Origin of the sequence: Prescottella equi (genome assembly GCF_020171745.1) — a bacterium.
In the GTDB taxonomy this organism is placed as follows: Bacteria; Actinomycetota; Actinomycetes; order Mycobacteriales; family Mycobacteriaceae; genus Prescottella; species Prescottella equi_A.
In genome coordinates, this window is sequence record NZ_JAIVAH010000029.1 from 115,344 (window position 1) to 161,870 (window position 46,527).

51 protein-coding genes and 1 pseudogene (1 of these 52 cut by a window edge) are annotated in these 46,527 nt (G+C 69.1%); 23 read left to right on the plus strand and 29 right to left on the minus strand.

All coding sequences use genetic code 11. From position 1 onward, the window contains the following. Window positions 1-375, minus strand: the 5' portion of a protein-coding gene (locus tag LCL87_RS23580) for a TetR family transcriptional regulator (RefSeq protein WP_225023926.1). The gene continues 276 nt to the left of window position 1, outside the view; only the first 375 of its 651 coding nucleotides appear in the window; its start codon is at window positions 373-375; its stop codon lies beyond the left edge, outside the window. Window positions 376-561: 186 nt separating this feature from the next. Between LCL87_RS23580 and LCL87_RS23585 the strand changes: the two genes are divergently transcribed. From LCL87_RS23585 to LCL87_RS23625, 9 genes are all read left to right on the plus strand, one after another. Then, complete coding sequence (locus LCL87_RS23585; protein ID WP_225023875.1) at window positions 562-2,160, plus strand: acyl-CoA synthetase; 1,599 nt, start codon at window positions 562-564, stop codon at window positions 2,158-2,160. A gap of 138 nt (window positions 2,161-2,298) precedes the next feature. Next, window positions 2,299-2,826, plus strand: a complete 528-nt coding sequence (locus LCL87_RS23590; RefSeq protein ID WP_225023876.1) for a hypothetical protein — start codon at window positions 2,299-2,301, stop codon at window positions 2,824-2,826. Between the two features lie 28 nt (window positions 2,827-2,854). Further along, a complete protein-coding gene (locus tag LCL87_RS23595) occupies window positions 2,855-3,862 on the plus strand; it encodes a hypothetical protein (protein WP_225023877.1) in 1,008 nt (335 codons plus the stop codon). A gap of 60 nt (window positions 3,863-3,922) precedes the next feature. Continuing rightward, window positions 3,923-5,638, plus strand: a complete 1,716-nt coding sequence (locus LCL87_RS23600; RefSeq protein ID WP_510850849.1) for a succinic semialdehyde dehydrogenase — start codon at window positions 3,923-3,925, stop codon at window positions 5,636-5,638. Window positions 5,639-5,845: 207 nt separating this feature from the next. After that, entirely contained in the window at window positions 5,846-6,502 is a 657-nt protein-coding gene (locus LCL87_RS23605) for a response regulator transcription factor (protein ID WP_225023879.1), read from the plus strand. Next, window positions 6,499-8,238: a sensor histidine kinase gene (locus LCL87_RS23610; protein ID WP_225023880.1), complete on the plus strand. Its 1,740-nt coding sequence runs from the start codon at window positions 6,499-6,501 to the stop codon at window positions 8,236-8,238. The genes LCL87_RS23605 and LCL87_RS23610 overlap by 4 nt, the downstream gene beginning before the upstream one ends. A 171-nt stretch (window positions 8,239-8,409) precedes the next feature. Beyond that, a complete protein-coding gene (locus LCL87_RS23615) occupies window positions 8,410-9,087 on the plus strand; it encodes a GAP family protein (RefSeq protein ID WP_225023881.1) in 678 nt (225 codons plus the stop codon). A gap of 26 nt (window positions 9,088-9,113) precedes the next feature. Then, entirely contained in the window at window positions 9,114-10,670 is a 1,557-nt protein-coding gene (locus tag LCL87_RS23620; protein ID WP_225023882.1) for a carboxylesterase/lipase family protein, read from the plus strand. Between the two features lie 147 nt (window positions 10,671-10,817). Beyond that, window positions 10,818-12,476, plus strand: a complete 1,659-nt coding sequence (locus LCL87_RS23625; protein ID WP_225023883.1) for a DHA2 family efflux MFS transporter permease subunit — start codon at window positions 10,818-10,820, stop codon at window positions 12,474-12,476. Here LCL87_RS23625 and LCL87_RS23630 read toward each other — a convergent pair. The 9 genes from LCL87_RS23630 to LCL87_RS23670 all read right to left on the minus strand — a co-directional run bounded on the left by LCL87_RS23630 (window position 12,466) and on the right by LCL87_RS23670 (window position 17,864). Continuing rightward, window positions 12,466-12,852: a VOC family protein gene (locus tag LCL87_RS23630; protein WP_225023884.1), complete on the minus strand. Its 387-nt coding sequence runs from the start codon at window positions 12,850-12,852 to the stop codon at window positions 12,466-12,468. The genes LCL87_RS23625 and LCL87_RS23630 overlap by 11 nt on opposite strands. A gap of 6 nt (window positions 12,853-12,858) precedes the next feature. Further along, a complete protein-coding gene (locus tag LCL87_RS23635) occupies window positions 12,859-13,029 on the minus strand; it encodes a hypothetical protein (RefSeq protein ID WP_225023885.1) in 171 nt (56 codons plus the stop codon). Between the two features lie 26 nt (window positions 13,030-13,055). After that, the gene (locus tag LCL87_RS23640) at window positions 13,056-13,493 is read right to left on the minus strand and encodes an SPW repeat protein (RefSeq protein WP_225023886.1); all 438 of its coding nucleotides are present in this window, start codon (window positions 13,491-13,493) and stop codon (window positions 13,056-13,058) included. A gap of 76 nt (window positions 13,494-13,569) precedes the next feature. Continuing rightward, window positions 13,570-14,439, minus strand: a complete 870-nt coding sequence (locus LCL87_RS23645; protein ID WP_225023887.1) for an SDR family NAD(P)-dependent oxidoreductase — start codon at window positions 14,437-14,439, stop codon at window positions 13,570-13,572. A 42-nt stretch (window positions 14,440-14,481) separates the two neighbouring features. Next, entirely contained in the window at window positions 14,482-15,426 is a 945-nt protein-coding gene (locus LCL87_RS23650) for a CopD family protein (RefSeq protein ID WP_225023888.1), read from the minus strand. Between the two features lie 16 nt (window positions 15,427-15,442). Further along, entirely contained in the window at window positions 15,443-15,988 is a 546-nt protein-coding gene (locus LCL87_RS23655) for a copper resistance CopC family protein (RefSeq protein WP_225023889.1), read from the minus strand. Then, on the minus strand, window positions 15,985-16,644 hold the full coding sequence (locus LCL87_RS23660; protein WP_225023890.1) for a YcnI family protein: 660 nt from the start codon (window positions 16,642-16,644) through the stop codon (window positions 15,985-15,987). The genes LCL87_RS23655 and LCL87_RS23660 overlap by 4 nt, the downstream gene beginning before the upstream one ends. A 43-nt stretch (window positions 16,645-16,687) precedes the next feature. Further along, window positions 16,688-17,215, minus strand: a complete 528-nt coding sequence (locus tag LCL87_RS23665) for a hypothetical protein (RefSeq protein ID WP_225023891.1) — start codon at window positions 17,213-17,215, stop codon at window positions 16,688-16,690. 19 nt (window positions 17,216-17,234) lie between these two features. Next, window positions 17,235-17,864 carry a DUF6474 family protein gene (locus LCL87_RS23670; RefSeq protein ID WP_225023892.1) on the minus strand — a complete coding sequence of 210 codons (630 nt, stop codon included), beginning with the start codon at window positions 17,862-17,864 and terminating at the stop codon, window positions 17,235-17,237. 121 nt (window positions 17,865-17,985) lie between these two features. Between LCL87_RS23670 and LCL87_RS23675 the strand changes: the two genes are divergently transcribed. Continuing rightward, on the plus strand, window positions 17,986-19,581 hold the full coding sequence (locus LCL87_RS23675; RefSeq protein ID WP_225023893.1) for a TM0106 family RecB-like putative nuclease: 1,596 nt from the start codon (window positions 17,986-17,988) through the stop codon (window positions 19,579-19,581). A 189-nt stretch (window positions 19,582-19,770) separates the two neighbouring features. Next, window positions 19,771-20,280 carry a pyridoxamine 5'-phosphate oxidase family protein gene (locus tag LCL87_RS23680; RefSeq protein WP_225023894.1) on the plus strand — a complete coding sequence of 170 codons (510 nt, stop codon included), beginning with the start codon at window positions 19,771-19,773 and terminating at the stop codon, window positions 20,278-20,280. Between the two features lie 4 nt (window positions 20,281-20,284). Here LCL87_RS23680 and thrS read toward each other — a convergent pair whose 3' ends face one another. The 5 genes from thrS to LCL87_RS23705 form a co-directional block, all read right to left on the minus strand. Further along, complete coding sequence (gene thrS / locus LCL87_RS23685; RefSeq protein ID WP_225023927.1) at window positions 20,285-21,538, minus strand: threonine--tRNA ligase; 1,254 nt, start codon at window positions 21,536-21,538, stop codon at window positions 20,285-20,287. Window positions 21,539-21,691: 153 nt separating this feature from the next. Continuing rightward, on the minus strand, window positions 21,692-22,459 hold the full coding sequence (locus LCL87_RS23690) for an SDR family NAD(P)-dependent oxidoreductase (protein ID WP_137800393.1): 768 nt from the start codon (window positions 22,457-22,459) through the stop codon (window positions 21,692-21,694). A 110-nt stretch (window positions 22,460-22,569) separates the two neighbouring features. After that, the gene (locus LCL87_RS23695) at window positions 22,570-23,316 is read right to left on the minus strand and encodes a hypothetical protein (protein ID WP_225023895.1); all 747 of its coding nucleotides are present in this window, start codon (window positions 23,314-23,316) and stop codon (window positions 22,570-22,572) included. Window positions 23,317-23,354: 38 nt separating this feature from the next. Further along, on the minus strand, window positions 23,355-24,359 hold the full coding sequence (locus tag LCL87_RS23700; RefSeq protein ID WP_225023896.1) for a DUF916 domain-containing protein: 1,005 nt from the start codon (window positions 24,357-24,359) through the stop codon (window positions 23,355-23,357). A 155-nt stretch (window positions 24,360-24,514) separates the two neighbouring features. Then, window positions 24,515-25,060 (minus strand): hypothetical protein, encoded by a 546-nt coding sequence (locus LCL87_RS23705; protein ID WP_225023897.1) that lies wholly within the window; start codon window positions 25,058-25,060, stop codon window positions 24,515-24,517. Window positions 25,061-25,285: 225 nt separating this feature from the next. On the opposite strand from LCL87_RS23705, the pseudogene LCL87_RS23710 reads away from it, so the two are divergent. The 6 genes and pseudogenes from LCL87_RS23710 to LCL87_RS23735 form a co-directional block, all read left to right on the plus strand. Next, window positions 25,286-25,453 (plus strand): annotated as a pseudogene (locus LCL87_RS23710) (RidA family protein); the annotation flags it as partial. Window positions 25,454-25,614: 161 nt separating this feature from the next. Beyond that, entirely contained in the window at window positions 25,615-27,060 is a 1,446-nt protein-coding gene (locus tag LCL87_RS23715) for a flavin-containing monooxygenase (RefSeq protein ID WP_237692709.1), read from the plus strand. 82 nt (window positions 27,061-27,142) lie between these two features. Beyond that, on the plus strand, window positions 27,143-27,727 hold the full coding sequence (locus LCL87_RS23720; protein WP_225023899.1) for a hypothetical protein: 585 nt from the start codon (window positions 27,143-27,145) through the stop codon (window positions 27,725-27,727). Between the two features lies 1 nt (window position 27,728). Further along, complete coding sequence (locus LCL87_RS23725) at window positions 27,729-28,361, plus strand: DUF6308 family protein (RefSeq protein ID WP_225023900.1); 633 nt, start codon at window positions 27,729-27,731, stop codon at window positions 28,359-28,361. Window positions 28,362-28,434: 73 nt separating this feature from the next. Continuing rightward, window positions 28,435-29,037: a TIGR03086 family metal-binding protein gene (locus tag LCL87_RS23730; protein WP_225023901.1), complete on the plus strand. Its 603-nt coding sequence runs from the start codon at window positions 28,435-28,437 to the stop codon at window positions 29,035-29,037. A 65-nt stretch (window positions 29,038-29,102) separates the two neighbouring features. Continuing rightward, a complete protein-coding gene (locus LCL87_RS23735; protein WP_225023902.1) occupies window positions 29,103-29,915 on the plus strand; it encodes a hypothetical protein in 813 nt (270 codons plus the stop codon). Between the two features lie 24 nt (window positions 29,916-29,939). On the opposite strand, the gene LCL87_RS23740 is transcribed toward LCL87_RS23735, so the two are convergent. Continuing rightward, on the minus strand, window positions 29,940-30,305 hold the full coding sequence (locus LCL87_RS23740) for a hypothetical protein (RefSeq protein WP_225023903.1): 366 nt from the start codon (window positions 30,303-30,305) through the stop codon (window positions 29,940-29,942). A gap of 15 nt (window positions 30,306-30,320) precedes the next feature. Continuing rightward, on the minus strand, window positions 30,321-30,821 hold the full coding sequence (locus tag LCL87_RS23745; protein WP_225023904.1) for a DUF3558 domain-containing protein: 501 nt from the start codon (window positions 30,819-30,821) through the stop codon (window positions 30,321-30,323). Window positions 30,822-31,022: 201 nt separating this feature from the next. Here LCL87_RS23745 and LCL87_RS23750 point away from each other — a divergent pair, with 201 nt between their 5' ends. Then, on the plus strand, window positions 31,023-31,670 hold the full coding sequence (locus LCL87_RS23750) for a PadR family transcriptional regulator (RefSeq protein ID WP_225023905.1): 648 nt from the start codon (window positions 31,023-31,025) through the stop codon (window positions 31,668-31,670). A 24-nt stretch (window positions 31,671-31,694) separates the two neighbouring features. Here LCL87_RS23750 and LCL87_RS23755 read toward each other — a convergent pair whose 3' ends face one another. From LCL87_RS23755 to LCL87_RS23765, 3 genes are read right to left on the minus strand one after another with little or no spacing between them, the layout of a single operon-like run. Beyond that, window positions 31,695-32,237, minus strand: a complete 543-nt coding sequence (locus tag LCL87_RS23755; RefSeq protein ID WP_225023906.1) for a hypothetical protein — start codon at window positions 32,235-32,237, stop codon at window positions 31,695-31,697. 3 nt (window positions 32,238-32,240) lie between these two features. Beyond that, on the minus strand, window positions 32,241-32,861 hold the full coding sequence (locus tag LCL87_RS23760; protein ID WP_225023907.1) for a response regulator transcription factor: 621 nt from the start codon (window positions 32,859-32,861) through the stop codon (window positions 32,241-32,243). Further along, a complete protein-coding gene (locus LCL87_RS23765; protein ID WP_225023908.1) occupies window positions 32,858-34,015 on the minus strand; it encodes a sensor histidine kinase in 1,158 nt (385 codons plus the stop codon). The genes LCL87_RS23760 and LCL87_RS23765 overlap by 4 nt, the downstream gene beginning before the upstream one ends. Before the next feature lie 143 nt (window positions 34,016-34,158). Between LCL87_RS23765 and LCL87_RS23770 the strand changes: the two genes are divergently transcribed. Together LCL87_RS23770 and LCL87_RS23775 are read left to right on the plus strand one after the other, a co-directional pair. Beyond that, window positions 34,159-34,749 carry a heme-binding protein gene (locus tag LCL87_RS23770; protein ID WP_225023909.1) on the plus strand — a complete coding sequence of 197 codons (591 nt, stop codon included), beginning with the start codon at window positions 34,159-34,161 and terminating at the stop codon, window positions 34,747-34,749. Next, window positions 34,746-35,495, plus strand: a complete 750-nt coding sequence (locus tag LCL87_RS23775; RefSeq protein ID WP_225023910.1) for an ankyrin repeat domain-containing protein — start codon at window positions 34,746-34,748, stop codon at window positions 35,493-35,495. Before LCL87_RS23770 ends, LCL87_RS23775 begins: the two co-directional genes overlap by 4 nt. A 7-nt stretch (window positions 35,496-35,502) precedes the next feature. Here the strand turns inward: LCL87_RS23775 and LCL87_RS23780 are convergent, their stop codons facing one another. The 9 genes from LCL87_RS23780 to LCL87_RS23820 all read right to left on the minus strand — a co-directional run bounded on the left by LCL87_RS23780 (window position 35,503) and on the right by LCL87_RS23820 (window position 43,080). Further along, window positions 35,503-36,324, minus strand: a complete 822-nt coding sequence (locus tag LCL87_RS23780; protein ID WP_225023911.1) for a hypothetical protein — start codon at window positions 36,322-36,324, stop codon at window positions 35,503-35,505. Between the two features lie 35 nt (window positions 36,325-36,359). After that, the gene (locus LCL87_RS23785; RefSeq protein WP_225023912.1) at window positions 36,360-37,778 is read right to left on the minus strand and encodes an amidase; all 1,419 of its coding nucleotides are present in this window, start codon (window positions 37,776-37,778) and stop codon (window positions 36,360-36,362) included. A gap of 48 nt (window positions 37,779-37,826) precedes the next feature. Then, window positions 37,827-38,594 carry a TetR/AcrR family transcriptional regulator gene (locus LCL87_RS23790; protein WP_225023913.1) on the minus strand — a complete coding sequence of 256 codons (768 nt, stop codon included), beginning with the start codon at window positions 38,592-38,594 and terminating at the stop codon, window positions 37,827-37,829. 104 nt (window positions 38,595-38,698) lie between these two features. Beyond that, window positions 38,699-38,914: a VOC family protein gene (locus tag LCL87_RS23795; protein ID WP_225023914.1), complete on the minus strand. Its 216-nt coding sequence runs from the start codon at window positions 38,912-38,914 to the stop codon at window positions 38,699-38,701. Between the two features lie 37 nt (window positions 38,915-38,951). Beyond that, window positions 38,952-39,788: an alpha/beta fold hydrolase gene (locus tag LCL87_RS23800; RefSeq protein WP_225023915.1), complete on the minus strand. Its 837-nt coding sequence runs from the start codon at window positions 39,786-39,788 to the stop codon at window positions 38,952-38,954. Window positions 39,789-40,048: 260 nt separating this feature from the next. Then, on the minus strand, window positions 40,049-40,534 hold the full coding sequence (locus LCL87_RS23805) for a heme-binding beta-barrel domain-containing protein (RefSeq protein WP_225023916.1): 486 nt from the start codon (window positions 40,532-40,534) through the stop codon (window positions 40,049-40,051). Window positions 40,535-40,543: 9 nt separating this feature from the next. Then, a complete protein-coding gene (locus tag LCL87_RS23810; protein WP_225023917.1) occupies window positions 40,544-41,248 on the minus strand; it encodes a TMEM165/GDT1 family protein in 705 nt (234 codons plus the stop codon). 269 nt (window positions 41,249-41,517) lie between these two features. Further along, window positions 41,518-42,045 carry a peptidase gene (locus LCL87_RS23815; RefSeq protein WP_225023918.1) on the minus strand — a complete coding sequence of 176 codons (528 nt, stop codon included), beginning with the start codon at window positions 42,043-42,045 and terminating at the stop codon, window positions 41,518-41,520. Between the two features lie 174 nt (window positions 42,046-42,219). Beyond that, window positions 42,220-43,080 carry an SMP-30/gluconolactonase/LRE family protein gene (locus LCL87_RS23820; protein WP_225023919.1) on the minus strand — a complete coding sequence of 287 codons (861 nt, stop codon included), beginning with the start codon at window positions 43,078-43,080 and terminating at the stop codon, window positions 42,220-42,222. A 125-nt stretch (window positions 43,081-43,205) separates the two neighbouring features. Between LCL87_RS23820 and LCL87_RS23825 the strand changes: the two genes are divergently transcribed. The 3 genes from LCL87_RS23825 to LCL87_RS23835 are packed head-to-tail and all read left to right on the plus strand — an operon-like array spanning window position 43,206 to window position 46,461. After that, a complete protein-coding gene (locus LCL87_RS23825) occupies window positions 43,206-44,069 on the plus strand; it encodes a polyphosphate polymerase domain-containing protein (protein ID WP_225023920.1) in 864 nt (287 codons plus the stop codon). Continuing rightward, the gene (locus tag LCL87_RS23830) at window positions 44,066-44,743 is read left to right on the plus strand and encodes a DUF4956 domain-containing protein (RefSeq protein ID WP_225023921.1); all 678 of its coding nucleotides are present in this window, start codon (window positions 44,066-44,068) and stop codon (window positions 44,741-44,743) included. Before LCL87_RS23825 ends, LCL87_RS23830 begins: the two co-directional genes overlap by 4 nt. After that, window positions 44,743-46,461 carry a CotH kinase family protein gene (locus LCL87_RS23835; RefSeq protein WP_225023922.1) on the plus strand — a complete coding sequence of 573 codons (1,719 nt, stop codon included), beginning with the start codon at window positions 44,743-44,745 and terminating at the stop codon, window positions 46,459-46,461. The genes LCL87_RS23830 and LCL87_RS23835 overlap by 1 nt, the downstream gene beginning before the upstream one ends. The last annotated feature ends 66 nt before the right edge of the window (window positions 46,462-46,527 follow it).

The window sequence follows — 46,527 nt, forward strand, 5'->3', positions numbered from 1 at the left end:
GCTCTCGACGCCGGCGACCATGTGCTCGAACAGCGCCGCGGCGAGGTCGCCGCCGGCCTGGAAGGACCGAACGAGGTAGGCGACCAGTGGTGCGTACCGTTCGATCTCGCCGAGCGATGCGAGCATCCGCGCCGGGCCGCTCGCGGTGAGAACCTCGCGTTTCTCGGTGACGATGATGTCGAGCACGTGCTCGTCGCACACCGCCCGCAGGCCCTGCTTGGAACCGAAGTGGTGGTTGACCAGGCCCGGCGACACCCCGGCCGCGGTGGCGACGGCGCGCACGCCGGCGTCGAATCCCTGTGCGCCGAACACCCGGATCGCGGCATCGCGGATGCGGGCGCGGGTGTTCAGGTCCCGATCCGCCGGAACCGACATGGCTGAACACATGTTCAAAGCATTGCTCGCCCGTTCAGCGCGGGCAAGAGCGGCGGCTCGGTCCTGACGGAATCTTGACGGCGGCACCGACACAACGATTTTGACCCCATCAAGCGTTCGATTGTGTTAGCTTCCCGAAGAAACGGGGTGGTGACGTGAGTCACTACGGAACGAGGATGGAACTACGTGACGCTGAACATCGCCGACCTGTACGAAGCTGTCGCCGACGCGATCCCCGATCGGGTCCCGGTGGTGTGCGACGACCAGCGCCGCAGCTATGCCGAACTCGATCGACGGGCCAACCGGCTCGCCCACCACCTCGAGTCGGTGGGTGTGCGCCCCGGCCAGCACGTCGCGGTCCACATGCGCAACCGCATCGAGTACATCGAGGCGCTGTTGGCCTGCATGAAGATCCGCGCCGTCGCCATCAACATCAACTTCCGCTACACCGACGCCGAGCTGGAGTATCTCTACACCAACTCGGACAGTGTCGCCCTGATCGTCGAGAACGAGTACCTCGCGCCGGCCGGTGCCGCACTGGCGAAGAGCCCGAAGGTCGACAATGTCATCGTGGTCGGCGAGCACGACGGGCTGCCCGCCGGCTACGACGGCGTCACCGCAGTCGACTACGAGGATGCGCTGGGCGCGCAGTCCGACGCGCGCGGGTTCGGGCCCCGCAGCGACGACGACCACTTCGTCATCTACACCGGCGGCACCACCGGCATGCCGAAGGGCGTCGTGTGGCGCCAGGAGGACTTCTACTTCGCGGCCCTGTCCGGCGGCAACATCGGCGGCGCCCCGCGGCGGTCGGTCGAGGAGGTGGTCGCCGGTGCGGTCGCGAACACCGATCCGCAGACCTATCTCGTCATCCCGCCGCTCATGCACGGCGGGGCCATCTACTCGCTTCTCACCGCGCTCCTCATGGGTGCGCCGCGCGTGTTCTGCCGGACGTTCGACCCGGTCGACGTACTGCGGGTGATCGAGGCCGAGAAGATCACCGGCATCACGGTCATCGGCGACGCCATCGCGCGGCCCATCGCGGAGGCGATCAAGGAGCACCGCGGCCGCTACGACCTCAGCTCCCTGAAGCTGATGGGTTCCGGCGGTGCGCTGTTCTCGCCCGCGCTCAAGGACGAACTGCGCGAGCTGATTCCGGGCCTGACGATCAAGGACGCGTTCGGCGCCTCCGAGACCGGCAACGACGGCATCCTCGAGTTCGCCGAGGACGGCACCAAGCGGATTCGATTCAACCCCAACCTGATCCTCGTCGACGAGAACAGCCGACCGATCGCGCCGGGCTCGGACGAGATCGGCTTCCTTGCCCGTAAGGGTCACGTGCCGCTCGCGTACTACAACGACGCCGAGAAGACCGCCGCCACGTTCATCGAGGTCGACGGGGTGCGTCTGGCCGTCCTCGGCGACATGGGCCGGGTGGAGGAGGACGGCGCCATCTTCCTTCTCGGCCGCGGGTCGACGTGCATCAACACGGGCGGCGAGAAGGTGTACCCCGAGGAGGTGGAGTCCGCCCTCAAGACCCACCCGGCCGTGCTGGACGCGCTGGTCGCGGGCGCCCCCGACATCCGGTTCGGTGAGAAGGTCGCCGCCGTGGTCCAGCTGCGCCCCGGGTTCGACGACGTCGACCCGGACGAGATCGCCGAACACTGCCGGATCCACGTCGCCGGCTACAAGATTCCGCGGTCGGTGGTCCTGGTGTCCTCGATCCGGCGGTCGCCGACCGGGAAGGCCGACTACCGCTGGGCCAAGGAGGTCGTGTCGGCGGGGTGAGGCGGGATTCGGGCGCTCGGAAGGTATGTGTATGTGGACAAGCGTCCAATTGTTTGTTGAAATGAGTCGCTTCGAAGCGCATCTCGACGGTCGTCTCGGTAGCACCTGACGTCCGTACGAGTTCATTGGAGGAACGAGATGCGCAGCACGGCAGCAGCGCTCGGTGTGGGTGCCGCCGTGATCGCGATGACGGTCGTTCCCGGGTCGCTGGCGGGCACGGCGGCGGCAACCACCAGCGGGGCGACCGACGTGACCTTCGACATCACCGGGCTGAGCGGGCCGCTCGAACTGTCCGTTCCGCGCACGGTACGCATCGATTGGACCACGGGACAGGACAACGTCACCGGCACGATTCCCGCCTCCAGCGTGCGCGATCGTCGGAACGGCACCAACCGCTCGGTCACGGTATCGGCGTCGATTTCGGACGTCACCAACGGCACCACCACCATTCCCCGGGCCGGGGTCACCTACACGGCGGTCGGCTCGACCATGGGGCTGCGGAGCACCGGACCGCAGACGCTGAGCTCCGTGAAGGCCGTGGCGGGTATCTCCGCCCACAGTCGGCCGGACGTGACGTTCGTGTGGACCCCTTCGCTGCGCATCGATCTGCCCGCCGGTGTGACCGTCGGAAACTACAGTGCAACCCTGATCCAGTCCGCCGTGTAAGTCGTCGGCAGCTCACGAAAGTCATTCCATGCGTTCATTGTTGCGGAACCTTCTCGCACTCCTGGCTCTGCTCGCATCGTTCGTCGCCGCGTCGACGACGGTAGTGCACGCAGCTCCCCAGCTGCCGACCGGGACGATCGGCATCAAGGTTGTAGATCAACCGGTCGACCCTGCTGATCCGCGCACGCAGCACTACATCGTCGGCAATGTTTCTCCCGGCACCCCGATCCAGCGACATGTGCGGGTCTCGAACAACACTGGTCAGTCGCAGATGATCGATGTCTACGCCGGCGCGGCGTCCGAGTGGCGTGGACAGTTCACGACCGGAGAACGCGGTACGGCCAACCGACTCACGGAATGGATCCGCCTCGACAGTCAGCGACTGCAACTGCCGAGCGGGCAGAGCGGTGACGTGACTGTGACGATCACCGTCCCCGCGGATGCGCCGGTGGGTACCCAGTACGCGGGTATCTTGGCGGCGCAGGCCGTCAACGGTGGCGTGGCGGCGGCATCCGAGGTCGGCATCCGCACCTACGTGACGGTGGGCGCCGGGGCCGGGCAGATTGCGGATTTTCAGATCGACCGGCTCACCGGTGAACGTGATCCCGACGGCCGTGCCGTTGTTGTCGCCGATATCCGCAATACCGGCACACGGGCGCTCGACCTCGAGAGCGAACTGAACCTGTCGGGGCCGGCGAACATCGGCCCGATGCCGTCCGATCGTGTGCTCGTTCCCGCCGGCGGCGCCGGAAAGGTGCGCTTCCGGCTTCCTGTCGGCACTGATGTCTCGGACGGCCCCTGGCAGGCGCGTGTCACGTCTCGGGCCGCCTCCGTCGTCCGCGAACTCGACGGCGAGGTGACTTTCCCGACGCCGGATTCCGGCGGCAACGGATCGCTCGGCAGCCTCGGATCGTCCGGCGCGGGATCGTCGGGCTCCCCGCTGATGTGGGTCGGCGTCGCCGGCGCTGCCGCGGCGGCCATCGGGGCGATCGGGTGGACCATGCTGCAGCAGCAGAATCCGCCGGCGGTCCGCTGACGCTCAGCCGAGAGCGCTGAGCTGATCGAACTCGTCGTCGCCGAGTTCGATTGCCGGACGATGTCGCAAACGCATCGAAAGAACGTGCACGGGGTGCGGCCGAGCCTGGACGCGATCCTGCTGTTCACAAGACATGGATCGCGCCCTGATCCCTGTGACGGTGGCCACGGACGGGGTAGGTTGTGTGTAACTCGAAATCTACTCACCAGTAGGAGTACGAAAATGCCTGCTCCGTCCGCGGCGACGTTCGCCCGCCTCGCCGATCTCATTGCCATCCCGGACGCCGCGGACCGCGCGACCCGTCCGGTCGTGGAGGCGTTCACCGGTCGCGAGCTCGCGACCGTGCCGATCGGCACCGCGGCCGATGCGCTCGCCGCGATCGAGCGGGCCCGGGTGGCGCAGAAGGCGTGGGAGAAGCGATCCCCGGTCGAGCGGGCCGAGGTGTTCCTCCGCTACCGCGACCTGGTGCTCGAACACAAGGACGCGCTGATGGACATGGCGCAGGCCGAGACCGGCAAGTCCCGCGCCTCCGCGCAGGAGGAGGTCCTCGACATCGCGATGACCTCCCGCTACTACGCACGCCTCGCCCCGAAGTTGCTGCGTCCCAGCCGGGTCCAGGGCATGCTGCCGGGGCTCACCAAGACCGTCGTCCGGCACCACGCGAAGGGCGTCGTCGGCGTCATCTCGCCGTGGAATTACCCGATGACGCTGGCGGTGTCCGACGCGATCGCGGCACTGCTCGCCGGTAATGCCGTCGTGATCAAGCCGGACAGCCAGACGCCGTACTGCGCGCTCGCGTGTGCCGAACTGCTGTACCAGGCGGGCCTGCCCCGCGACCTCTTCGCGGTGGTGCCCGGCCCCGGTTCGGTCGTCGGCACCGCGCTGGTGGAAAACACCGACTACCTGATGTTCACCGGCTCCACCGCTACCGGACGCCTCCTCGCGGAGCAGGCCGGGCGGCGGCTCATCGGCTTCTCCGCCGAGCTGGGCGGCAAGAACCCGATGATCGTGGCGAAGGGCGCGAACCTGCGTGAGGTCACCGACGCCGCCGTCCGCGCATGCTTCTCGAACTCCGGCCAGCTGTGCATCTCGGTCGAGCGGATCTACGTCGAGGAAGCGATCGCTCCCGAGTTCACGCGGATGTTCGGCGAGCGGGTCCGGAACATGAGCCTGGCACCCGGCTACGAGTTCGGCATCGAGATGGGCAGCCTCGTCTCCGAGGACCAGGTCAAGACCGTGTCCGGCCACGTCGACGACGCGGTCGCAAAGGGCGCCACCGTCGTCGCGGGCGGCAAGGCGCGTCCCGACCTGGGTCCGCTGTTCTACGAGGCCACCGTGCTCACCGGTGTGACTCCCGAGATGGAGTGCTACGCGAACGAGACGTTCGGGCCGCTCGTCTCGATCTACCCGGTGGCCGACGTCGAGGAGGCGATCGCACGCGCCAACGACACCGACTACGGGCTCAATGCGAGCGTGTGGGCGGGCAGCCACGCCGAGGGCGAGGCCATCGCCGCCCGTGTCATGGCCGGCACCGTCAACGTCGACGAGGGCTACGGCCCCACCTGGGGCAGCACCGCCGCCCCGATGGGCGGCATGGGGGTGTCCGGCGTCGGACGCCGGCACGGCGCCGAGGGCCTGCTCAAGTACACGGAATCGCAGACCGTCGCGACCACCCGGGTCGTCAATCTCGGTGGCCCGCGGTGGCTTCCGGCCAAGGTGTGGGCCAAGCTGCTGCCGCCGTTCATCAAGGCGATGAAGTTCGTGCCGGGACGCTGACCCAGCACCTCTCACGCCGCCGGGCCGCCCGATCGTCTGGGCGAACACTCGATCGGGAAATGGCCCGGCCCCCGAGGAGCCCGGGCCGAGCGGATCCGCGGCCGGTTCGTTGGATCTGTTCGAGTCGATCGTCGGCATTCTGTCGACAGTTCGTTAGGTTCGCGCACTAGCTCTTGCATTCGGTTTCGACCCGTTAGTCTCTTTCCTGTGAAAGAGACCGCATGGGTGCGTCGGGCACTCGTGGTCGAGGACCAGCCGCTGATGCGCTCCCTCGTGGCCGATGCGCTGCGGCACGCCGGGTTCGAGGTCCACGACCGGCCGTCCGCGTCGACCGCGCTCGCCGATCTCGACGAGATCGACCCGGACGTTCTGGTCACCGACATCGACCTCGGATCGCGGCCCAACGGGATGGAGATGGCGACGATCGTCCACGCCCGGGCGCCGCACTGCGCGACGGTGTTCCTCACGAACTACCCGCGGGCGGGAATCGCTCCGGGTGAGGGCGTTCCGGTGGGATCGGTGTTCCTGGACAAGGTCGAACTCGAGTCCGTCGAGCAACTGGTGGCGGCGGTGGAATCCGCGCTGGCGGAGAAGCCGCTGCCACCTCGGCGCGTGCCGGACGGTCCCGACGCCGCCCTCGGGCACCTCACCCGCACCCAACTCGATGTGCTGCGCTGCATCGCGCTCGGGTGGTCCAATGCGGAGATCGCCCGGCGTCGCGAGTCGAGCCTGCGCAGCGTCGAGAAGATGGTGACCCGTACCTTCGACGCGCTCGGGGTCAACCACAACCCCGACCTGAATCCGCGGGTCGCGGCGGCGCAGCTGTACGTCCGCCGCTTCGGAATGCCGACGGCGACAGAGTGAGTCGTCGGTTTCCCTGGGTGGCGCGGATCGGCGGCAGCTCCGCCGTCACGCGCTGGTCGTGGATTCTGACCGCCCCGTTCGCCGTCACGGTGATGGGCAGCTACATCACCGCACGCAGCCCGCGGGACTGGCCGTCCTACTTCGCTGTCGCGGTCATGGTGCACATGATCATGGGCGTCGCTCTGCTGGTTGCCTGGCTCACGGTGCTCAGGCCGGATCGCCCGCGGCCACGTGTGGGCGTGGCACTGCTCGTATTCGCGGCCCTCGGCGCCTGCCGACCGTTCCTTCTCGACGCACTGTTGGTGTTCAACGGTTTCCCCACCGACGACAGGTCGATCTGGATTCGGCTGTTCATCAACATGATCACCGGGGTGGTGGCGCTGTCGCTGGTCGCGATCCTCGTGGACTCGGTTCGCGAGCACAACGCGACGATGCAGCGGCTGCGGTCCGCCCGCGCGGCGCTCGACGAGCAGCGGCGCGTCGACGAGGAGTACCTCGCGGGGCTGGGGCGACGTTACGCCGATGATCTGGCGGCGCAGATCGATTCGGCGCTCGCCGCATCGGACCGGGTCGGTATCGACTCGGTGGGCGGGGCGCGCCTGCTGCGGGAGATCTCGGAGGACATCGTCCGGCCGATGAGCCACGCCCTGTTCGACGACGTCACCCCGCTGCCGCAGCGCAGTGTCGAACTCCCGGTGCTGACCCTGGGCGAACGCCTGCGCGGGGTGCTGCAGGCGGTGCGCCCGGCCCCGCTCGCGCTGCCGGTGCTGCTGTACACGGCGGTCGTCCTGACGTATCTCGTTACCAGTTACGGCGTGCGCGAGACGGTGTTGCAGGTCGGCGCCGGGCTCATCGTGTGCATCTCGGGCAACTGGGTCGTGGAGAAGGTGGCGGTGCGGATCGAGGGCGCGACCGCGCGGATCCTGTTCCTGACGGTCGCGTACAGCGCCGTCGCAGCGGTCACCGCGGTGGCGTTCTGGCTGATCCTCGGCGGCGTCGGGTTCCCGCCGGCGTTCGTCCTTCCCGGTATCGCGTTCTATCCGTTCGCCGCCCTCGCGATGTGTCTGATCCGGGCCGCGAACGACCAACGCGCGCTGGAAGAGCAGCAGCTCGCGACGGCGCTCGCCGAGCAGAGCCACCTGTCGGCGGAGGTGCACGGGCGGGTGGTGGCGGCACGCCGCCGGCTCGCGCACGTCCTGCACTCGTCGGTGCAGGGCGAACTGGTGGCAGCGGCACTGCTGATGCGCGGTGCCACGACGGCGCCGGATCGCTCCGCCGGCCGGCCGTCGGTGGAGGTGACGGTGTCGGAGATCCTCGATCGGGTGCTCGACGAGGTGGCCCGCGAGGAGATGCGTCCCCGGATCCCCACCTCCGACGCCGACCAGCAGATCACCGAACTGGTCGCGATGTGGTCGTCCGCGGTGCCGGTGCTCACCGACATCGACCCCGATGTCTGGCCGCTGCTGTCGGCGAGTCCGGTGCGGCTCGAGCACGCGATCGACGTCCTCTCCGAGGGCTTCACCAACGCGATCCGGCACGGAACGGGCGGGACGCTGCACCTGACGATGGTCGTCAACCCGCGGACATCGGTTATCTGCATCGGGATTCGCTCTCCGGGGAGGATCTCTCGTGATGCCGGGGACGGGGTGGGCCTGACCACGCTGGCCGAGAAGGTCGGCACTGCTGAACTGGTCCAGGAGCATGGGTCGGTGCTGCTCTCCGTCCGCCTGGACTGACCGCCCTCCCGCCGACTGTGTCGGCCGTCACGGCAGGTTGTCGCAATACCCGAACGTCCACCGGGACCGCCGAATCGGTGCTCCTAACGTTCCTCTCGGATGCCGGCCACGACAGCCGACGAGCTGACGGACGGCTCGCGCATCCCGCGTGACGAAGGGACGTGAGCCGATATGGGACACACAGCGACGCAACTGATTCCAATCGCACTCGGCATGATCGTCAGCCCGATCCCGATCGCTGCCCTGATCGCGATTCTGCTGTCCGCGCGCGCCAAGGCGAATGCGTTCGCGTTCACGGCCACTGCAGTGGCGGCCTCGGCCGTCATCGTCGGAGTCGTCGCCGCGACCACCAAGACCAGCGCCGCCGACGCCGGCAGTGCCGCCCATCCGACCCAGCTGATCTTCGCGACCGTGTTCGGCCTCGCCTTCCTGGTGCTGGCCGCGCTCAGCTGGCGGGGTCGCCCCCGCAACGGCGCCCCGGCCGCGATGCCGAGCTGGATGGCGCAGATCGACACCATGAAGCCCGGTCGCGCCGCGGTGCTCAGCCTGCTGCTCACCGTGCCGAATGCCAAGAACCTGCCCCTCGAGCTCAAGGCCGGTGCCCTCATCGCGGAGGGGCACCTGCCCCTGGCCCACGCCGCCGCGCTCATCGCCGGTTTCGCCGTCCTCGGCGGGCTGGGTCTGATCGCGCTGGCCGTCCTCGCCGCCGTTCCCTCGAAGCGGGTGACCGCGGCGCTGGGTGTGGTCAAGGAGGAACTGATCCGGCACAACGCCGCCATCATGACCGTGCTGTTCGTTCTTCTTGCGGGCCTGCAGGTTTCGCACATCGTCACCGCGCTCACCGTGTGAACGCATCGAACCGGAGGAGGAGAGAAATGACCAACGTTGCCCCCCAGGCCGATACGGCCATCATCCAGACGACCTACGGACCGGTGCGCGGCACCCACGACGGCCCCGTCGCGGTATGGAAGGGCATCCGCTACGCGGCCGCTCCGACCGGTGTTCGTCGCTTCTGTGCGCCGGTGCCCCCGCAGCCGTGGACCGAGGTGTTCGACGCGGATCGGTTCGGACCGGTGGGGCCGCAGAGTGCCATGCCGGGAATGTCGCTCGGCGACGACGTCCGTCAGGACGAGGACTGCCTGTCGCTCAACGTGTGGGCGCCGACCACGGGCGCGGCGAACAAGCCGGTGATGCTGTGGATCCACGGCGGTGCCTACTTCCGCGGGGCGTCGAGCCAGCCCGTCTACGACGGTCGGGCGCTCGCCGAGAACGGCGACGTCGTGGTCGTCACCATCAACTACCGTCTCGGTGTGTTCGGGTTCGTCGACTTCTCGTCGCTGAGCAACGACCGCCAGCGCTTCGACACCAACGTCGCGATGCAGGACATGCTCGCCGCGCTGCGTTGGGTACAGGCGAACATCGCGGCCTTCGGGGGCGACCCGGACCGGGTCACGGTGTTCGGGGAGTCGGCCGGGGGCGGCGCGGTGACCACGCTGATGACGATGCCGTCGGCGCGTGGGTTGTTCCACCGTGCGATCGCCGAGAGTTCGCCGGCCACGTCGGTGTACAACCAGGAGCGTGCGGCGCATGTGGCACAGCTGTTCCTCGAAATCCTCGGTGGGGCCGACGATCCCGTCGAGCGTCTGCTCACCGCGAGCACCGACGAGTTGCTGGCCGCGTCGGACGCGCTGTTCGCGCGCATCCCCACCGACACCCCCGGGACGCTCGCATTCGGGCCGGTCGTGGACGGGGACCTGCTGCCCGACTACCCGGTGAACGCGTACTGGAACGGCACCGCTCTGCGTGTCCCGCTCCTGATCGGCACGAACAAGGACGAGGCGTCGCTGTTCAAGCTGATGAAGTCGCCGCTCATGCCGCTCGACCCCGACGTCATCCGCGGCATGTTCGCGGAGATCGCGGCCGAGCACCCGGACGTGGATTTCCCCGATCAGGCGCGGATCGAGTCGGCCTATTCGGGGCTCGCCACGAAGAGCGACGCGATGGGCCTCACCCGGGACTTCGGCTTCCGGCTCCCCACGCTGTGGATCGTGGAGGCGCACAGCCGCTATGCCCCGACGTGGCTCTACCGGTTCGACTACGCGACCCCGATGCTCAAGGCGCTCAAGATCGGTGCAACACATGCCACCGAACTGCCCTACGTGTTCGGCAACATCGCACACGGGCCCAAGGAGATCACCTACCTGTTGGGCGGACTGTCCACCGGACGGAAGGTGTCGGAGCGGATGCAGCACCGGTGGCTCGCGTTCGCCACGACCGGAACTCCCGTCGGTATCGAGGGGGAACCGGAGTGGAACGCCTACGACCGTGACGGACGTTCCACACTGGTGATCGACAAGCACGACGCGGTCGTCGCCGATCTCGACGGACCGCTTCGTGCAGCCTGGGGCGAACAGGTCATCGCCTTCGCCTGACCACCCGCCGATGCGGCGTCGGAGATATCGTCCGAAAGTTGGAAATGCCCGGATCTCCAACGGATTTACCCGACGACGTCGCATCGGCTCTGGTGGAATCGCGGTAGCGTCGATACGAGGCGCGCCACCCGAGGAAAGGCGCAACAGATGACCGTGGAATCGCCCGACGCCGAGCCGGAGGTGGGCCGCCGGGAGTGGATCGGACTCGGCGTTCTCGCCGCCGGTCTGTCGCTCATCGTCGTCGACGGCACCATCGTCAACGTCTCGCTGCCGGTGATCATCGACGAACTGGGTCTCGACCTCACCGACGCCCAGTGGATCAACAGCATCTACTCCGTGGTGTTCGCGGCGCTGCTGCTCACCGCCGGACGTCTCGGCGACCGGTTGGGCCGCCGGATGTTGTTCATCGCCGGTGTCGTCGTGTTCATCGGGGGCAGTCTCATGGCGGCGGCGTCGGACTCGTCGACGGCGCTCATCGTCGCCCGCGTGGTGCAGGGTGTCGGTGGCGCGCTGGTGCTGCCGTGCACACTGTCGACGGTCAACGCCACGTTCCGCGGACGCGACCGCGCCATCGCGTTCGGTGTCTGGGGCGCGGTCATCTCGGGCATGGCGGCCGTCGGCCCGCTGCTCGGCGGCTGGCTGACGACGTCGTTCACGTGGCCGTGGATCTTCCTGGTGAACGTGCCGATCGGCATCCTCGTCATCATCGGCGCGTTTCTCACCGTGCCCGAGACGCGGGCGAAGATCACCGTGCCCGGCCTCGACGTGGTGGGTCTGCTGCTGAGCGCAATCGGGTTCGGCGCGTTGATCTTCGCGCTTATCGAAGGCCAGACCATCGGCTGGTGGAAGCCCATCGCGGACCTGAATGTCTTCGGGGCGACGTGGCCGAAGACCGCGCCGATCTCGGCGACCCCGGTCGTCGCCGCCCTCGGCGTCGTTGCGTTGATCGGGTTCGTGGTCTGGGAGCGGCACCGGGCGCGAATCAGGTACTCGGCCATCCTCGATCTGGAGCTGTTCCGGTTCCGCACCTTCAGTTGGGGCAACTGCACCGCGATGGCCGTCGCGATCGGCGAGTTCGGTCTGCTGCTGGTGCTGCCGCTGTTCCTCGTCAACGCGTACGGACTCAGCACCCTCGGCGCCGGCTACGTGCTCGCGGTGATGGCGCTCGGTGCCTTCGCGTCCGGTGCGGCGGCCCGCCACGTCACCGCGCGGTTCGGCGCCCCGCGCACCGTGATGCTCGGCCTCGCGCTCGAGGTGATCGGTGTGCTCGCGTTCGCGCTGTACCTGCGGCCGTCGTCGGCGGCGTGGCTGATGGCGCTGCTGCTCGCGATCTACGGCCTGGGCCTGGGACTCGCGTCGGCGCAGCTCACCGGCACGGTCCTGGTCGACATCCCGACCTCGGAGTCCGGGCAGGGCTCGGCGACACAGAGCACGGTCCGTCAGTTGGGTGCCGCGCTGGGCACCGCGATCCTCGGCACCGTGCTGTCGCTCGGGCTCGCGCACAGCCTCACCGACCGGCTCGAACCGGTCGCGTTGCCGCCGCAGGTGGAGTCGGGGCTGGTCGACAGCACCCGCGACTCGGCCGGCGGCACCATCCCGCCGATCCGGGAGCAGGGCGACCACGGCAAGCTCGGCCCGGCCGGACCGGAGACCGCCGACGCCCTGTCCGAGGGCTTCGCCGACGCCACCCGCTGGTCGCTGTTCGTCGCCGCCGGATTCCTCGCCGCGGGCCTGGCGACCGCCACCCAGTTGCAGCATCGGCGTCCGGAGGACGCGGACGACTCCGAGGCCGCCGCTACGGCGTAGGCGCGGGGTCGGACACGCAGAACTGGTTGCCCTCCGGGTCGGTCAGCGTGGTCCAGCCCAGCCCGGTGACCTCGCCGTCGTGCAGGACGGCGGCGCCCAGGCCGGCCAGGCGCTGCACGACCGCGGCCCGGTCGTCGGCGCCGAGGTCGAGGTGCATGCGGTTCTTGCCGGGCGTCGGTGCGTCGACGGTCTGGAAGTTCAGGTTGATGCCGCGCAGGGTGTCGGCCCGCACCACGTACGCGTCGGCCTCGGCGTACTCGTCGACGCGGCCGAGCAGGACCTGCGCCCACCAGCGGGCGAGGGCGCGGCCGTCGCGGGCGTCGACGGTGATCGTGCCGAGGTAGGGGCTGGGTTCGGGCATCGGGGGTTCGGGCATCGGACCTCACTCGTCGGTGGGGGGAAGGACCTGCCACAGCAGCAGGACCGCGGCGACGCCGAGCGCGCACGCGATCCCGAACGCCGCCGCCAGCAGGAAGGATCCTGTCAGCGACAGCGTCACCGCGATGACCAGCACCGCGAGCACCGCGACTCCGACGGTCTGGATCGTCCGCACCGGCCGTCGGCCGGGACGTTCCGGCACTACCGGCGGGCGCCGCGCCGGGTCATCGCCATCCCCACGCCGGCCGCGCCCAGCACGACGATCACGGCACCGACGATGACGTTCGACAGGATCATTCCCGTGCTCGTACTCACCCCGGAGACCAGCCACGGCGACACGATCAGCCACACCCCCAGAAGCGGTGCGACGAAGGCGATCCCGTGTGTGCGTCCGTACGTGGTGGCGTACCCGGCGGCCAGCAGTGCCACCGCGAGACCACAGATGAGGTTGCTCATCATCAGGGACGTCTGCCCGCTGAATCCGACGATCCACGACGACGCCGCCGCGAAAAGTCCGGCCAGCACCATCAATCCCTCTGCCACCTGGAGGGCGGGACCGCCGCCGAGTTCGTCGTAGCTGTTGCGGAGCGCGACGATGTCCGGGTGGGTTTCCATCGACATGTTCGGTGTGATCGACATGGCGAATCATCTCCTCGGCCTGTTCGACCTGTGTCCTTTCGACACTAATTGCCGGGCCGCGCGGCGTACAGGGCCGTCAGATACCCGCCGAGAACCGCCGGTGCCGGGCGGCGTCGGCGCGCTCGGTGCTGATCGCGTCGACCAGCCGGGTCAAACGTCCGAACGTCGGGCCCATCCGCCGCGGACGGTGGACGATCGCGTCGCAGACGACCCGGCCCGCCTCCTCTGGGCTGAGCGCCGCGGCCTTCAGATACTGATTGTTGGGGGCGACCATCGCGGTCCGCACCAGCGGCATGTAGACCGAGGTGAACGTGACGTTCTCGCTGAGGGTTTCGGCCTGGAAGCTGGTGGAGACCTCGTCGAGCGCGGCCTTCGACGCCACGTACGCGCTGTAGCCGGGTCCACCGAACAGGTTCGCGGCCGACAGCACGTTGATCACCTGCCCGTACCGGCGCTCCCGCATTCCCGGGAGCACGCCCAGCATCACCCGCACCGCGGCCAGGTAGTTGAGTCGCATGGTGCGTTCGAAGTCGTGCGCCCGGTCGTAGGACTGGTCGAGCGGCCGTCGGATCGAGCGGCCCGCATTGTTGACGAGGATGTCGACGCCGCCGTGATCGCCCAGGATCCGGGCGATCGTCGCGTCGGTCGTGTCCGCGTCGTTCAGGTCGCACGGGTACGCGAACGCCTTCCCGCCGCGGGTCTCGATCGTCTCGACCACCTCATCGAGTTCGGCCTCGCGACGGGCGACGAGCAGCACGGTGGCCCCGGCCGCGCCGAGATCGATCGCGGCGGCCCGGCCGATGCCCGACGACGCACCGGTGATCAGGACCCGGCGCCCGGAGACCGACTCGGCGAGCGTGCCGCGCCGGCGCCGCGGAAACGGTCCCCGGGTGTCGAGCGCGTGCTTGGCCTGGAACCACCACCCCGTCCGCTGCGAAACAGTCATGGTGACGCAGCTTAGGCGACTCCGGAGCGGCAGGTGTCCGCTTCAGGCGGTTGTCGCGAGGGCCGCCGCGAGCCCGAATGCGATTGCCATCGCCGCGGATTCGCCGACGGCGCGGCGCAGCGACGCGTCGGCGCCCATTCGGTGCGCGGCGGCCGGGCCGACCCACGTGCGGCGCAGCCACCATCCGGCCGCGAGCAGCGCGGCCAGCGCCGCGACCTTGGCGAGGACCACGCGGCCGTAGCCGGTGGTGAGCAGCGGGGCCACCCCGCCGAGTCGGACGGCGGCGTTGATCACTCCGGTCGCGGCGAGCACCCACACGCACCGCCACGCGATCGTCGAGTAGCGGGGCAGCAGCGTCGACCACGCGCCGCGTGAGCGGGCCGTGAGGGCCAGCGCGGTGAGCATCCCGAACCACGTGGCCGCCGCCAGGACGTGCGCGGCGTCGAGCAGCGATCCGAGGGTCTGCTGCGACGTGTGCCCGCCGATCGGGCGGGCGATCAGCGCCAGCCCGGACAGCGCCAGCACCGGGGCGGCCGGCCACGGCAGGCTGCGCCGGTAGGAGACCGCCGCGATCAGCGTGATCAGCGCGGTGCACACGATGGTGGCGGCGCCGAGGCGTCCGGTGTTGACGACGCGGACGAAGTCGACGACGGTGCCCGGTGCCACCGCGAACCGCGAGCGGCCCTCGGTCTCGGCGGCCTCGAGCACCACCAGCACGCACTCGGCGACCGTCCAGGCGCCCGCCACCGCGGCGAGCGTCTGCCACAGCACGCCGGGGTCGAGCGCGCGGCGGCGCTCGTCGCGCTGCAGCCACTGCCACGCGGCCAGGCCGAACACGGTGGCGCCCAGTCCGACGGCCAGTACGCGCACCGCGGCGGTGGGCGAGGGGCCGTCGGGGGTGGCGAGCAGCCACGCGAGTGCCACCCCGGCCAGGGCGGTGGGGACGGCGAACAGCAGCCAGGCGCGGCCGATGTCCGCCGTCCTCATCCGTGTGCCGCTCGGGTCAGTTCTCGCCGCGCGGCTTGCGCAGCGCGAACCACAGGCCGCCACCGAACACGATCACGGCGGCTCCGACGATCACCCAGATCAGCAGGTTCGGTCCGGATTCTTCGTCGCTGCTCGACGAGTCCTGTCCACCCACCTTCGGGCCGGGGACACCGGTGCCCTCCTGGGTGAGCGTGAACACCCGGGTGCCGCTCACCGGGTGGCCGTCGGCGGACGTCACGCGGAACGCGATCGTGTACTCGCCGACCGGACCGAGGCCCTCGAGCGGCACGCTGGCGGTGTCGCCCTGGATCGTCGGGTCGCCCTTGGACCACAGGTTGCCGTCGGGTCCGACGACGGTGAGCGACGCGAACTTCTCCTGCAGCGCCTCGTTGAACTGGAGGCTGACCCGCTCGGGCGCGGTCGCGATCTGTGCGCCGTTGTCGGGGGTGCTGGCGATCACCGCGGAGTGCGCGGCCGCCGTCCCGGCGCCGAGCAGTGTCGCGAGCATCGCGACGAAACCGACGACGATGACGCGGAAGCGCTGGACCGGTCGGGCGCTCATGAGCGGCGCCCCCGAACCGTCGCGCCGATGCCCAGGGCGGCGCCCAGCGCGCCGAGGACCAGGCCGATGCCGCCGAGCCAGCGGGCGGTGGTGTCGGTGTTGTTCGTGGATTCGTCGACCGAGACCGTCTCGTCGACAGAGCCGTGGGCGTCGCCGTCAGTGCCGCCCGCCGCGAGCGTCAGCGACGGTGCCGGCTTGTCGGGCTCGCTGCCGTCGGCGCCGGGCTGCTGGTCCCACTGCACGACCTTGCCGTCGCTGTAGGTCTGGGTCGCCGGGAACTCGACCACGTCCTGCTCGGGCAGCGGACCCGCGGAGAGCACGAACTGCTGGAACTGGCCGGGGCCGACGCTCACGCCGGGATCGGCCGTCCAGGTCACGGCCGTCGCGATGCCGGACGGATCCTTCTGCACGGCGGACGTCCAGCCGGGCATCGGCTCGGTGCGCGCCGACTTCAGGCCCGGCAACTGCACGGTGAGCGCGGTGGTGCCGGCGGTGTCGGACTCGGTGGGGACACGGAAGGTGAGGACGGAGTAGCCGCCCTGCTCGGCGCCGGGAGCGGCGACGGAGACGTGCGCGGAGGCCACACCGGTGGCGAGCAGCAGCGCGCTGCCGGCGGCGCCCACCGTGAGGAGGGCGCGCGTGATGGTCTTCTTCATCTGGTTCGGGTGTCTTTTCTGTGCGGAGGTACCGGTTCGCGGGTCAGGCGAACAGCGGCGGTCCGCGGCGGGACAACCCGGTGGCGAGCACCGTCGGGCGCGGCGCGCGGCGATTCAGCGGCCGCGGCGTCGACGTGGGCGTCGACTCGACGCGGAGGCTCGGCGGGGCCAAGACGGCCCGGAGCACGCGGGTGATCGGCCCGTACAGGCGCTCGGCGCCCAGGACCAGGACCGCGCACACCACGGTGGCCGCGGCGTGCGCGGCGAGCATCGCGGTGGGGGGCACGCCTTGGTGGACGTGGCTGTCGGAGGCGATGGTGAGCGCGAGGTGCCCGGCGCCCTGTCCGGCCGCGAGGGCGGCGAACAGCGCAACCCGGCTGCGGCTGAGCACGGGTACTCCGCCGGCCGCGGCACCGACCGCGGCGCACGCGGCCAGCAGCAGCGTCAGCGCCGCCGAACCGGGGAACCCGCCGCCGGCGACGCCGTGTGCCGCGACCGCCAGCGCCGCCGCCAACGCGCCCACCGCACCACCGCGGAGCGCGGCGGTGGGGGCGGGTCGGTGGGCGGACACGGCGGTGAGGGCGGGTCGGTCAGCGGACGCCGAGGCGGGCCAGGATGTCGGCCTCGACGCCGTCGAGCTCGGAGGAGATGGCGTGATGCGCCTGCTTGCGGCGGGCGGGCGGCATCTGCTCGGAGGCATGGACGGCGGTGTCCAGGTCGGTGAGCCGGGCCCGGATCGCGGTCGCGAACTGCTGCGTCTCCGCGTCGCCGGGGTGGCGGGTGACGATCTCGTCGACCGACTTCTCGGCACCGGAGATGCGGGCGCTGAGCTTGGCGCCGTGACCGGTGTACTCGCCGAGCTGGTCGACGGCGATGCCCATGCGCTGCGCGCGCTGGGCGTCGAGCTGGCCGCGCAGTGCGGTCGCGCCGCGGTAGGCGAGCGGCACCACGACGGGGGCGAGCATGCGCGCGACACCCATGTAGCGGCGCAGCTGCGCGACCGTCAGGCCCTTCTCGGCGGACTTGACGGCGGCCTTCTCCTGGGCCTTCAGCGTCGAGATCTGGGCCTTGTCGACCTTCTTCTGGGCCTTCGAATCGGACCGATGCTTCTTGCGGTCGTTCTTGGCGCCGAGCTTGGCCTCGAGCTTCGCCTTGTGCTTCAGCGCCTTCGCCTCGGCCTTGCGCGTGGCGCGCCGCTTACGTTTCTTGAACAACCCCACTGGAAAGGCCCCTCCATCTGGTGTTTCGGCGCGTCGGCGGACTGCGCCACAGCTTATCTGTGCATGGTCGGGCTCCGCCGCTTTCGGCTTTACCCTAGGTGAGCACATAATCTTCCACATCGTGTGTTCCCCGAACGGCCCGCAGGACGGCGCCCCCGTGCTTCTCGAGCCCGGTGCGCTGACGCGGTGCCGCCACCGCGTCCATCTCGATGCCACCTACCCGGCCCTTCTCTCGGCGGCCCCCGAGAACACCGGAGTCAAGCAACGGCAGGAGGCGGCGGCCGCGCAACGCGAGGCGGTCCGCGTCCGGTTGATGGACGCCGACCCCGACGCGTGGGTGCGGATCGCACCGGACGGTCCGGCCGGGCAGCGCGCCCGCGCCACCCTCGAGGCGTGCCGGAACGGGGCCGAGAAGATCTGGGGCGCGGTGCTGCCGTCCGAGCGGGACACCGGTCGGCGCGGACGCGTCGAGATCCTGCTCCGCGACGCCGACCGCGGCGGTTACCTCCCCGTCATCGTCGTCAACCACAAGGTCACCGACCCGGGCACCGGTGCCACCACCACCGGACTGTTCGAGTGGGCGCCCGCCGTCGACGAGAAGCGGAAGGTACGCGCCCAGTTGCGCGACCAGATGCGGCTCGCGCAGGTGTACCGGATGCTCGAACGGCACGACCTGGCCAGCCCCGCCCAGCTGGGCGGCGCGATCGGCTACGGCGCCGACTGCGTGCTGGTGCACGACCTGTCGACCGTGCTCGACGACTACGACGAACGCTTCGCCGACCGGATCGCCGTCGCGCGCGGCGAGATCGCGACGGTGCCGTCGCAGATCGGCGAGTGCCGTTCGTGCCCGTGGTGGTCGGGCTGCCGGGAGAAGCTCGAGGAAACCCACGACGTGTCGCTGGTGGCGTCCGGGTCGCGCGCCGACGCGCTGCGCGAGCGCGGGGTGCGCACCATCGAGCAGCTCGCCGCGTGGGAGGGTGACGCGCCGGAGGAGTGGCCGCACAACTCGTTCCACGACACCGTGGTCACCGCGAAGGCCTGGATCGCGCAGGCGCCGCTGGTGCGCCGGCACGAGACGGTCACGGTGACCCGCGCCGACGTCGAGGTGGACGTCGACATGGAGAGCTACCAGGAACACGGCGCCTACCTGTGGGGCACGCTGCTCAACGTCGCGGGCACCTCGGTGTACCGGCCGTTCGTGAGCTGGGATCCGGTGCCCACGCTCGACGAGGCGCGCTCGTTCGCCGAGTTCTGGACATGGCTCATGGCCGAGCGGGCCGGCGCCGCCGCCGTCGGCAAAACCTTTGCCGCCTACTGCTATTCGCGTGCCGCAGAGGACAAGTGGCTGCTCGACTCGGCGCGCCGCTTCGCCGGCACCCCGGGCATCCCCACCGTCGCCGAGATCCGCGAGTTCATCGACAGCCCGCAGTGGGTGGACATCTACCAGGCCGTCGGCGAGAACTTCGTGTGCCCGAACGGCAAGGGGCTCAAGAAGATCGCCCCCGTCGCCGGGTTCCACTGGCGCGACGCCGAGGCCAGCGGCGAGGCGTCGATGAGCTGGTACCGCGAGGCCGTCGGCTACGACGGCGACCCCGACCTCACCCAGCGCCAGCGCCTCCTCGAGTACAACGAGGACGACGTCATCGCCACCAAGGTGCTGCGCGAGTGGATGAGCGAGCGCGCCGTCGCCGAGACCCCGCACGAGTCGGAGCTGTAGGTAGTAGGGGTCCCCCCGTCCTCGCGTTTTGCGCACTTATCGCGGGGTTTGGGGCTCGGGTTTCGCGTTTTGCGCACTTATCGCGCGGGTGGGCGGTCGATCCGGGGCGTCCGGGTGGGCCTCGCGATGAGTTCTCGGCGGGGTCCGGGTCTGTACTTGTGAGAGCACCCCACGAGACGGGAGACCCCTATGACTGCGCAGCTGCCCGCCGCCGAACTCGACCGCCGATACAGCGAGGAGAACGCGCCGCCCTCCACGTGGACGCAGGTGACGGCCGCACTCGATGCCGCCGAGGTGTTCTGGCTGTCCACGGTCCGCGCCGACGGCCGTCCACACGTGACGCCGCTGATCGCCGTCCGGGTCGACGACCGCATGCACTTCTGCACCGGGCCCGACGAGCAGAAGGCGCGCAACCTCTCCGCGTCCGGAGCGTGCGCGCTGACGACCGGGTCGAACGCCCTCGGATCCGGACTGGACGTCGTGATCGAGGGGCGGGCGGTACGGATCTCGGATTCCGCGTTGTTGACCCGCATCGCCGACGCCTACCGCGCGAAGTACGGGTCGGACTGGAGCTTCGACGTCACGGACGGACGGTTCGTGAACACCGCCGGAGGACCCGCCACGGTGTTCCGCGTCGAGCCGTCCACCGTCCTCGCCTTTGCGAAAGGTGAGTACGCGCAGACGCGTTGGCGGTTCTGACGGCTCACATCACCCACAGGTCGGGGCTGCGGGTGCCGATCGATTCGACGATGTGTTGCAGGGCGTCGTCGACCGCCTGCGGGTCGAGCCGGCGTCCGTCCCGAAGGCGCAGGGCGACATGCCCGTTCGCGGCCTCCTTGGGGCCGATCACTGCCTGATAGGGCGCGCGTCGGGCGGTCCGGATCCGGGCGCCGAGGGTGCCCTCGGCCCGGCTCACCGCATGCGCGCGCAGGCCCAGGTCGAGGCAGCGTTGCACCATGCACTCGGCGTGGTCCATCTCGTCGTCGGTGACGGGCAGAACCACCACCTGGGTGGGTGCGAGCCACGCCGGGAAGGCACCGTCGTGCGCCTCGATGAGGTGCGCCACGACCCGTTCGAGGCTGCCGATGATGCTGCGGTGGATCATCACCGGCCGATGTCTGGCACCGTCGGGGCCGATGTAGTGCAGGCCGAACTGCTCGGGCTGGTGGAAGTCGACCTGCACGGTGGACAGGGTGGACTCGCGGCCGGCGGCGTCGGCGATCTGTACGTCGATCTTGGGGCCGTAGAACGCGGCCTCACCGGGGACCGCGTCGTACGGGACACCGGCCGCGTCGAGGACGTCGGTGAGGATCGCGACCGAGCGCCGCCACAGTTCGGGCGCGGCAACGTACTTGCCGCCCGATCCTGGCAGCGACAGCCGGTACCGACAGGGCCGGATGCCCAGCGCCGCATACGCCCGCTGGATCAGGCTCAGGGCAGCGTGTGCCTCGTCAGCCACCTGTTCCGGGGTGCAGAAGATGTGGGCGTCGTTGAGCTGGATCGCGCGGACGCGAGTGAGGCCGCCGACCACGCCGGACAGTTCGGAACGAAACATTCCGCCCAGTTCCGCCATGCGGAAAGGTAATTCGCGGTGACTGCGGGACCGGGATCGGTAGATCAACGCGTGGTGCGGGCACAGGCTCGGACGCAGCAGGACCTGTTCGGCGCCGAGTTGCATCGGTGGGAACATGTCGTCGCGGTAGTGCGACCAGTGCCCGGAGATCTCGTACAGCTCCCGTTTCCCGAGGACCGGCGAGTGCACGTGTCGGTAGCCCGCCCGCCGCTCGATGTCGTGGACGTACTCCTCGAGGGTGTGGCGCACGGTCGCGCCGTCGGGCAGCCAGTACGGCAACCCGGCCCCCATCAGCGGATCGGTGTCGAACAGGTCCAGTTCGCGGCCGAGTCGGCGGTGGTCGATCATCTTCGGTCTCCTCGCGGTTAGGGAGCGAGTGACCAGACGACGAAGCCCCGGGGCACTCGCCCCGGGGCTTCGGACTCAGTCAGCAGTCAGCGCGCCGGGACACTCTCCGGCGTCGTCGTCATCAGTGCGCGCTGCATGTCGGCCACGGTAGCAGCCGAATCAGGCACGCGCATCAACTTTTTCGTATCGCTACCGCGGCGCCATGCGCAGCGCGCCGTCCATGCGGACTGTCTCGCCGTTGAGGTAGTCGTGCTCGACGAGGAACTGCGCCAGCTGCGCGTACTCGTCGGGCTTGCCGAGGCGCGACGGGAACGGGATGCCGGCCTCGAGGTTCTTGCGGTACTCGTCGGTGACGCCGGCGAGCATCGGGGTGTCGATGGTGCCGGGGGCGATGGTGTTGACCCGGATGCCGACCTGCGCCAGGTCGCGGGCCGCGGTGATCGTCATGGCGTGCACGCCGCCCTTCGACGCCGTGTACGCGATCTGCCCGATCTGGCCCTCGAACGCGGCGACCGACGCGGTGTTGATGATGACGCCGCGCTGGCCGGAATCGTCGACGGTCGGCAGGTGCTGCATCGCGTTGGCCGCCAGGCGCATCACGTTGAAGGTGCCCAGCAGGTTGACGGTGATGACCGTGCGGAACAGTTCGAGGTCGTGCGGGCCGTTCTTCGACAGGATCCGGCCTGCCCAGCCGACGCCGGCGCAGTTGACGACGGTGCGCAGCGGAACCCCCGACTCGCCGATCTTGTCGACGACACCCTGGACGTCGGCCTCGCTGGTGACGTCGGCGGGCAGGAACGTGACGCCCGCGGGCACGTTGTCCCCGGCGCGTTCGATCGACTGCGCGAGGTCGAGCCCGAACACGGTGGCACCCGCGTCGGCGAAGCGCTTCGCGGTCGCGGCCCCCAGGCCGGATGCTGCGCCGGTGATCAGTGCCGCGGTTCCCTGGATCTCCACTGCGGTTTCCCCTTCGCGTCGGGTCGACCCCTCACGGTCGGCCGTGTGACCTGCACCATAACGCGGCGCGGTGGGCTCCGCTGGCGTGTGTACCGGCAGTCGCCGGTTTCCTACACGACCGAGAGGGTGATGGTGCCGTTGTATGTGCCGGCGGCGATGCCGCCGGGGTAGTTGACGGTGAGGAGCGGGGTCCAGGTGACGGCCTCGAACGCGGTCAGCCCGATGCGTTCGACAACCACTTTCGCGGTGCCGAGAGCCTGCGCTCCGGTCGAGTCGACCGAGCCCCCAGCCCCCTTTCCGACGACCCCGGAAGCGGTGTAGACGACCGCGCTCTTCGGGATAGTCATGTTGGGGCCGACGAAGTCCGTCGACGACACGGAGGCGGTCCAGTCGACCGGTTCCCAGGCGTACCCGCCGCTGGCATTCACGGTGACGAGAGGGAGGGATCCGGATGCCTTCGTGCCATCGAGAAGGGGGACGATGGCGCCCGGCCCGCCGACTGTCATCCACAAGCTGGCACGACCGTTGGCGACCGTGAACACGGCGTCGCGGGACTGTCGGGGGTCGGTCGCGGCGGTGGTGGAGGTCGTGGCCGGTGCCACGGTCGCCGGTGCGGTCGTGGTGGTCGGCGCAGTGGTTGTGGTGACGGTTGTCGTCGACGCGTCGGCCGTCGTCTCGTGCCGGGAGACGTACCCGCGGGTCGTCGTCGGCGCCGCGGAGGTCGTCGGGGCCGCGGAGGTCGTCGTGGTTGCCGTCGCGGACGAGGTTGCCGGACTGGTCGTGGTCACGTCGACGGGCGTCGCTGCCGCCGTCGGTGCACCCACGAGGACCAGTGCACCGACCGCCACGGCGGACATGCGTACATTCCTCGAATTCCTTCTGTGCCACATGGCGATCACTCCGTTCCCGATGAACGACGCCTGCGCACCAGCAGGTAGGCGATGCCGCCGGCAACGACCAGCACTGCCAACACGATCCCGGCGATGAGCGGCCACGACTTCGAGTTCGAATCGCCCACCGAATCGCCGACGCCCTTGTCCGGGAACGTGATCGTCGCCGACATGTCGTGCTTGTTGAGACCACTCTGGAGCTTCACATCGGCATTCCACGGCCCGGCAGGGAGCGAGGCGCTGTTGGGCACGGCGAAGACGACCTTGCCGTCCTCGCCGGGCGCGATGGTGGTGAGATCGGCGTTGATCGGCTCGGCGGTGAGTCCGCCGGGGCCGCCGCCGAGGGTGAGCTTGCCCGAGAGATCCACGGCACGGCCACCGGTGTTGGTGACCGCGGCTACGACGGATGCCGTTCCGTCGGCTCCGCGCTGCGGGGTGAGGTTCTTGATCGTGAAGTCCGCCGGAGGGCCGTTGCCGGGTCCGACCGACAGGTAGACGCGGACGCCGACACGGGAGACGCTGGTGACACCGTCGGCACTGGGGCGATCGGCCTGAGTCGATGCCCAGATGGCCGCGTACTGCTCCACCTCGGGCGCGTCCTGAGGGACGGCGATAGTCACGGCCACCTCGGACTCTTGCCCGCTCTCGAGCCGCACGGTCGACTGGTCGAGCGAGATCCACGACGTGAGCATGCTCTGTTCGCCGCGATCCGCGACGGAGAACACCCCGTCGACGATGGTCGCGGGGCCGGCATAGACGTCGATCGTCGCCGGTGCACTCGTGTTGTTGGAGACCATCAAGTGTCGGGTGATGGTGGTGCCGGGCGGCAGGTTGTCGATGATGTACTGCTGGGCCCGCGGATCATCCTTGAGGGATTCCGTTGCGTCGAGCAGTCGGATGCCGATCGAGTCGCTCGGAGCGTCCCCCGCGGTCGCACCCGGGGCGGCGCCGGCAGCGGGTGTTCCGATCGCCAGCACCGCGGCAGCGACCGATATGAGAAGGGCGCACATCGCGCGAAGGAAAGGCATGGATCGCTTTCTGCTGGACGGACCGGAACCGACTGTGAGGCTGGGGCGTTGCACAAGCGCTGCCCCAGCCTCACGACCGACAGGAAGAGACTTCCTCAATGTCGGTGTGGACCGACAGATATCGGTGATCGGGCGTGTCAGATGACCGAGGTGGTGACGGTCGCCTTGTAGGTCCCGGGCGTATTGCCGTCACCGAACAGCTGGACGGTCAGCTGAGGAATCCAGCTCGTCGTGTCGGAGAGGATGGTGATGTTGCCCCGCTGGACGACGTCCTTCTTCGTCTCGAGCGTCTGGGTGCCGCCGCCCAGGATCTGCACGGTGGCGGGCGCTAACTGGAACGGGACGACGGACGGCACCTTGTAGGACACCCTGTCCTTGCCGATCGTCACGCCGCTCGCCTGGTCCACGAAGTCGGTGATGGAGACACTTGCGGTCCATCCGCGAGTCCCGCCACGCGAATCGGTCACGCCGACGGCAGTGAGGCTGCCGCTCACGGAGTTGGCGTTGGAGCTCGAGAGGTTCAGGCTGTCGGCGACGCCGGCGGTCATGGACAGACCGCCACCGGAGATGGCGGTGACGATGAACTGAACCGGCGTGTTGGCTTCGGCTGCGTTTGCGGTGGCGGGCACGAGCAGCCCGGCGGCTGCGACGACACCGGCAGCGGCAAGCGTGATTTTGCGCATGTTTCCTCTTCGGGGACGTACGGGTCGAGCGGACAGCCCCCGGGTACCGAACCGAACGGCCCGATTCGGGGTCGATTATTGATACTCGACTGTTGGTCAAGTGTCCAGATCAAACTTAGGTTTGTTTTGGGCCGGGCCTTTGCACTGCGAGGCCGCCATGTTGAACTGGCAATTTTCGTGAAAGCGCCGACCGAACGCTCGACAGTTGGAGGGCATCCCGTCGGAAGCAGTTACTTCGTAACCGACCTGTCGCTGCGCGAGGAGGTGAACCGACAGTTCGAGCGTTTGTTCGCCGCCCCGCGCCCGGCCCGCACCTTCGTCGAGGTGAGTGGTCTTCCCTACGGCGCGACGGTCGAGATCGACGCGGTCGCGGCGGCCCGCACGCGCGGCTGAGCCCGGGGCGGCGGTGCGGCGTCGCGAACCGATCGAGCCGAAAACCTGGCCACACCCGCGCAGATGAGTGACACTGAGAGTGACACATATCTGGGGAGGGTGAAGCTGTGGATCGGAAGACGCAGTACGACGCCGTGATCGTCGGTGCCGGCTTCGGCGGGATGGGCGCCGCGATCGCCCTGAACCGGCTCGGCCTGACGAACCTGGCGATCCTCGAACGCGAGGACGACCTCGGCGGCACGTGGCACGTCAACCGCTACCCGGGGCTGGCCGTCGACATCGCGTCGGTCACCTACTCGTACTCGTTCGAGCCGAATCCGAACTGGTCGCGTTTGTTCGCGCCCGGCGCCGAGCTCAAGAGGTACGCCGAACACGTCGCCGACAAGTACGACCTGCGCCGCTACATGCGGTTCGGGGCCGTCGTGACCGGCGCCCGCTGGGACGAGGACGCCCGGCACTGGGTGGTGGCGACCGACGGGGGCGAACAGGTCACCGGCCGCTACCTGCTCACCGCGACCGGATTCCTGTCGCAGCCGCAGCTGCCGTCCATCGACGGCATCGACACGTTCGCCGGACGTGTCCTGCACACCACCGCGTGGGAGGACGGCATCGACCTGACGAACTCGCGGGCCGCGATCATCGGCACCGGCGCCACCGCCGTCCAGCTGATCCCCGAGGTCGCCCGGAAGGCGCGGGAACTCACCGTCTACCAGCGCACCCCGATCTGGGTGGTGCCGAAGCTCGACATGCCGATTCCCGCTGTGGTGCAGCGACTCTTCTCGCGGGTGCCGGTGACGCAGCGCGTGGCCCGCGCCGTCAGCGACGCGATCCTCGAGGGCATCATGGTCAGCGCCGTGCTGCACTACCGGCAGGCGAAGATCCTCAACAAGGGTGCCGCGGCGGCGTCCAAGCTGTTCCTGCGCGCGCAGGTGCGCGACGGCGGCCTGCGCCGGAAACTGACGCCCCACTACGATTTCGGCTGCAAGCGGCCGACGTTCTCCAACCACTACTACCGCGCCTTCACGAAGCGGAACGTGAACCTGGAGACCACGTCGATCGCGCGGGTCGAACCGGACGCCGTCGTCACCACCGACGGCCGGCGCACCGAGATCGACACCCTGGTCCTGGCGACCGGCTTCAACCTGTGGGATGTGAACTTCCCGGCCATCGAGGTGATCGGGCGGGACGGTCGAAACCTCGGGAAGTGGTGGCGGGACAACCGTTTCCAGGCGTACGAGGGTGTCGCGGTGCCGAAGTTCCCGAACTTCCTCACCCTGGCGAGTCCGTACTCGTACAGCGGGCTGTCGTACTTCACCACCATCGAATCGCAGATGGCGCACATGACCCGGCTGCTCACCGAGATGCGGCGGCGAGACTCCGACGTCTTCGAGGTGACCGAGGACGCCAACACGAGGTTCCTCGACCGGATGACCGCGAACCTCGACGATTCGGTCTTCTACGGCGGCAGCTGCGGCTCGGCGCGGTCCTACTACTTCAACCAGCACGGCGAGGCCGCGCTGCTGCGTCCGACGTCGACCGCCAACGCCTTCGCGGAGGCGCGGAGTTTCCCGCTCGACGACTATCGGATGGAGTCGTCGAGCGCGTGAGGGGGAGGGGTGCCTCTGGCGCCGAGTCGAGGATCCTCGGCGCAGTATCCTCGGAGGTCGCCCCACGACTCGAGGATCATCCATGCCTGACATCCACCCGGCCGCGACCGACGCCAGCTTCAAGCTGCTGCAGACCGACCCGTTCTTCGACGTAGTGGTCGATCTGATCGCCGGCTATCTCGCGTCGGCGTTCGACGACCCCGCCGCAGTCGAGGTGGACGAGTGGACTCTGAGCTGTCTGCCGAGCACGAACAAGACCGCCGAGCGCGAGCGCCTGTTCACGCTCAACATCGGTCCGATGGAAGTGCTCTACGTGGAGCGCTACACGGAGAACGGCGAGACCGTCGACTTCCGCACCGTGCTGTTCACGTCGTTGTCGGCGCTGCAGCGCAGCACCGGGTACAGCCTGGACGGGCTCACGCTGGCCAATCCGCTCCTGCGCTTCAAGCAGACCGAACACGCGTCGGCGGACGGTGACGGTGTACTGATCGACTGGTTCCTGTCCGACGAGGGCGCCGACGAGCAGTTCTTCGAACTGCCGCTCGACGAGACGACGATTCGTCCGCTGGCCGAGCTGCTGGTGAGCAAGGGGCGCGGCCCGTTCGCGCAGTACCACAACCGTGCGTTCGCGCAGCACGTCCTCGATGTGATGAACGAGGATGCCTGACATGACGATTCGGCTCCCGAAGGTTCTGGCGTCCGACGACGCCGCTGCCGTCGAGGTGCTGCGACGGTACTTCACCGAGCCGCTCGTCAAGACCGGGTATCTGCGCAGCGGCGCCCGCTGGGACACGTGGGACTCGACCGGGACCCGCGAGCGGGACGCCGACGTCTTCACCGCGGACGACCTCGTGGCGGTCACGATGCTGGCGGTGGAGGTCTCTCCAGACGGCGCGCAGATCCTGTTGCGGGAGCGCGGCGACGAGCTCACCGAGTTGCTGGCTGCCGTCGGTCCCGACCGTGACCTCGTCGACGAGGCGGACGAACTGACGCCCGAGTCGCCGGTGTGCCGGCTCGAGGCGGCGCTGTGGACGGTCCCGAGCATCGGCCGCACCGTGGCGTCCAAGCTGATCGCGCGGAAGCGTCCGCGTCTGTTCCCGATCTACGACCGAGCGATCGGCGAGGTCCTCGACACCAAGCAGGCCCACCTCGAACCCGTGCGCCAGGCGCTGCGTGGCAACGACGGCGAACTGCATCGGCGCCTCGTGTCGCTGCGGGAACAGGCCGGACTGGACGGCTCGATTCCGGCGCTGCGGATCCTCACGGTTCTCGCGTGGATGCAGCTGAAGTCTCCGCGCTGATCCCGCGCCGATGAGTTCCACGTCCCGGCCCGGTCGATATCTGTGAGACGACGTTCGACGGACGGAGGCACGCATGACGACCGAATACGACCTGGGGCCGGCATCGGCACAGGTGGGCCGGGTGGTCGCCGGGGTTCGCGACCAGCAGCTGGAACTTCCGACGCCCTGCACAGAGTGGTCGGTGGCCGACCTGGTGCGCCATCTCCTCGAGCTGACGAGCGCGTTCGCCGCCGCTGCTCGCAAGGCGTCGTTTCCAGGAGACGGGTCGGCGCGGCCGGCTGAACTGCCCGTCGACTGGCGAGAGCAGCTCGATCGGCAGCTCGAGGCACTGGCCGCCGCGTGGCGTGAACCCGGCGCCTGGCAGGGCGAGGCGGAAGCCGGTGGCGTGACCATGCCCGCCGCCGTCATGGGTGCGGTGGCAATCGACGAACTGGTCCTGCACGGGTGGGACCTCGCGCGTGCCACCGGCCAGGCCTTCGAATCCGACTCGGCCAGTGTCGAGGCGAGCCTGGAGTTCGCGGCCGCGATGTCCGTGCCCGGCAAGGAGGCCGGTCGCGACGGGCTCTACGGGCCTGTGGTCCCGGTCCCGGACGATGCCCCAGATCTGGATCGGCTCCTCGGATACGCAGGACGCGATCCGCGGTGGACGCCGTCCGGCGAGATGGTGGGTGAGTAACCGCTGCGCGCCTGTGGACGATCATGGATCGGCATGCGGTAACGCCGAGCCCTGATGGAGGAACAGTGTCCGATACCCGGCAGTCCGTGGACTACGGCGAGGTCGCGGGGGCGGTCGTCAGCGCGCTGCCCGACGAAGGACACCGCGGTGTGAATCGTCTGAGCGTCGCAGTCATCACCGCGGCACAGTCGTTCGATGCGCTGCTCGCAGCCTTCCGACGGGTCGAGGCGGCTCACGGAGGCGATGGGCGGTGCTTCCTGACGCTGGATGACCCGAACCAGTGCCTCTACACGAGCGGACACGCGCGCGGTAAGCACGATCTGGACGGGGATGTCGAGTACCCGGACGACGAGACCGACGACGCCGTCCTCGCCTACGACACCGCGGTGTTCGAGTCGGCCCGGACGGTGCTCACCGACCCGGACCGCGCGGTTCGATGGGAGGACGTGTGTGGTTCGCTCGTCACCGCGCCGAGCGACATCGACGCGCTGGTCGCGCTCAACCGCGATCCCGGTCTGGTGGTGGACGACGTGCACGTGGTGCAGTGCCTGCCCACCCGCGACGACATCGATCTGCTCGCCGACCTTCCGAACGGCTACTTCGCTGGTGACTGGACGCCGTTCGAGAGTTGCACGGTGGCGCGCTGGATGCGGGAGCGGCACGGGTACGAGCTGGCCGGGATCGGCGCGTCCACCCTCGGGTTCCTGAGCGTCCTCGATCCCGAACAGCGCGACGTCGACGCACTCATCGCGGATCTGCGGGAGTTGTACGGGCAGCGCGACGCCGACGCGTGGAACGAACTCGGGGACGTGCTGCGTGGCTCGCCGACGCTGCTGCTCGGCTACACGGAGAACTTCGCGGACCTCACCGAGGCCTAGACCGGGCAGACGAGCGGCTGTGGGTCAGCCTCCGATTCCCGTGAACCGCTGCGCGTTCGACTCCTCGGCGGCAGCGTAGTTCGCCGCGATCTTCTCGAACACCGACCGCATCTCCGTGACGACGGTGATGTGGTCGGCGAGCGCCCGATCCAGCGGATACTCACCGCCCGACGCCTTCTGCTCGAACTTGCGGGCCAGTGCGACGCCGGAGGGGAGATGGCCGAGGCCGTCGACTGTAGCGAGGCGTTTTGCGTCTCGTTGGAGGATGACCAGTTCGCGGTGTAGTTCGGCGCAGCGGGCCGCACACTTCTCGGCGACGCCGGCCTCGAGGAAGAGCTCACCGGAATCGACCATGGCGCCGAGTTCGTTCCATGACGGGGTTGTCCACATGGTCGGGCCTTTCGGTCAGCGGGGCAGAGTTGGCTCGAGGAACTGCGCGCTCCTGATCGCCTGCGGACAAGGACTTTCCGACGGTGGCAGCCCCTTGGTCTGGTCGGTCCGGAGCATCAGAGCGTCAGGCCCCGCGGCGACCACGACGTCGCAGTGCTCGTTGCGTTTGTCCGACGTCTCACGAACCGTGAAGGCTTCGCGTCCGTTCAGTTCGATAGGCGTCGCGTCGGTGAATCGCTCGTTGGTGAGGATCGAGTCGATCGGCCTTCCGGTGGCGAAGATGGTGACGAAGAAGGAGAGATCCGGGTCGTTCCAACTGCACAGGCTCCAGCCCGGCTGCTTGACGTCTTGGATATCCCGCTCCTCCGACGCCGGATCCAGCCCGATCGTGTGCAGCACCTCGTCCGGAATGCTGCACGGATCGAATGCCGGCTCCCCGGCGTCGGCCTTGGGAGTCTCGGCCTGCCCCTCGACGCTGGTCGACCCGCAGCCGGCCAGTCCTACGACACTGGCCACTACGAGAACAGCAATACCCCAGGACCTCACGTTTCCCCCTCGATTCGCCCAGACGACTCGCTCATTGGATCAGACGCAGCGAGACCGCACCCGGTTCCATCGAATGACCCGCCCGTGGCTACTGGTGACCACGCCACCCTTTTCAAAGATACGATCACGATATATCGTGAGTGTGTCGGAAAACGATGAAAGGAAGAACCGATGAGGAACATGAATCACCGGCGAGGGCCGGAACAGATGCACGGACACCCCGCGTGGGGTGAGGAGATGGGCCGTCAGCGCCGCCATCACCGCCCCTTCGACGGCGAGGATCCCCGCATGCGCGGTGGTCGCGGCCGGGGTCGCGGACACGGCGGACCCCGCGGACGCGGTGGCATGGGTCGAGCAGGTCGCGGCGACGTCCGCGCAGCCGTCCTGCTCCTGCTGAAGGAGGACTCGATGTACGGCTACCAGCTGATGCAGACCATCACCGATCGCACCAACGGTGCGTGGCGTCCCAGCGCCGGCGCGATCTACCCGAAGCTCCAGCAGTTGGAGGACGAGGGCCTGGTGCAGACGACCGCCGAGGGCGGACGCAAGCTCGTCACCCTCACCGACGCCGGACGTGAGTTCGTCGAGCAGAACGCCGAATCCTGGGGCGACCCGTTCGCCTTCGCGGGATCGGGACCCGATCTACGCGGACCGCTCCACGACCTGCACGGCGCCGCCCGCCAGGTCCAGATGTCCGGGACCGCCGAGCAACTCGCCGCGGCGGAGAAGGCGCTCACCGACGCCCGACGAGCGCTGTACCTGATCCTGGCCGGCGACGACCGGGACGCGGGCACGGACGACACCACCACGGAGTCGTGAACACCGGCGTGACCGGTCACCCGGTCACGGCAGGCGCTGCGCGCCGAGCGGTTCGAGGTCGAACTCGTTCTCGCCGAACAACTCCACCGACTCGGCGCGCAGCACCGTCACCGCTGCATCCAGTGACGGTCCGAGCAACCGCAGCGAGTTCATTCGCTGCGAGCAGTACACCGGGAACTCGCCGTGCTCGTCGCGAGCGGCGGTGTTCCACAGCACATCCCCGTTCTCGCTGATCGCGAAGACGCACAGCGAATCGACCAACGACCAGTCGCCGTCCGGTTCGATCATCCAGTCGAATTCCTCGGCTCGACCGTCGAGGTACGTCTCCCGCAGCCGCTCGGTGAGTATCCGACTCCTGGCCTGCCAGCCGTCCGCGTATCCAGCGAGCACGGGCGGATAGACGAGCCACAGCCCGAACAGCCGGCCCCAGCCGAGACCGCGTACGAACTCGCGATACGACGCCGGGAACCCGCCGCCGTCGGCGAACGCATACGCGTCCAACAGGTCGAGATCGAGATGAGAGACCGTGGGCGTGCCCTGCACGCGAATCGAGGAGAACTCGGACATCCGTCAGCGAATCCCGTCCCGCCGCAGGGCGATCGAGACCGCGGCGGCCCGCGAGTCGACACCGAGCTTGGCGTAGATGTGTGCGAGATGGGTTTTCACCGTCGCCTCGCTGATGAACAAGCGTTTGCCGAGTTCCTTGTTCGTCAGCCCCTCGGCGAGCAGGCTCAGCAACTCCGCCTCCCGCGCCGTCAGGGCCTGATCGGGGCGTCGCATCCGGTCCAGCACCCGCGCCGCCACCGGCGGCGACAGCACGCTGCGTCCGGCGACCGCGTCTCGGATCGCGCCGAAGATGTCCCTCGGCGCAGAGTCCTTGAGGAGATAGCCGATCGCGCCGGCGTCGAGCGCGCGCACCACGTCGGCGTCGGTGTCGTAGGTGGTGAACACCAGCACCGGCTGATCGGGCCGCGCCGCGCGCAGCCGTCGGATCGCCTCCACGCCATCGATTCCCGCGCCGAGCGCCAGATCCATCATCACCACGTCGGGGGACCGGTCCGCGGCCATCGTGACGGCGTCCTCACCGGTGTCGGCCTCGCCGATCACCTCGAGGTCCGGCTGCGAATCCAGCAGGGCCCGCAGGCCGGCGCGCACCACGAGATGATCGTCGACCAGCAGCACCGAGATCACGACGCGCCCCCGACCGGAATCTGCGCTGCAACGACGGTGCCCTCACCGGGAGCACTCTCCACCGAGAACGTGCCGCCCAGCGCCTCGACGCGCTGGCGCATCGCGGGCAGCCCGAACCCGCTCGTCTCGCCCACCACGAACCCGGCGCCGTCGTCGAACACGTCCAGGGCGACGGCGTCGGGCAGATACGTCAGGGTCACCCCCACAGTGTGCGCGTTCGCGTGCCGCCGGATGTTCGACGCCGCGCTCTGCACGATCCGCAGCAGCGCGTGCTCGACGTCCGACGGCAGCCCCACCGGCTCGCCGATCACCCGCAGCTGCGCCGACGGCACGTACCCGCGGACGGCCGCCAGCAGCGCGGCGTCGAGCGTCTGCGTCTCGAGGTCGGGGGAGCTCAGGTAGTGGACGAGGTTGCGGGTCTCGGCGAGGTTCTCGCGCAGCGAGCGGGTGGCCACCCGAACCTCGTCGCGGGCCCGCGCACCGGGCTGGTCCCACACCTCGTCGGCCGCCTCGAGGTGCAGCAGCGCGCTGGTGAGACCCTGGGTGACGGTGTCGTGGATCTCCCGCGCGAGACGCTCCCGCTCGGACAGCACGCCGGCCTCCCGCTCGGTCTCGGCGAGCCGCGACTTGGCGTCGACGAGTTCGCCGAGGAGGCGTTCACGCTCGGCGCTGTCCCGCTCCACCTGCCCGTACGCGAGCACGATCAGCCCGCCGGTGCACAGCGGCGCCAGCAGCACGGCCCACTCGGTGCGGCCGCTGAACGACGCGAACTCGATGCCCGCGAACACCGCGAGCGCCGCGACGATCAGGTATGCCGCCCAGCGCGGGAACGCGCGGGTGCACAGGAAGAAGATGGGGAACGCCGTCCACGCGAAGCTCGGCGCCAGCCACACCAGCGCCACCCACGACGTCAGCACCGGCCACACCCACGGCTGCCACGCGCCGCCGCGCCGGGACAGCGCCACGATCACCGCGTACATCGCGGCGAGCATCACGATCAGCCCGGCGACGACGAGCCACCGTCCGCTCACCCCGTGATAGGTCAGGTAGCGGGCCGTCGACGCCGCGAGCAGCACGTAGAACGAGAGGTGGATCGCGACACCGAGCGGTCCGCGGAAGGCGGCGTTGTCCGCGTTTTCCCGGTTGCCCTGCATCGGGCCGATCCTACGGACGCCGCGGGGGCCCGGGATCGGCCATTCGGATGATCCGACGGTGGCCGCGCGGCCGATGCCGCGAACCCGGCGTCGGGGCGAGGGTGGAATCACTCGATTCCCCCCCCCCGTTCGAAAGGCCCCCGATGAACCTCTCCCGCCGCCTGCCCCGCGCCCTCGCGATCACCGTCCCCGCCGTCGCCCTGCTCGCCGCGACCGCGTGCGGCTCCACCGAGGACGCGGCCGCCGCGCCGTCCGCCACCGAGGTCACCCCGGTCGCGCTGTCGTCGCAGAAGCCCGGCGACGCCGAGAAGGGCACCGTCGCCGCCAACCGCCTGTCCGTCGCCACCGCCGGCCGGGCCGCACAAGCCGCGCTCGCCAAGTGCCAGGCCGACGGCCTGGGCTTCGTCACCGTCTCGGTGGTCGACCGCTTCGGCAACGTGCAGGCGCTGCTGCGCGGCGACAACGCGGCCGAGCACACCGTCGAGGCGTCCCGCGCCAAGGGCTACACGGCCGCCGCGTTCGGCGCGAACACCAGTGATCTCGCCGGCCGCGTGAAGGGCGACGGCCCGACGATCGCCGACCTGCCCGGGACGCTGTTCCTTCCCGGCGGCGTGAGCGTCAAGTCCGGCAACGCGTCGATCGCCGGCATCGGTGTGGGCGGCGCGCCCGACGGCAACGCCGATCAGGCTTGCGCCGCAGCAGGTCTCGCGGAGATCGCCGGAAGCCTGCAGTGAGGACCGCCGTTCTGGTGGCCGCCGTCGCGCTGACGGCGGCCGCCTGCGGCAGCGCCGACGTCGTCGCGACGCCGCCCGCACCGGACACGTCCGCCGTCGCCGTCCGCGCGGACGTCACGCCGACACAGTCGCCGATGCCCACGCCGACCCCGGAACTCGAGCGGCAGCTGTTCGACGCAGCCCGTGCGAACGACGTGGCCGGAGTGCGCGCCGCCCTGGACCGCGGCGCCGACCTCGAGGCCCGGGGCGACGGCGGCCGCACTGCGCTCGTCGCAGCGACCAAGGCGAACGCGGTCGCCGCCGCTACGGCACTGATCGATGCCGGCGCGGACGTCAATGCCGCGGATGACATGCAGGACTCGGCTTTTCTGTATGCCGGTGCCGAGGGCCTGAACGACATCCTGCTCGCCACCCTCGATCATGGCGCGGATGTGCTTTCCACCAACAGGTTCGGCGGCACCGCCCTGATCCCGGCCTCCGAGCACGGGCACGTGGAGACGGTCCGGATCCTGATTCGGGCGGGGGTACCGGTCGATCACGTCAACGACCCCGGCTGGACCGCGCTGCTCGAGGCGGTTGTCTACGGCGACGGCTCGGCACGCTACGTCGACACCGTGACGCAGTTGCTCGACGCCGGTGCCGACTCGATGATCCGCGATGCGCGAGGACTCACGGCGCTGCAGAACGCGCACAACCGCGGTCAACGTGACATCGCAGTCCTCCTGGCCGCGGCCGACGGGCACTGACAGACCGTCAGGCGTCGGGGCGGGCGACGAGGTCGGCGATCCGCGCGAACGGTCCGGGCCCGCCGACCCTCACGACCGTCAGTGCCCCTGACGCCTCTACGAGGTCCTCCGGCAGTGTCGTGGGCTCGAGGATCATCAGCGTCCGCAGGGTCGGAAATGCGAGGTCCTCGGGGGTGAGCCGCGTCTGCTCGTCGACGACGAGTACCCGTGCCGGTCCCGACGACTGTGCGTCGGGACGTGCCGTGTTCGCCAGCGTGGTGCTCAGGTCGCCGGACAGCGCTGCGTACGACACCGCGCCGCGGTAACCGGACAGGGTGAGTCCCTCGTCGGCGAGCAACCGGCGCAACCGCAGCATCGGGATCGCGATGACGACGGTGGGCCCGCCGGCCGACGCCACGGTGAGCGGTTCGGGGGCGTCGTCACCCCCGAGTACCCCGGTGCCGAGTTCCTCCGCCGCGATCGCCCAGTACGAGCCCTCGGCGGTCAGCTCTGCGGACACCGTGCGGACGGAATCCAGCAGGGTCTGCTCGATACGTCGCAGTGAGCGGTCTCCGGCCCCGCGGGTGTCCTGGAGCGCCTTCGCGTACGCCGTCGCGAGCGCGCCGAACGCACGCAACGACGGCGCGACCAACTGGGCGGCGCCGGTTCGCAGATCCACCCAGTCGACACGCCCGGTCCGCCGGTCGACCCGTAGTTCCGACAGTTCGTCGTCGCGGGCGATCACGGCCGCACCGACACCGGCGAACGGCGGGCTCGACCACTGTCCCGGGTAGGGGACCGCGCGCACCTCTGCGGTCAGGTGCGTGGCGATGTCGGCGTCGTCGATCATCCACGAAATGCTATTCGTCTCGGAGGATTCGGCCTTCAGGCCGGATCCTGGATCCGCGCCCAGGGCTTGGCGGCCTCGAGCTCGTAGGCGAGTTCGAGTAGGGTGCGCTCGTCGCCGTGGTTCGCCGAGAAGTGCGACGCCAGCGGCAGGCCCGTCGAGGTCTGGTGCAGCGGGAGGGAGATTGCCGGCCCGCCCGTGGCGTTGTTGAGCGGCGTGAAGGCCGCGTAGTTCACCAGGCGTTCGAGGAGGGCATCGAAATCCTGTGCGGGGGACAGGTAGCCGATCTTCGGGGTCGTGTGACTCACGACCGGCGAAAGGACGACGTCGTAGTTCCGGAACATCCGTGAGTAGGTGTGGGCGGTGCGTCGGAGCCGATAGAGCATGCGGGGCGTCTGCGCCAGGTGCTTGCGGTACAACGCGTCGAGTCCACGGCTGAGATTGTCGGTGCCGGTCCGGTCGAACGACGGTCCGAACATGCGCTTGCCGCCCGTGAGGACGGCGAAGGACAGGAAGCCCCAGTAGAGCCTGAAATCGTTCATGAACGTGGCATCGACCGGTAGCGTCGCCTCCTCCACATGGTGGCCGAGCGAGTCGAGCAGATCCGCGGTGGCCTGCACCGACTTCCGGGTCTCGTCGTCGGTGGGCACACCGGTGACGGAGTCGACGATCACCCCGATCCGCAGGCGCGCCGACCCCGGGCCCTCGACGAGCCGAATCGGCGGCTGCTTCGGGTTGCGGTAGTAGCGTTCGGCGGCCGCGTAGAACCGGGCGGAGTCGCGGACCGACCGGGTGACGACGCCCTGGGAGATGATGCGGATCGGCATCGTCTTGTCGGTCGCATCGGCCACGGTGCGGCCCCGCGTCGGCTTGAGTCCGACGAGTCCACAAGCGGCAGCGGGGATTCGGATGGATCCGCCGCCGTCGTTGGCGTGCGCGAAGGGCAGCGCGCCTGCCGCCACCAGCGCCGCGGAGCCTCCCGACGACGCTCCCGCGGAGTACTCCGGGTTCCACGGATTGCGCACCGGGTCGGCGTGTTCGTACTCGGTGGACGCGCTGAAGCCGAACTCCGGCAGTCGACTCTTGCCGATCGAGACGGCGCCGGTGGACAGGAACTGGTCGACGAAGTCGCTGTTGCGGCGGGCCGGAGTCGGGGTGAACGCGGCGCTGCCCTGCCCCGTCGGCAGTCCGGCAACGTCCACGTTGTCCTTGACGATCGTGGGGACGCCGGCGAAGACGCCGGTGCGAGGACTGCCGGCCTGCCGAAGCGCCCGCTCGTAGTCGGCGAACTGGACGCCGTTCAGCGGACCCTGCACCAGTTCGGCGCGCTCGATCGAGGCCTCGACCACTTCGCGTGAGGACACCTCACCCGACGCGATCCGTGCCGCGACACCGGTCGCGTCGAGATCGCCGAGGGCGTCGTCACGAAAGCTGTGGACACGCGGATCGCCGGTCATGTCCCGGAGTGTAGGACGAGACGGCGCCCGGGGGAACAGAGCGCGAGCTCAGCGCGCGTCGGGACGATCGGCGATGGCGGCGCGGATCGCCTGCATCTCCGAGCGCAGCGAATCCAGTTCGGAGCGGATGTCCTGCACGTCGTCGGGCACGTCCGGCGGCGTCGGTTCGGCCGCTACGGTCCGCTTGGTGGCGCGTCGCCGCTTGGGGGCGGGTGGAGGTGTGGTGGATCCCGACGGCGGCGGCACGAAGCCGTTGAGGAACACCGTCGTGAGCATGTCGGTGAGGGTGTCGATGTCCTGTCCGAGGGTGTTGCGGTGCCAGCGCACCGACATGAACACACACTCGCGCATCATCCGCTGGAACTCGAAGATGTCTATGCCCGAATTGAACTCGCCGTCCCGGACGCCCTCCTCGACCACGCTGTACCAGGCGTCGTGCGAGGCCTCGACGGCGTCGGCGATCTCCGGGTACCCGGGCAGGGAACCGAGGTTCGCGAAATCGTTCTGGTAGATCTCCGTCGCGTACGGGTGGGTATTCGCGACCTCGAGCGAGACACGGACGATACGGACGAGCCGGGTCCGCGCGGTCTCCGGTTCGGTGACGACCGCGCGGTACCGCTCCACCAGATCCGTCAGGAAGCTGACCAGGATCTCCGAGACGATGGCGTCCTTGGACTTGAAGTAGTGGTACAGCGTCCCCGAGTTCAGGCCCACGGCCTCGCCGATCTCACGGATCGTCGTCGCCGCGATGCCGCGATCGGAGAACAACCGCGCCGATTCGGCCAGGATGACCTCGCGCCGACCCGCTGACGCCACGCTCACTCCTCAATGTCCAGGTACTCGGTTCGACCGGGTACCACCGAAGGCTAGCAGCGGTGGACCGGCCGACTGATCGACGAAGCGCTTGCTCGGCAGTGGCCTCAGCGGGGGAGACCCTTCGTGCCGGCCGGTGGAGGCGTGTACTTGTGCCCCCACACCGCGCCCTCGGTGATCCGGTAGGTGGGTGCCGGACCTTCGATCCGCTCACCGCCCCAACCGATCTCGGTGGCGTGACCGTCGGGGGAGTGGGCGTCGAAGGACAGTATCCGGTCGCCGGCGGCGAGGGCCGAGTCGATGGCTTCGTGCTGAAACTTCATGGTACGTAGCACCTGTCGTCGGCGTGGAGCGGGAGTCCTAGCGGGTGAGGAAGTCCGTGACGAGCGACTCGAAGTCGTGCTTGCGCTCGACCTGGGCCCAGTGCCCGCACTCGCCGAGGATGTGCAGGTCGGCCTTGGGCATCCGACGCAGCGCGAACAGGGCGCCGTCCGGCGGCAGCATCCGGTCGTCACGACCCCACGTGACCAGCGTCTTGTGCGGGATCTCGTCGGTGCGCGCCCACAGCGGCGCCTTGCCGGGCAGGCCCAGCGACGCCATCACCGCGCGCATGCGCTCGATCGCCCGCGGCGCGGTGGCGTTGGTCCAGCGCTCGTCGAGCAGTTGCGGCGTGATGGTCGCCGGGTCGTAGACCATCGAGTCGACCCACGCCTCGAGGGCCTCGCGGGTTGGGTCCACCAGGAAGGCGTTGAGGCGGCGCGCACCCTCGCTCATCATCGGCCCCAACAGTGGTGCATACAGGCCGCCGGGACCCATCAGCGCCATCCGCTCGACCCGTTCCGGCGCCAGGGCGGCCGTCTCGAGGGCGACCCAGCCACCCATCGAATTGCCCAGCAGGTGCGTCTTCTCGATGCCGAGGTCGTCGAGCAGCCTGACGATCGTCTCCGCAGCGATCTCGGGGTACGGCCGGTCGTACGCCATGTCCGGGCTCGCGCCGAACCCCGGCATGTCGACGACGATGGTGCGGAAATTGCGGGCGAAGACCGGCAGGTTCTTCGAGAAGTTCGACCATCCGGACACGCCCGGCCCGGACCCGTGCAGCAGCACGAGCGGGTGGCCCTCGCCGGCCTCGTGGAAGTGCAGTTTGTCCGTCGCGGACGGCCCGCGGGTGGTGTCGGTGTAGTCGAGGCTCGCCATGCTGGTCCTGTCTCCCGGGCGCGGGCCCACGCCCGCCGTGCAGAATCGGAATCATTGAGCCCGAACGAGACTCGGAGCATCTCCGTGCGGGTGTTGGGGTTGGAGCCTACGGCCGTTCTCGATACCAATCAAGCGATTGAGTGATGTTCGTGTCGAGATTCCCGGTGGACGGGACGGGCGGAGGCGCCACGACTACCGGCGACGCCGACGTCCCCGGCGGGTGGGAACCGCCGAGGACGCGGCCGAAGCTCGGCGAATCCTCAGGCGGCGCGGCGCAGCTCCGCGCGCAGGTGATGCGTCATCGGCACGTCGTCGAACGCCATCCACATGTCGTAGGCGAGCACGGCCCCGTCCTCGAGCAGCTCGAAACGACGCCGGATCTCGTGGACCGGCTTGGCGTCCGGGGAAGCCTCGAGCGCGTGCGACGCGAAGTCGAGGACGCCGTCGGACAGCGTGGCGCGGTGGATCTCGACGAATCCGGTGGGCTGTGCCACCAGGAGTTCGACGGCGTCGCCGGCGGGACGCAGGTACCCGGTCTCGGTGTGCATCGGCATGCCGCCACCGGGCTTACGGGTGCGGGACCGATAGAACAGGAACGGCTTTCCGCTCGGGGAGAGTTCGATCTCCTCGTCGTAGGCGAAGTCGTCGATCGTGGGGTAGTGGCCGGAGCCGCCGCCTACCCAGTGTCCGGCGAACGCGGCGAGATCGCCGAGGGGTGCGAGCAGCTCGGGCTGCGTCTGGTCCATTCGGTCAGTCTAGGAAGTGCGCGACGGGTCGGACTGATCGACGGGCTCGATCGCGGTGCGGTTCTTGGTCACGCGCCGGACGCCGGCGCCCACCGCAGCGACCGCCACCACCGCGCCCGCGGTGATCGGGCCGGCCGGGCTCTCCGGGAAGAGTCCTTCGAGGACGAGCCACGCGCCGAAGGCGAAGAACAGCACCGCGGCGCCGATCCGGACGACGGCCTCCGGCAGGTGCTTGCCGAGCACTGCGCCGACGACGATCGCGAGGGCATCGGCCGCCACCATGCCGACGGTGGAGCCGATCCACACGCCCACCCAGTCGTTGTCGGCCGCGAGGGTGACGGTCGCGAGCATCGTCTTGTCGCCGAGCTCGGCCAGGAAGAATGCCGACGCGACCGCCAGGAAGGCCGATCCGGTGACCTTGCGGGCCTTGTTCTCCTCCTCGTCGGACAGACTGTCGCCGCGCAGCGTCCACAGGCCGAAGGCCACGAAGGCGATGCCGCCGACGATCGAGATGGCGGTGGTGGGCAGTGCCGCACCGAGGAAATGGCCGACGCCGACGGAGACCAGGTGCACGACGGTGGTGGCGACGGTGATGCCGGCGATCACCACCCACCAGCGGTAGCGCAGGGCGAACGTCATCGCCATGAGCTGGGACTTGTCGCCCAGTTCGGCGACGAAGATGACACCGAAACTCAACAGCATTGCGGCCAGCACGTGGATCCTCCTCCGGATTTCTCGTTCTCGGAGGATGTCGGGAAACCTTCCTCCGGCCCCGAACGCGGTGCGCTCGCAGGCCGAAGGTCTCGCCCACCGGTGCAGAAACCGGTTCGCTGAGCCGGGCGGGCACTCGAGGTGCCGGCCAGTATGTCGACTCAGCGATTGGGGGCTACTCCCCTTCGCTGAGGCAACGATAACCCCGGATCAGCGAAAGCGCAAAGGCTGCAATAAGTTTGGAGTCCCGAACTTTTCTCTTTCGGTGACTGTCACGCCGCGAGCAGCATTGCCAGAATCGCGGTGTCGGGATCACTGATCGGATCGATTCCCACCCGCGAAATCATCGATGTGACAGTGCCGTCCGCCTCCGCCTCGACCCACGAAGCCCGATGCTCGAGCCCCAGGTGCGGCAGTCCGGGCAACAGCAGGCACCCCGACGCCGCCCCCGCGCACTCCGGCAACGACGGGACCGTCTCGGCCGGCGGGTGCAGCATCATCAGGGCGGGCGGTTGGTGTTCGGCGAAGCGGCCCGGCGACACCGCGGACTCGCCGAGGACCGGACCCTCCGCGATGATCAAACCGACCGTTCCCGGCGCGGGATCGTCCGGGAGTTCCTCGCGGGCGCCGAACACCGTGGACGTGGGCAGCAGGCCCGGTAGCGATGCGATCCGCACCGCGAGGGCCAGCAACTGTGCCCATTCCCGCGTGGTGTCCGGCCAGCGGCCGGAGATCACGAATCCGCGCAGGTCCCCCGAGGCGTGGAACGGCGCGATTCCGACGAAATCGTTCTCGTTCATCTCGGCCTCGATTCTCCCGGCGTGGTGTCGTCGACGACGGGAGCGCCGAGCGGACCCGATGGTCGGGCCCGCCCGGCGCGCGTCGTTCACACCTCGTTGGGTCCTACGAGCATGCGCCGCTGTCCCACTGGCACACAAGGGGTCTCGAGTGCCAGCAGCCGGGGCGCGAGAGTGTCAGAACCCGGCGCCCGGCACCGCGACCCGTATGCGTCGGATCGCGCCGCCGCCGAGTCGGATTGCGTCCTCGGGAACCCAGGTGTCGGCGGTGCAGACGAACAGATCACGGCCGTCGGCGCCACCGAGAGCCACCGCGTACGGGTGGGGAACGGAGATGCGATCGAGCATTGCGCCGTCCGCGCTGACCCGGATCACCTCCTCGCTGAACGGCGACGCCACCCAGACGGACCCCTCGGCGTCGAGTGCGATGCCGTCCGGCATGACCCGGGGATCGCCGAACTCGATCAGTGCGCGGCGGTTCACGAGGCTGCCGTCGGTCTCGATCGTGAAGGCGGACAGGCGTGTCGGCGTCGCGCGGGTCTCGGCGACGATCAGTGTCGACCCGTCCGGGGTGATCGCCATGCCGTTCGCGAACAGCATCTCGGTTGCCACGACATGCGCGGTGCCGTCGGCCTCGACCATCGCCAGATCGGCGGGGAACGGCGGCTCCGGGGGTGCGCTGGCATCGCCGTAGTTGCCGATGTACGCGCGGCCGCTGCCGTCCACCACCAAGTCGTTGAGGTGCCAGGTGGCGATGCCGCGCAAGTCCGCGTGCGGACTCAGGGTCCCGTCACCGCGGAGTCGGTAGATCCTGCGCTCCTCCACAGATGCGACGACGAGGTCGCCATCGGGCAGGAATCCCAAGCCCGCCGGCTGTCCCGGCACCTCGACGACGCGTTCGAGATCGCCGGTCGTGGGGTCCAGGCGCAGCACCACCCCCCGGTAGATGTCGGAGAACCACAGTCGCCCGTCCCGCCACCGCGGACATTCGGGAAAGGCCAGGCCAGTGGCGATGGTGTCGATTGTGATGTCCGTCATAGCGGTCACTGTACCCAGTGAGCGCTTGTTCGACGAGACGGAGCAACCTCCCAGGTTCACCCCAGGTTTACTCGAGGTTTACCCATTGAACTGGTGCAGACTCCGAGAGAAAGGCTGCACCGACCATGTCACCATCCGGGTCGCGCGGAACCGACGCGCCCTCCGGCTACTTGCAGACAGCCAGCTCGCTGCACGCGTTCAACCGCTACGAGATCAAGTACCTGGCGGAGGAACGGGACGTGCCGCGACTGCGGGAGGCGCTCGCCGCCCACATGGCGTCCGACGAGTTCAGCCCCGTAGGCGGTTACCCCGTCACCAGCCTCTACTACGACACCCGGAACCTGCGGTTCTACTGGGAGAAGATCGAGGGGTTGCGCTTCCGGCGCAAGCTGCGCGTGCGGCTCTACGGCCGTCCGTCCGAGGCCACGGACGAGACCCCGGTGTTCGTCGAGATCAAGCAGCGGGTCAACCGGGTGACGCAGAAGCGCCGGATTCGGGTGCCCTACGCGCAGGCCCGGCTCCTGTGCGACGAGCGGCGGCCGATCGAGCACGACGACCGCCAGCGCGCCTTCGTCAACGAAGTGTCCACTCTGGTCGGCAATCTCGAACTGGTGCCGACGGTCACCACCGGGTACCTGCGGGAAGCCTTCGTCGGCACGGAGGCCGACCTGGGCCTGCGGGTGACGATCGACCATCGGGTGCACGGCCGCGACCGGGACTTCGACTTCGCGTCGAAGTCGGAGAACCGCTTCATCATTCCGCCGCACCTGTGCATCGTCGAGATCAAGGCCAACGAACGCGTGCCGTACTGGGTCACCGACCTCACCGCGCGGCTCGACATGTCGGTGGTGCGCATCTCCAAGTACTGCCAGAGCGTCGAGGCCTTCGGCATGGCGCCGCGATCGCGCATGCACGGCCTCCCCGAAAACCTCACCACCACACCCGCTGACGTGTTCGACGATCAGCTCGCACCGACAGGAACACGATGAACTTCGACCTGCAGGACCTCAGTGGCACGTTCTCGACCTTCGACATCATCATCTCGCTGTCGTTGTCGTTCGTGCTGTCCGCGATCATCGGCTGGGTCTACCGGCTGACCCACAAGAACGTCTCGTACAGCCAGTCCTACGTGCAGACCCTGGTGATGGTCGGCATGGTCATCAGCCTCATCATGCTGGTGGTCGGGTCGAACATCGCCCGGGCCTTCGCGCTCGTCGGTGCGCTGTCGGTGGTGCGATTCCGCAACGCCATCAAGGAAACTCGCGACGTCGGTTTCATCTTCCTGGTGATGGCGATCGGCATGACGACGGGCACCAGGTTCTACGTCCTCGCGATCGCCGCGACCGTCGCCATCTGCCTCGTGCTGGTGCTGATGAGCCGGTTCAACTGGTTCAAGCTCGACGTCCAGCGTCAGGTCGTCAAGGTCCAGGTGCCGCCGGAGGCCGGCTACACCGCGGTGGTCGAGGACATCCTGGTCCAGTTCACCAAGGAGTTCGAGCTCGTCAGCACCGAATCCGTTCGCGCTGGCGCCCTGACCGAGCTGTACTACACCGCGCAGCTGAAGCCCGGGAAGAAGCCGTCCGAGCTGATCGCCGCGCTCAGCGAGGTCAACACCGGTCAGCGGGTGACGGTCCTGACCGGATACGACCAGACCGATATCTGATGACGGCCGAGACAGGTTCGGGCACCCACGGCCCGCCGCGGCGGCGACTGCGGCACCGCATTCCGGTGTCGCTGCGTCAGCACTGGCCGATCGTCGCAGTGTTCTGCGCGTTCGTCCTCGTCGCCGTGACGGTCTTCGGGTCGACCCGCGTGCGTCCGTACATCACCGGCGACGCGACCGTCATCGCGTCGGACATCACCGAGAACATCACCGGCACCGTCGATTTCTTCGACACCGACGAGGAACACTCGGTGAATCTCGAGTTCTCCCAAGCGGACTACGACCGGATGATCGCCGCGTACCGGGACGAGAGTGAGAAGGAGTGGATCACCGCCGATATCACCGTCGACGGCACGCTGATCACCGACGTCGGCGTGCGACTCAAGGGCAACTCCACGCTCATGGGTCTGCGCGGCGGGATCGGGGGACCCGGTGGCATGCAGATGCCGGAACTGCCTGAGGGCATGGAACTTCCGGAAGGAATGGGGGCTCCGGACGGAATGGGACTTCCCGAGGGGATGGAGATTCCGGAGGGGTTCGCCCCACCGGGCGGCGGCGGCCCCGGCGGCATGGTGTCGTTGTCCGCGGACGACCCGAGCTCGCTGCCGCTGCTGATCCGGTTCGACAAGTACGTCGAGGGCCGGGCGTACCAGGGCATGACCGAGTTGTCGGTGCGTCCGGGATCGCCGGTGCTGAACGAGGCGACGGCGCTGTCGCTCACCGCGGAGTCCGGGCAGGCAACGCAGCGCTACAGCTATGCGACCTACTCGGTGAACGGCGGTGCGACACAGACGCGTCTTCTGCTCGAGCACCCCGACGACGGCTATGCCAACTCGCTGTTCGAGAGCCCCGGTGTGCTGTACAAAGCCGACGCCAATTCGTCGTTCACGTATCAGGGCGACGACCAGACGACGTACGCCGACCAGTTCACGCAGGTGAACGGTCAAGGCTCCCAGGATCTGCAGCCGATCATCAGCTTCCTGAAGTGGATGGACGGCGCGAGCGACGACGAGTTCGCCGCGCACCTGGCCGATCACGTGGACGTCGAGTCGTTCGCCCGCTACGTCGCGACACAGAATCTGCTGGTCAACAGCGACGACATGGCGGGGCCCGGACGGAACTTCTACCTCTGGTACGACCTCGACTCGAAGAAGCTGTCGGTGGTCTCGTGGGATCTCAATCTCGCGCTGTCGTCGAACTCCACTGCCGGACCGCATGATTCGATCGGAATGGGTGGCATGGGTGGTATGGGCGGACCGCCCGGTGCCGCGACCGCGAATCCGACGACCACGGAGCCCACGACCGCGGACACCGCCGGTCAGGCGCCGCAGCGCGGGCCGAGGATGGGCGGGCAGCGGCAGGGGCAGGGGCAGGGCGCACCGGTGCAGCAGGGCGGAGCCCAGCCGCAGGGTGGAGCTACCCAGCCGGGTGCGCCGGCGATGGGCGGCGGGGGGATGCGCGGCGGAAATGCCTTGAAGGAGCGGTTCCTCGCGTCCGACGCGTTCACCGGCATCTACGAGAACGCCTACCGGGAGTTGTACGAGCAGCTGTTCGCGAGTGGCCGGGCGATCGAGATCCTCGACGAGATCGCCGAGTCCGTGCCCACCAGCGACGGACTCACCGCCGACGCACTCGCGGAGCAGGTCGAGACGTTGCGCACGCGACTGCAGGCCCGCACCGACGCCCTCGCCGACAACGAGGTCATCGCCTCGAAATGACCCCGCCGACTCCCGCGTTTTGCGCACTTATCGCGCTTCCGGACCCCGGAAACGCGCGATAAGTGC

What these genes read in the sequence shown, in the direction of transcription:
- LCL87_RS23590 (WP_225023876.1), top strand. Translation starts at nt 2,299, where the DNA reads ATGCGCAGCACGGCAGCAGCGCTCGGTGTGGGTGCCGCCGTGATCGCG.
- LCL87_RS23595 (WP_225023877.1), top strand. Translation starts at nt 2,855, where the DNA reads ATGCGTTCATTGTTGCGGAACCTTCTCGCACTCCTGGCTCTGCTCGCA.
- LCL87_RS23600 (WP_510850849.1), top strand. Translation starts at nt 3,923, where the DNA reads ATGTCGCAAACGCATCGAAAGAACGTGCACGGGGTGCGGCCGAGCCTG.
- LCL87_RS23615 (WP_225023881.1), top strand. Translation starts at nt 8,410, where the DNA reads ATGGGACACACAGCGACGCAACTGATTCCAATCGCACTCGGCATGATC.
- LCL87_RS23620 (WP_225023882.1), top strand. Translation starts at nt 9,114, where the DNA reads ATGACCAACGTTGCCCCCCAGGCCGATACGGCCATCATCCAGACGACC.
- LCL87_RS23625 (WP_225023883.1), top strand. Translation starts at nt 10,818, where the DNA reads ATGACCGTGGAATCGCCCGACGCCGAGCCGGAGGTGGGCCGCCGGGAG.
- LCL87_RS23630 (WP_225023884.1), bottom strand. Translation starts at nt 12,852, where the DNA reads ATGCCCGAACCCCCGATGCCCGAACCCAGCCCCTACCTCGGCACGATC.
- LCL87_RS23640 (WP_225023886.1), bottom strand. Translation starts at nt 13,493, where the DNA reads ATGTCGATCACACCGAACATGTCGATGGAAACCCACCCGGACATCGTC.
- LCL87_RS23645 (WP_225023887.1), bottom strand. Translation starts at nt 14,439, where the DNA reads ATGACTGTTTCGCAGCGGACGGGGTGGTGGTTCCAGGCCAAGCACGCG.
- LCL87_RS23650 (WP_225023888.1), bottom strand. Translation starts at nt 15,426, where the DNA reads ATGAGGACGGCGGACATCGGCCGCGCCTGGCTGCTGTTCGCCGTCCCC.
- LCL87_RS23655 (WP_225023889.1), bottom strand. Translation starts at nt 15,988, where the DNA reads ATGAGCGCCCGACCGGTCCAGCGCTTCCGCGTCATCGTCGTCGGTTTC.
- LCL87_RS23660 (WP_225023890.1), bottom strand. Translation starts at nt 16,644, where the DNA reads ATGAAGAAGACCATCACGCGCGCCCTCCTCACGGTGGGCGCCGCCGGC.
- LCL87_RS23680 (WP_225023894.1), top strand. Translation starts at nt 19,771, where the DNA reads ATGACTGCGCAGCTGCCCGCCGCCGAACTCGACCGCCGATACAGCGAG.
- LCL87_RS23695 (WP_225023895.1), bottom strand. Translation starts at nt 23,316, where the DNA reads ATGTCCGCCGTGGCGGTCGGTGCACTGGTCCTCGTGGGTGCACCGACG.
- LCL87_RS23700 (WP_225023896.1), bottom strand. Translation starts at nt 24,359, where the DNA reads ATGTGCGCCCTTCTCATATCGGTCGCTGCCGCGGTGCTGGCGATCGGA.
- LCL87_RS23705 (WP_225023897.1), bottom strand. Translation starts at nt 25,060, where the DNA reads ATGCGCAAAATCACGCTTGCCGCTGCCGGTGTCGTCGCAGCCGCCGGG.
- LCL87_RS23715 (WP_237692709.1), top strand. Translation starts at nt 25,615, where the DNA reads ATGGGCGCCGCGATCGCCCTGAACCGGCTCGGCCTGACGAACCTGGCG.
- LCL87_RS23720 (WP_225023899.1), top strand. Translation starts at nt 27,143, where the DNA reads ATGCCTGACATCCACCCGGCCGCGACCGACGCCAGCTTCAAGCTGCTG.
- LCL87_RS23725 (WP_225023900.1), top strand. Translation starts at nt 27,729, where the DNA reads ATGACGATTCGGCTCCCGAAGGTTCTGGCGTCCGACGACGCCGCTGCC.
- LCL87_RS23730 (WP_225023901.1), top strand. Translation starts at nt 28,435, where the DNA reads ATGACGACCGAATACGACCTGGGGCCGGCATCGGCACAGGTGGGCCGG.
- LCL87_RS23740 (WP_225023903.1), bottom strand. Translation starts at nt 30,305, where the DNA reads ATGTGGACAACCCCGTCATGGAACGAACTCGGCGCCATGGTCGATTCC.
- LCL87_RS23750 (WP_225023905.1), top strand. Translation starts at nt 31,023, where the DNA reads ATGAGGAACATGAATCACCGGCGAGGGCCGGAACAGATGCACGGACAC.
- LCL87_RS23755 (WP_225023906.1), bottom strand. Translation starts at nt 32,237, where the DNA reads ATGTCCGAGTTCTCCTCGATTCGCGTGCAGGGCACGCCCACGGTCTCT.
- LCL87_RS23765 (WP_225023908.1), bottom strand. Translation starts at nt 34,015, where the DNA reads ATGCAGGGCAACCGGGAAAACGCGGACAACGCCGCCTTCCGCGGACCG.
- LCL87_RS23770 (WP_225023909.1), top strand. Translation starts at nt 34,159, where the DNA reads ATGAACCTCTCCCGCCGCCTGCCCCGCGCCCTCGCGATCACCGTCCCC.
- LCL87_RS23780 (WP_225023911.1), bottom strand. Translation starts at nt 36,324, where the DNA reads ATGATCGACGACGCCGACATCGCCACGCACCTGACCGCAGAGGTGCGC.
- LCL87_RS23785 (WP_225023912.1), bottom strand. Translation starts at nt 37,778, where the DNA reads ATGACCGGCGATCCGCGTGTCCACAGCTTTCGTGACGACGCCCTCGGC.
- LCL87_RS23795 (WP_225023914.1), bottom strand. Translation starts at nt 38,914, where the DNA reads ATGAAGTTTCAGCACGAAGCCATCGACTCGGCCCTCGCCGCCGGCGAC.
- LCL87_RS23800 (WP_225023915.1), bottom strand. Translation starts at nt 39,788, where the DNA reads ATGGCGAGCCTCGACTACACCGACACCACCCGCGGGCCGTCCGCGACG.
- LCL87_RS23805 (WP_225023916.1), bottom strand. Translation starts at nt 40,534, where the DNA reads ATGGACCAGACGCAGCCCGAGCTGCTCGCACCCCTCGGCGATCTCGCC.
- LCL87_RS23815 (WP_225023918.1), bottom strand. Translation starts at nt 42,045, where the DNA reads ATGAACGAGAACGATTTCGTCGGAATCGCGCCGTTCCACGCCTCGGGG.
- LCL87_RS23820 (WP_225023919.1), bottom strand. Translation starts at nt 43,080, where the DNA reads ATGACGGACATCACAATCGACACCATCGCCACTGGCCTGGCCTTTCCC.
- LCL87_RS23825 (WP_225023920.1), top strand. Translation starts at nt 43,206, where the DNA reads ATGTCACCATCCGGGTCGCGCGGAACCGACGCGCCCTCCGGCTACTTG.
- LCL87_RS23830 (WP_225023921.1), top strand. Translation starts at nt 44,066, where the DNA reads ATGAACTTCGACCTGCAGGACCTCAGTGGCACGTTCTCGACCTTCGAC.
- LCL87_RS23835 (WP_225023922.1), top strand. Translation starts at nt 44,743, where the DNA reads ATGACGGCCGAGACAGGTTCGGGCACCCACGGCCCGCCGCGGCGGCGA.